Source organism: Aquirufa nivalisilvae (assembly GCF_004307455.1).
In the GTDB taxonomy this organism is placed as follows: domain Bacteria; phylum Bacteroidota; class Bacteroidia; order Cytophagales; family Spirosomataceae; genus Aquirufa; species Aquirufa nivalisilvae.
Genome location: NZ_SEWX01000006.1, coordinates 1 through 57,671, shown reverse-complemented (window position 1 = coordinate 57,671; position 57,671 = coordinate 1). Strand labels below are relative to the sequence as shown.

The 57,671-nt window shown below is 35.8% G+C and carries 59 protein-coding genes and 1 tRNA gene (1 of these 60 running past the window's edge); 23 read left to right on the top strand and 37 right to left on the bottom strand.

The genetic code is table 11. From position 1 onward, the window contains the following. The 5 genes in view from EWU22_RS10885 to asnS are tightly spaced (at most 15 nt apart) and all read right to left on the bottom strand, a layout consistent with a single transcriptional unit that may run on beyond the window. A protein-coding gene (locus EWU22_RS10885) for an MATE family efflux transporter (RefSeq protein ID WP_130925576.1) crosses the window boundary here: on the bottom strand, positions 1 to 53 show its 5' end (the start). 1,318 nt of this gene lie to the left of the window's left edge; only the first 53 of its 1,371 coding nucleotides appear in the window; its start codon is at positions 51 to 53; its stop codon lies off the left edge, out of view. A gap of 3 nt (positions 54 to 56) precedes the next feature. Next, positions 57 to 1,364: a UDP-N-acetylglucosamine 1-carboxyvinyltransferase gene (murA, locus tag EWU22_RS10880; RefSeq protein ID WP_130925575.1), complete on the bottom strand. Its 1,308-nt coding sequence runs from the start codon at positions 1,362 to 1,364 to the stop codon at positions 57 to 59. Between the two features lie 9 nt (positions 1,365 to 1,373). Beyond that, entirely contained in the window at positions 1,374 to 2,030 is a 657-nt protein-coding gene (locus EWU22_RS10875; protein ID WP_109323347.1) for a DUF4290 domain-containing protein, read from the bottom strand. Between the two features lie 15 nt (positions 2,031 to 2,045). Beyond that, on the bottom strand, positions 2,046 to 2,414 hold the full coding sequence (locus tag EWU22_RS10870) for a diacylglycerol kinase family protein (protein WP_231962884.1): 369 nt from the start codon (positions 2,412 to 2,414) through the stop codon (positions 2,046 to 2,048). A 10-nt stretch (positions 2,415 to 2,424) separates the two neighbouring features. Beyond that, positions 2,425 to 3,855 carry an asparagine--tRNA ligase gene (gene asnS, locus EWU22_RS10865; protein ID WP_130925574.1) on the bottom strand — a complete coding sequence of 477 codons (1,431 nt, stop codon included), beginning with the start codon at positions 3,853 to 3,855 and terminating at the stop codon, positions 2,425 to 2,427. Between the two features lie 150 nt (positions 3,856 to 4,005). Here asnS and rpoN point away from each other — a divergent pair, with 150 nt between their 5' ends. The 4 genes from rpoN (at position 4,006) to EWU22_RS10845 (ending at position 6,984) form a co-directional block, all read left to right on the top strand. Then, positions 4,006 to 5,445 carry an RNA polymerase factor sigma-54 gene (gene rpoN / locus EWU22_RS10860; RefSeq protein ID WP_130925573.1) on the top strand — a complete coding sequence of 480 codons (1,440 nt, stop codon included), beginning with the start codon at positions 4,006 to 4,008 and terminating at the stop codon, positions 5,443 to 5,445. A gap of 148 nt (positions 5,446 to 5,593) precedes the next feature. Beyond that, positions 5,594 to 5,842, top strand: coding sequence for a four helix bundle protein (locus EWU22_RS10855; protein ID WP_130925572.1), 249 nt, complete (start codon positions 5,594 to 5,596; stop codon positions 5,840 to 5,842). A gap of 203 nt (positions 5,843 to 6,045) precedes the next feature. Next, on the top strand, positions 6,046 to 6,825 hold the full coding sequence (locus EWU22_RS10850; RefSeq protein WP_130925571.1) for an enoyl-CoA hydratase/isomerase family protein: 780 nt from the start codon (positions 6,046 to 6,048) through the stop codon (positions 6,823 to 6,825). An 85-nt stretch (positions 6,826 to 6,910) separates the two neighbouring features. Further along, a tRNA-Arg gene (locus EWU22_RS10845) sits at positions 6,911 to 6,984 on the top strand. 347 nt (positions 6,985 to 7,331) lie between these two features. Here the strand turns inward: EWU22_RS10845 and EWU22_RS10840 are convergent. After that, complete coding sequence (locus EWU22_RS10840) at positions 7,332 to 10,229, bottom strand: PAS domain-containing protein (protein WP_130925570.1); 2,898 nt, start codon at positions 10,227 to 10,229, stop codon at positions 7,332 to 7,334. A gap of 859 nt (positions 10,230 to 11,088) precedes the next feature. On the opposite strand from EWU22_RS10840, the gene EWU22_RS10835 reads away from it, so the two are divergent. Continuing rightward, the gene (locus tag EWU22_RS10835; protein WP_130925569.1) at positions 11,089 to 13,548 is read left to right on the top strand and encodes a TonB-dependent receptor domain-containing protein; all 2,460 of its coding nucleotides are present in this window, start codon (positions 11,089 to 11,091) and stop codon (positions 13,546 to 13,548) included. Positions 13,549 to 13,595: 47 nt separating this feature from the next. On the opposite strand, the gene EWU22_RS10830 is transcribed toward EWU22_RS10835, so the two are convergent. After that, complete coding sequence (locus EWU22_RS10830; protein WP_130925568.1) at positions 13,596 to 15,359, bottom strand: ABC transporter ATP-binding protein; 1,764 nt, start codon at positions 15,357 to 15,359, stop codon at positions 13,596 to 13,598. Between the two features lie 125 nt (positions 15,360 to 15,484). On the opposite strand from EWU22_RS10830, the gene EWU22_RS10825 reads away from it, so the two are divergent. From EWU22_RS10825 to EWU22_RS10810, 4 genes are read left to right on the top strand one after another with little or no spacing between them, the layout of a single operon-like run. Next, positions 15,485 to 16,402 carry a hypothetical protein gene (locus EWU22_RS10825; protein WP_130925567.1) on the top strand — a complete coding sequence of 306 codons (918 nt, stop codon included), beginning with the start codon at positions 15,485 to 15,487 and terminating at the stop codon, positions 16,400 to 16,402. After that, the gene (locus EWU22_RS10820) at positions 16,392 to 17,243 is read left to right on the top strand and encodes a sulfotransferase domain-containing protein (protein WP_161566846.1); all 852 of its coding nucleotides are present in this window, start codon (positions 16,392 to 16,394) and stop codon (positions 17,241 to 17,243) included. The genes EWU22_RS10825 and EWU22_RS10820 overlap by 11 nt, the downstream gene beginning before the upstream one ends. A gap of 12 nt (positions 17,244 to 17,255) precedes the next feature. Then, positions 17,256 to 17,528, top strand: a complete 273-nt coding sequence (locus EWU22_RS10815) for a PqqD family protein (protein ID WP_130925565.1) — start codon at positions 17,256 to 17,258, stop codon at positions 17,526 to 17,528. Then, on the top strand, positions 17,521 to 17,946 hold the full coding sequence (locus EWU22_RS10810; RefSeq protein WP_130925564.1) for a lasso peptide biosynthesis B2 protein: 426 nt from the start codon (positions 17,521 to 17,523) through the stop codon (positions 17,944 to 17,946). Before EWU22_RS10815 ends, EWU22_RS10810 begins: the two co-directional genes overlap by 8 nt. Before the next feature lie 21 nt (positions 17,947 to 17,967). Here the strand turns inward: EWU22_RS10810 and EWU22_RS10805 are convergent, their stop codons facing one another. The 16 genes from EWU22_RS10805 to cysC form a co-directional block, all read right to left on the bottom strand. Further along, positions 17,968 to 18,429: an SET domain-containing protein-lysine N-methyltransferase gene (locus tag EWU22_RS10805; protein ID WP_130925563.1), complete on the bottom strand. Its 462-nt coding sequence runs from the start codon at positions 18,427 to 18,429 to the stop codon at positions 17,968 to 17,970. An 83-nt stretch (positions 18,430 to 18,512) separates the two neighbouring features. Next, positions 18,513 to 20,402, bottom strand: a complete 1,890-nt coding sequence (locus EWU22_RS10800; RefSeq protein WP_130925562.1) for an asparagine synthase-related protein — start codon at positions 20,400 to 20,402, stop codon at positions 18,513 to 18,515. 118 nt (positions 20,403 to 20,520) lie between these two features. After that, on the bottom strand, positions 20,521 to 20,724 hold the full coding sequence (locus EWU22_RS13170; protein ID WP_145962627.1) for a hypothetical protein: 204 nt from the start codon (positions 20,722 to 20,724) through the stop codon (positions 20,521 to 20,523). 185 nt (positions 20,725 to 20,909) lie between these two features. Beyond that, entirely contained in the window at positions 20,910 to 21,080 is a 171-nt protein-coding gene (locus EWU22_RS13310) for a hypothetical protein (RefSeq protein WP_161566844.1), read from the bottom strand. Between the two features lie 127 nt (positions 21,081 to 21,207). Then, complete coding sequence (locus EWU22_RS13305) at positions 21,208 to 21,378, bottom strand: hypothetical protein (protein ID WP_161566843.1); 171 nt, start codon at positions 21,376 to 21,378, stop codon at positions 21,208 to 21,210. 406 nt (positions 21,379 to 21,784) lie between these two features. Further along, on the bottom strand, positions 21,785 to 21,949 hold the full coding sequence (locus EWU22_RS13300; RefSeq protein WP_161566842.1) for a hypothetical protein: 165 nt from the start codon (positions 21,947 to 21,949) through the stop codon (positions 21,785 to 21,787). Positions 21,950 to 22,161: 212 nt separating this feature from the next. After that, positions 22,162 to 22,329, bottom strand: a complete 168-nt coding sequence (locus EWU22_RS13295; RefSeq protein WP_161566841.1) for a hypothetical protein — start codon at positions 22,327 to 22,329, stop codon at positions 22,162 to 22,164. Between the two features lie 142 nt (positions 22,330 to 22,471). Next, complete coding sequence (locus tag EWU22_RS13290; RefSeq protein WP_161566840.1) at positions 22,472 to 22,630, bottom strand: hypothetical protein; 159 nt, start codon at positions 22,628 to 22,630, stop codon at positions 22,472 to 22,474. A gap of 172 nt (positions 22,631 to 22,802) precedes the next feature. Next, positions 22,803 to 22,970: a hypothetical protein gene (locus EWU22_RS13285; protein ID WP_161566839.1), complete on the bottom strand. Its 168-nt coding sequence runs from the start codon at positions 22,968 to 22,970 to the stop codon at positions 22,803 to 22,805. Between the two features lie 51 nt (positions 22,971 to 23,021). Further along, positions 23,022 to 23,195 carry a hypothetical protein gene (locus tag EWU22_RS13280; protein ID WP_161566838.1) on the bottom strand — a complete coding sequence of 58 codons (174 nt, stop codon included), beginning with the start codon at positions 23,193 to 23,195 and terminating at the stop codon, positions 23,022 to 23,024. Positions 23,196 to 23,347: 152 nt separating this feature from the next. Then, positions 23,348 to 23,518 (bottom strand): hypothetical protein, encoded by a 171-nt coding sequence (locus EWU22_RS13275; RefSeq protein WP_161566837.1) that lies wholly within the window; start codon positions 23,516 to 23,518, stop codon positions 23,348 to 23,350. Between the two features lie 330 nt (positions 23,519 to 23,848). Then, a complete protein-coding gene (locus EWU22_RS13270) occupies positions 23,849 to 24,004 on the bottom strand; it encodes a hypothetical protein (protein ID WP_161566836.1) in 156 nt (51 codons plus the stop codon). Between the two features lie 64 nt (positions 24,005 to 24,068). Next, on the bottom strand, positions 24,069 to 24,230 hold the full coding sequence (locus EWU22_RS13265) for a hypothetical protein (protein ID WP_161566835.1): 162 nt from the start codon (positions 24,228 to 24,230) through the stop codon (positions 24,069 to 24,071). 11 nt (positions 24,231 to 24,241) lie between these two features. Continuing rightward, positions 24,242 to 24,394, bottom strand: a complete 153-nt coding sequence (locus EWU22_RS13260; protein WP_161566834.1) for a hypothetical protein — start codon at positions 24,392 to 24,394, stop codon at positions 24,242 to 24,244. An 85-nt stretch (positions 24,395 to 24,479) separates the two neighbouring features. Beyond that, complete coding sequence (locus EWU22_RS13255; protein WP_161566833.1) at positions 24,480 to 24,635, bottom strand: hypothetical protein; 156 nt, start codon at positions 24,633 to 24,635, stop codon at positions 24,480 to 24,482. A 62-nt stretch (positions 24,636 to 24,697) separates the two neighbouring features. After that, positions 24,698 to 25,210, bottom strand: a complete 513-nt coding sequence (gene cysC, locus EWU22_RS10795) for an adenylyl-sulfate kinase (RefSeq protein WP_130925561.1) — start codon at positions 25,208 to 25,210, stop codon at positions 24,698 to 24,700. Between the two features lie 232 nt (positions 25,211 to 25,442). On the opposite strand from cysC, the gene EWU22_RS10790 reads away from it, so the two are divergent. The 5 genes from EWU22_RS10790 (at position 25,443) to EWU22_RS10770 (ending at position 33,037) form a co-directional block, all read left to right on the top strand. After that, on the top strand, positions 25,443 to 26,306 hold the full coding sequence (locus tag EWU22_RS10790; protein ID WP_130925560.1) for a bestrophin family protein: 864 nt from the start codon (positions 25,443 to 25,445) through the stop codon (positions 26,304 to 26,306). Between the two features lie 404 nt (positions 26,307 to 26,710). Then, on the top strand, positions 26,711 to 27,886 hold the full coding sequence (locus tag EWU22_RS10785; RefSeq protein WP_161566832.1) for an AraC family transcriptional regulator: 1,176 nt from the start codon (positions 26,711 to 26,713) through the stop codon (positions 27,884 to 27,886). A gap of 135 nt (positions 27,887 to 28,021) precedes the next feature. Then, complete coding sequence (locus tag EWU22_RS10780) at positions 28,022 to 28,591, top strand: outer membrane protein (RefSeq protein WP_130925558.1); 570 nt, start codon at positions 28,022 to 28,024, stop codon at positions 28,589 to 28,591. 544 nt (positions 28,592 to 29,135) lie between these two features. Next, positions 29,136 to 29,684: a hypothetical protein gene (locus EWU22_RS10775; protein WP_130925557.1), complete on the top strand. Its 549-nt coding sequence runs from the start codon at positions 29,136 to 29,138 to the stop codon at positions 29,682 to 29,684. Between the two features lie 137 nt (positions 29,685 to 29,821). Beyond that, positions 29,822 to 33,037, top strand: a complete 3,216-nt coding sequence (locus EWU22_RS10770; RefSeq protein WP_130925556.1) for a PAS domain S-box protein — start codon at positions 29,822 to 29,824, stop codon at positions 33,035 to 33,037. 26 nt (positions 33,038 to 33,063) lie between these two features. Here EWU22_RS10770 and EWU22_RS13525 read toward each other — a convergent pair whose 3' ends face one another. Genes EWU22_RS13525 through EWU22_RS10725 form a run of 9 tightly spaced genes read right to left on the bottom strand, consistent with a single transcriptional unit; the run spans position 33,064 to position 40,683 of the window. After that, the gene (locus EWU22_RS13525) at positions 33,064 to 33,405 is read right to left on the bottom strand and encodes a DUF6370 family protein (protein ID WP_231962883.1); all 342 of its coding nucleotides are present in this window, start codon (positions 33,403 to 33,405) and stop codon (positions 33,064 to 33,066) included. A gap of 10 nt (positions 33,406 to 33,415) precedes the next feature. Next, a complete protein-coding gene (locus tag EWU22_RS10760) occupies positions 33,416 to 33,850 on the bottom strand; it encodes a CopD family protein (protein WP_130925555.1) in 435 nt (144 codons plus the stop codon). Between the two features lie 2 nt (positions 33,851 to 33,852). Further along, positions 33,853 to 34,620: an ABC transporter permease subunit gene (locus tag EWU22_RS10755; protein ID WP_130925554.1), complete on the bottom strand. Its 768-nt coding sequence runs from the start codon at positions 34,618 to 34,620 to the stop codon at positions 33,853 to 33,855. A 6-nt stretch (positions 34,621 to 34,626) separates the two neighbouring features. Further along, positions 34,627 to 35,325, bottom strand: coding sequence for an ABC transporter ATP-binding protein (locus EWU22_RS10750; RefSeq protein WP_130925553.1), 699 nt, complete (start codon positions 35,323 to 35,325; stop codon positions 34,627 to 34,629). Further along, positions 35,322 to 36,569: a nitrous oxide reductase family maturation protein NosD gene (locus EWU22_RS10745; protein ID WP_130925552.1), complete on the bottom strand. Its 1,248-nt coding sequence runs from the start codon at positions 36,567 to 36,569 to the stop codon at positions 35,322 to 35,324. Before EWU22_RS10745 ends, EWU22_RS10750 begins: the two co-directional genes overlap by 4 nt. After that, positions 36,566 to 37,564, bottom strand: coding sequence for a nitrous oxide reductase accessory protein NosL (locus EWU22_RS10740; protein WP_130925551.1), 999 nt, complete (start codon positions 37,562 to 37,564; stop codon positions 36,566 to 36,568). Before EWU22_RS10740 ends, EWU22_RS10745 begins: the two co-directional genes overlap by 4 nt. A gap of 15 nt (positions 37,565 to 37,579) precedes the next feature. Next, on the bottom strand, positions 37,580 to 38,140 hold the full coding sequence (locus EWU22_RS10735; RefSeq protein ID WP_130925550.1) for a fasciclin domain-containing protein: 561 nt from the start codon (positions 38,138 to 38,140) through the stop codon (positions 37,580 to 37,582). Between the two features lie 60 nt (positions 38,141 to 38,200). After that, positions 38,201 to 40,180, bottom strand: coding sequence for a Sec-dependent nitrous-oxide reductase (nosZ, locus tag EWU22_RS10730; RefSeq protein ID WP_130925549.1), 1,980 nt, complete (start codon positions 40,178 to 40,180; stop codon positions 38,201 to 38,203). Positions 40,181 to 40,203: 23 nt separating this feature from the next. After that, entirely contained in the window at positions 40,204 to 40,683 is a 480-nt protein-coding gene (locus EWU22_RS10725) for a c-type cytochrome (RefSeq protein WP_130925548.1), read from the bottom strand. Between the two features lie 241 nt (positions 40,684 to 40,924). On the opposite strand from EWU22_RS10725, the gene EWU22_RS10720 reads away from it, so the two are divergent. From EWU22_RS10720 to EWU22_RS10700, 5 genes are all read left to right on the top strand, one after another. Next, positions 40,925 to 41,524: a Crp/Fnr family transcriptional regulator gene (locus EWU22_RS10720; protein WP_130925547.1), complete on the top strand. Its 600-nt coding sequence runs from the start codon at positions 40,925 to 40,927 to the stop codon at positions 41,522 to 41,524. A 9-nt stretch (positions 41,525 to 41,533) separates the two neighbouring features. Beyond that, positions 41,534 to 42,757, top strand: a complete 1,224-nt coding sequence (locus EWU22_RS10715; protein WP_130925546.1) for a hypothetical protein — start codon at positions 41,534 to 41,536, stop codon at positions 42,755 to 42,757. 48 nt (positions 42,758 to 42,805) lie between these two features. Continuing rightward, positions 42,806 to 43,183, top strand: coding sequence for a hypothetical protein (locus EWU22_RS10710; protein WP_130925545.1), 378 nt, complete (start codon positions 42,806 to 42,808; stop codon positions 43,181 to 43,183). A 63-nt stretch (positions 43,184 to 43,246) separates the two neighbouring features. Then, positions 43,247 to 45,619 (top strand): TonB-dependent receptor family protein, encoded by a 2,373-nt coding sequence (locus EWU22_RS10705; RefSeq protein WP_130925544.1) that lies wholly within the window; start codon positions 43,247 to 43,249, stop codon positions 45,617 to 45,619. Between the two features lie 2 nt (positions 45,620 to 45,621). Further along, the gene (locus EWU22_RS10700; protein ID WP_130925543.1) at positions 45,622 to 46,776 is read left to right on the top strand and encodes a hypothetical protein; all 1,155 of its coding nucleotides are present in this window, start codon (positions 45,622 to 45,624) and stop codon (positions 46,774 to 46,776) included. 72 nt (positions 46,777 to 46,848) lie between these two features. Here EWU22_RS10700 and EWU22_RS10695 read toward each other — a convergent pair whose 3' ends face one another. Further along, complete coding sequence (locus EWU22_RS10695) at positions 46,849 to 49,416, bottom strand: TonB-dependent receptor (RefSeq protein ID WP_130925542.1); 2,568 nt, start codon at positions 49,414 to 49,416, stop codon at positions 46,849 to 46,851. A 451-nt stretch (positions 49,417 to 49,867) separates the two neighbouring features. On the opposite strand from EWU22_RS10695, the gene EWU22_RS10690 reads away from it, so the two are divergent. The 3 genes from EWU22_RS10690 to EWU22_RS10680 are packed head-to-tail and all read left to right on the top strand — an operon-like array spanning position 49,868 to position 52,950. Further along, positions 49,868 to 51,172, top strand: a complete 1,305-nt coding sequence (locus tag EWU22_RS10690) for a sugar MFS transporter (RefSeq protein WP_130925541.1) — start codon at positions 49,868 to 49,870, stop codon at positions 51,170 to 51,172. Positions 51,173 to 51,192: 20 nt separating this feature from the next. Beyond that, the gene (locus tag EWU22_RS10685) at positions 51,193 to 52,218 is read left to right on the top strand and encodes a Gfo/Idh/MocA family protein (protein ID WP_130925540.1); all 1,026 of its coding nucleotides are present in this window, start codon (positions 51,193 to 51,195) and stop codon (positions 52,216 to 52,218) included. Between the two features lie 15 nt (positions 52,219 to 52,233). Further along, positions 52,234 to 52,950, top strand: a complete 717-nt coding sequence (locus tag EWU22_RS10680; RefSeq protein WP_130925539.1) for a 3-keto-disaccharide hydrolase — start codon at positions 52,234 to 52,236, stop codon at positions 52,948 to 52,950. Here EWU22_RS10680 and nagA read toward each other — a convergent pair. Genes nagA through EWU22_RS10660 form a run of 4 tightly spaced genes read right to left on the bottom strand, consistent with a single transcriptional unit; the run spans position 52,945 to position 57,383 of the window. Then, on the bottom strand, positions 52,945 to 54,138 hold the full coding sequence (nagA, locus tag EWU22_RS10675; RefSeq protein WP_130925538.1) for an N-acetylglucosamine-6-phosphate deacetylase: 1,194 nt from the start codon (positions 54,136 to 54,138) through the stop codon (positions 52,945 to 52,947). The genes EWU22_RS10680 and nagA overlap by 6 nt on opposite strands. Beyond that, positions 54,138 to 54,902 (bottom strand): glucosamine-6-phosphate deaminase, encoded by a 765-nt coding sequence (locus EWU22_RS10670; RefSeq protein ID WP_130925537.1) that lies wholly within the window; start codon positions 54,900 to 54,902, stop codon positions 54,138 to 54,140. The genes nagA and EWU22_RS10670 overlap by 1 nt, the downstream gene beginning before the upstream one ends. A gap of 11 nt (positions 54,903 to 54,913) precedes the next feature. After that, on the bottom strand, positions 54,914 to 56,035 hold the full coding sequence (locus tag EWU22_RS10665; RefSeq protein WP_109323318.1) for an acyltransferase family protein: 1,122 nt from the start codon (positions 56,033 to 56,035) through the stop codon (positions 54,914 to 54,916). Between the two features lie 4 nt (positions 56,036 to 56,039). Beyond that, a complete protein-coding gene (locus EWU22_RS10660) occupies positions 56,040 to 57,383 on the bottom strand; it encodes a Gfo/Idh/MocA family protein (protein WP_130925536.1) in 1,344 nt (447 codons plus the stop codon). Positions 57,384 to 57,421: 38 nt separating this feature from the next. Here EWU22_RS10660 and EWU22_RS13520 point away from each other — a divergent pair, with 38 nt between their 5' ends. Next, complete coding sequence (locus EWU22_RS13520; RefSeq protein ID WP_231962882.1) at positions 57,422 to 57,568, top strand: hypothetical protein; 147 nt, start codon at positions 57,422 to 57,424, stop codon at positions 57,566 to 57,568. The last annotated feature ends 103 nt before the right edge of the window (positions 57,569 to 57,671 follow it).

Sequence of the window (57,671 nt, the reverse complement as noted above, 5' to 3'; positions counted from 1 at the left end):
AAGGCTAATTTAAACGTGCTACTAATTTTTCCTCCAAGGCTGACTTCCCGCATGATTTAGATTCGAACGATTTCTGCTCCTAATGCATTTAATCGAGTATCTATATTTTGATATCCTCGGTCAATTTGTTCAATGTTATCAATGATAGAAGTACCAGTTGCAGACATCGCTGCAATCAATAAAGAAACACCAGCACGAATATCCGGAGAGGACATGCGTATTCCTTTCAAGTTTTGCTTTCTATCGAAACCAACAACGGTAGCTCTATGTGGATCACAAAGAATGATTTGAGCTCCCATTTCAATTAATCGGTCAACAAAGAATAGTCGACTTTCAAACATTTTTTGGTGAATCAATACTGTTCCTTTAGCCTGGATAGCTGTTACTAAAATAATCGATAACAAGTCTGGTGTAAAACCTGGCCATGGATGATCAGAAATGGTCAACATCGATCCATCTATGAAGTTTTCCAATTCATAATGCTCTTGTGCTGGAACAAAAATATCATCACCTCTGAATTCTAATTTAATACCTAGTTTGCGGAAAACATCAGGTATAATGCCTAGTTCTGCTATTTTACAATTCTTAATGGTAATTTCTGATTGAGTCATCGCTGCCATTCCAATGAATGAGCCAATTTCAATCATATCTGGTAACATGGTATGCTCTGTTCCGCCTAATATATCAACTCCTTCTATCGTCAATAAATTAGATCCAATACCTGAAATTTTGGCCCCCATTCGGTTCAGCATTTTGCATAATTGCTGAATGTAAGGCTCGCAGGCTGCATGATAAATGATGGTAGTGCCTTTGGCTAATACCGCCGCCATTAGAATGTTAGCCGTTCCGGTAACCGAAGCCTCATCTAATAACATATAGGCACCTATTAAATGTGAAGCATCTACTTCGTAAAACCCTCCATCTTCGGCACTATAATTGAATTTGGCGCCTAATTTCATGAATCCCGTAAAGTGAGTATCTAATCTTCTACGGCCAATTTTATCACCTCCTGGTGAAGGTATACGTCCTTTTTTGAAACGAGCCAAAGTCGGCCCTAATAACATCACCGATCCACGAAGGGCGGCTGCCTTTGCTTTATATGTTTCAGACTCTAAGTATTCAATATTGACTTGAGATGCATCAAATTCAATGCTAGATTCACTTAAGCGGCGAATTTTCACCCCCATGTCGCCTAATAAATCAATTAATTGATTGACATCACGGATGTTAGGAATATTATGGATGGTGACAGGTTCTGCGGTTAGTACAACAGCACAAAGAATTTGTAATGCTTCGTTTTTTGCACCTTGAGGAGTGATTTCTCCTGATAATTTTCTACCACCTGTTACTTTAAATGAGGCCATAAGGGTCAATTATTTTTTATGATTTCTTGGATTGAAATTCCGATTGTTTCTGAAGTTTTTTCTATAATTATTTCCACCACGGTTATTATTAGGGCCGTTAGGATATTCTGGTGCATTATAAGCGTTTCTAGCATTATTGGCCACTTTGGCGTGTCCTAGACCTTCTTGGGATAATTCATCCACGATGGATCCAAGGAGATTTTCAGACATTTCTTTGATGTTTTGCCAAATGACCTGATCATCTACTGAATCTTTATTCCAAGTAACATAAAAGCCCTTCATTAATCGAGCGATGTAGGCCACTAAAATCTTTTTATCCTCTATTTTTTCTTCTGCTATGGCACGTAGAATAAGTAATTCAACATTACGACCATAGTGTTTGAATTTCAAATGGTGTTGGTTGTAATTGACTTTTTTAGGTGCTTTACCAACAGATTCTGGTGAGGGAGGAGGGTAAGGACCTTGTACATCCAATTGGAAGTTGGACATGATGTACAAGTCATCCCAAAGTTTTTTGGAATAATCTTGGCTATTGTCCTTCATACCAGGATGTATCTGCTTCATGAGTTCTATCATGAGGAAAGCATATTTGGTTCTTTTCTCTCGATCTTGAATCGTTAGAATGTAGTTGACCAATTTTTGTACACTAGACCCGTATTCTTTCATAATGTTGTGTCAAACTTAATTACTAAATACCAATCGCATCCAAAGATGAGGAAAGGAAATAAGGCAAAAAACAAAGGCTGCCCAAATAGCCATCACTAAAACAGCTCCTGCCGCAAAGTCTTTTGCTTTTTTGGCCAATGGATGATGTTCAGGGGCTACAATATCTGTGATATTTTCTAATGCGGAATTAATTAACTCGGCCATCCATACTCCTGCAATAGCTAAACTAATCCAAAGCCATTCAATCGCCATGAAACCAATATTGATTCCAACGACTATCACTAAGATAGTGGAAGCCAAGTGAATTTTAGCATTGTTTTCTTCCTTGATCAAAGTAATGATACCCGACCAAGCAATGGAAATGCTGCGAAAAGCTTTGGACAAATTAAACATATTAAAATTCTGCCGATTTAGGTGTTCTTGGAAATGGAATGACATCGCGAATGTTACTCATACCCGTCACAAATAAAACAAGACGTTCGAAACCTAATCCAAAGCCAGCATGTGGAGCAGAGCCAAACTGTCTAGTTTGTAAATACCACCAAATGGAATCTTCCTCAATGCCCACATCTTTCGTGCGTTGAAGTAGTTTTTCGTAATCATCTTCTCTTTGAGAGCCACCAATGATTTCTCCAATACCTGGAAACAAAACGTCCATGGCACGAACCGTTTTTCCATCATCTTCTAATTTCATGTAGAAGGCCTTGATGTCTTTCGGATAATGCGTCAGGATAACAGGTTTTTTGAAGTGTTTTTCAACCAAATAACGCTCATGCTCACTTTGTAAGTCGATTCCCCATGCTACAGGGTAGTTGAATTTACCTTGCTTATGTGGCTTTGATTGCAATAAAATATCAATAGCCTCGGTATAAGTTAATCTTTCAAAAGTATTTTCAGAAACAAATCTCAATTTCTCAGAAAGCGTCATCTCTGATTGTTCTTCCTTTTTCTTCATTTTTTCCTCTTCCAACAAGCGTTTTTCAAGGAAAGCAATATCGTCAGCACAATTTTCTAAAGCATAGCTAATCAAGCTTTTGGTAAAATCTTCAGCTAGATTCATGTTGTCTGTAAGCTCAAAAAAGGCCATTTCAGGCTCTACCATCCAGAATTCAGCTAAGTGACGAGTGGTATTGGAGTTTTCAGCACGGAAAGTAGGTCCAAACGTGTAAATTTTGGAAAGAGCCATGGCTCCTAATTCTCCTTCTAATTGGCCAGAAACCGTCAGATTGGTCTCTTTGCCAAAAAAGTCTTCTTTATAATCTATTTTTCCTTCATCTGTTAATGGAGGATTGATCGCAGGTAAGGTGGTTACACGAAACATTTCTCCTGCTCCTTCGGCATCTGAACCCGTGATAATTGGGGTATGCAAATAAAAGAAGCCGTGATCGTTGAAATATTGATGTATTGCAAAGGCTAAGGCATGACGAATACGTAGAATGGCTGAAAAAGTATTAGTTCTTGGACGAAGATGTGCAATCTCTCGTAAGAACTCCAAAGAGTGTTTTTTGGGCTGTAAAGGGTATTTTTCTGGATCAGCAGTCCCGTAAACTTGGATAGCCGTTACTTGAACTTCAACGGATTGACCTTGTCCTTGAGATGGAATTAGAATACCTGTTACAGCAATACAAGATCCCGTAGTTACTAATTTTAACGTTTCTTCAGAAACGACGCCATCAGAAACAACGGCCTGAATATTATGAATCGTAGATCCATCGTTCATGGCGATGAAAGCTACAGATGAAGATACACGTTTGGTACGCACCCAACCTTTTACCGTAACCGTTTGTTGGCTCGGGGATTGGAGAAGTAATTCTTTAATTTGCATATAAATAAATGGTCAAATGGCCCCCAATTGGGGCAAACTAGCCTCAAAATTACGTACAAAAAACGGAATAATTTTATTTATTTATGAATTACAAGTATTTTTAAAAACTGGCCGTCAAATCAGCGTATATTTGTTTATTAGATTAAAGATATGCAGGGATTATCACTCAAAATTTCTCAGCAACAGCGGCTTTCTCCACAACAAATTCAGTTTGTTAAATTGCTTCAAATTCCTTCAGCTGAACTGGCTGCAAGAATAGAGGAGGAATTGGAGGAAAATCCCGCTTTGGAAGAGGGTTTAGAAATAAAGGATTCAGATGAATTCGATGAAAAAGAACGAGAGACTGTAGAGGACTTAGAGCGAGAGGAATTAGAAATAGGAGATTATTTGCAAGATGATTATGCTGGCTATAAAATGGCTGGTGATTCCTATGATTCCAATGAAGAGTCCAAGGAACGACCTATGGCCACCGTGGCTAGTGCAGAAGATTACTTGTTGATGCAAATCGGTTTTAGTTTAAAAGATGAGCGAGAAGAGATGATTGCGCATCAGTTAATAGGCTCGCTTGAAGAAGATGGTTATTTGAGAAGGAACATTGAAAGTATTGTCAATGACTTAGCATTTACACAAGGTTTTACAACCAATTTTGAAGAGGTAGAAGGTGTTTTAAAGAAAATTCAGGCCTTAGATCCTGCAGGGATTGGAGCTAGGGATTTACAAGAATGTTTGTCGATACAATTGCACCGTAGAGAATCAGACCATCCTACTTGTTTATTGGCTATTCGCTTGATTGATGAGTTCTTTGATGAATTTTCTAAAAAGCATTTTGTGCAATTACAGCAAAAATTAGGTGTTGATGAAAGTGAATTGAAAAAGGCGATTAACCTAATCAAACGCTTAAATCCTAAACCTGGTGGAGCAGAAGGAGGGAATTTAGCGCCTTATTTGCAACCTGATTTTGTGGTGACAAATCAACATGGCAAATTGGATATTAAGTTGAATGGAAAAAATGCCCCCGAATTAAGGGTCAGTAAGTCATTTCAAGAGATGTTGCAAACCTATGATCAAGGGAATAAACAGCAAAAAGAGATTAAGGAAGCTGTTACTTTTATCAAGCATAAATTAGATGCTGCATCTTGGTTTATTCAGGCAATACAACAAAGACAGGGCACTTTATTGAAAACGATGCACAGTATTGTGGCTCAGCAATACGATTTCTTTTTGACAGGCGATGATTCTACCTTGAAACCCATGAAGATGAAGGAAATTGCCAGCTTGATTGAAATGGACGTTTCTACTGTGTCAAGAGTAGTCTCCGCTAAATCAGTGCAAACAGATTTTGGTATATATCCTTTAAAATATTTCTTCTCAGAAGGAATTACTCATGAGTCAGGGGAGGATGTGTCAACCAGAGAAGTGAAAAATATACTGAGGGAAATCATTGAGCAAGAACCAGCTCAAGAGCCTTATCCTGATGAAACCTTAGAGCAGCTTTTATCTGAAAAAGGCTTTGTGGTGAAACGCCGTACCGTAGCTAAATATAGAGAACAACTGGGTATACCAGTTGCGAGGCTAAGAAGGAAACTTTAAATTAAATGTAAATGGTGAATGGTAAATGGTAAATGGTGAGTCGTGTCTTGAGTGAAACAATTTAAAATAAATCAACTAATTAATAATTCTATAGATTGCATTTAATTGAAATGATTGAAATGTAGATTTGGTAATAAAATTTTATCAAGTGAAACATAAGAATGTCATAAAATCAAAATCTTTTTTTTTCGCAATTCAAATCTGGCATTTATATCATTATCTTGTTAATGAGAGAAAAGAATTTATTCTTTCAAAGCAAATTTTGCGAAGTGGAACAGCAGTTGGGGCAATAATTAGAGAAGCAGAACATGCAGAATCTAAATTGGATTTTAAGCACAAAATGTCAATTGCTCAAAAGGAAATAAATGAAACTATATATATTGGTTGGAATTATTAAACGAAATTGATTACTTAGAAGAAGTTCGCTTCGTTAAATTAATGTCAGAAAGCGATGAAATTTTAAGAATTATTACTAAAATTTTACTAACGGTAAAACATAATTTGTCCATTAAATAATAAAGCATTTATCATTTACCACTTACCATTCATAATTGAATTCTCCATTTATAATTCATAATTCATCATTTATAATTTATTATTATGTCTTCTTACCAATTTCTTCATCTTAGTCAAGTTAATGGAGTTTGGACCATTCATCTGAAGCGTCCAGAAGTGTTTAATGCCTTAAATGCAGGTTTGATACATGAGATAAGGGATGTAGCAGAAAAAGCAAAGGCTTCCGAATCAGCTAGGGTTTTGGTAATAACAGGAGAGGGGAAGGCATTTTGTTCGGGAGCTGATTTGAAATCGGGCGTAAGCGATTCTGATTTAGGTGCAGTACTTAGATCTACCTATAATCCAATGATTTTGGCATTAAGAGGCTTGGATAAGCCTGTAATTGGAGCAATCAACGGTCCAGCAGCAGGAGCAGGATGCTCCTTGGCATTAGCATGTGACTATTTAGTTGCTAAGGAAGGAGCATATTTTGCTGAACTTTTTGTTCAGATAGGTTTGACCTTGGATGCAGGAAGTACGGCCTTTTTAATGCAGTCTTTGGGGTATCATAAGGCATTTGAATTAGCGTCTACAGCTAAAAAAATTAGTGCAGAGGAAGCTCAAGCTTTGGGATTGGTAGCAGAAGTTATTTCCGAGGAATATTGGGAACAACGACTGAAGACACTAGGAGAAGAATTTGCTCGTCGACCTACATTAGCATTAGCATTAATCAAACGAGAATTGCAAAAGGCTCACCATCAGGACTTAGCAACTGTATTGGAAATGGAAGCAGAAGCTCAGCGACAAGCTGGTTACTCGAAGGATTTCCAAGAAGGAGTAAGTTCTTTCTTAGAAAAACGAGCTCCTCATTTTACAGGGAAGTAAAAATTGGAATAAAATTGATTTTTTTTCAGCAAGGTCTTTTCATATTCCCAAAGAAATTCTACCTTTGCAGTCCCGAATGGGAATTGGTTGCGTAGCTCAATTGGATAGAGCATCTCACTACGGATGAGAAGGTTTGGGGTTCGAATCCCTACGCGACCACACTAAATGTTAAAAACACCTATAAATTTTAAATTTGTAGGTGTTTTTTTTTGCGCTAATTTTTCCATTGAGACTTGTATCAAATTCATATGAATATCAAGTTTATTGAAATCAGAAACGTTGGAACATCGTTAGATTTTTGGCAATCAAATCAGAATTTCCTCCCCAAAGAAAAATCTAATCCTTGGTATCTTCAAGTACTATGATTAGTTAAATATCAATACAATCAGATGTTTGTTTTTATTTGATCTAATCTTTCTTAACTACCTGAATTTCAAGTAGAAATATCATGTTTGAATTCTAAGGTTTGATTATTCCGATTATGAAAAGTATAAATAGATTTGATACTAATTCTCCAAATTTGAATGGCTTGATGTACTCAAAACTCGATTAATTTCATTCAATAATTCGGATTGCTTAAATGGTTTAGATACATAGCCATTCATGCCCATGTCAACGCATTTTTGTTTTTCTCCCACTAATGAATGTGCTGTCATCGCAATAATTGGGATAGAATTATTCAATTTTTTTCGGATAATTGATGTAGCTTGATAACCATCCATGATGGGCATTTGCAAATCCATTAAGATTAAATCAAAATTTTCTTTCTTAACTAGTTCTACCCCCATTTGGCCATGGTTGGCTATTTTAATGTCAAAACCAAAATGTTTAATGACCATTTCAGCCAATTTTTGGTTCATGACATTGTCTTCACAAAGTAAAATACGTACCTGTCTTTTTTTAGATCCATGTCGATTCAAATCAGTATTTTGTTCAATTTCAACTTGATCTGATTTTTTATACGTTAGGATAAAATAGAATTCTGAACCTATTCCTAGCTTGCTTTTGACATGAATTTCGCCATGTTGGAGTTCCACTAACTGTTTCGATATGCTAAGCCCTAAACCTGTGCCTCCAAATTTTCGAGTTGTGGAAGATTCTGCTTGCGTAAATCGTTCAAAAATTCGCTCAAGTACTTCTTCTGACATACCAATGCCCGTGTCCTTCACCGAAAAGCGTAAAGTTACGTTTGTAGCGGTCTCTTCTATTTTCTTGACTTGAATTGAAACATCCCCTTCATGCGTGAACTTGATGGCATTTCCAGCTAAATTCATTAAGATTTGATTTAGTCTACCTCGATCACCTTCAATCATTTCTGGCAAGTCTGCATCTAAATATAAACTGAAATCTAATTTTTTTTCTTCAGCCTTTACTTTCAATAAATGATATACATGTCTAAGTATTTCAGTCAGATTAAAGGGATAAGACTCTATTTCTAATTTACCTGATTCCATTTTAGATAAATCCAAAATATCGTTGATGATTAATAGCAGATTATCTCCAGCTATGTGAATATTGGATAAATATTCTGTTTGAATCGGATCTAAGTTCGACTGAGATAGTAATTCGGTGAAACCAATAATGGCATTTAAAGGGGTTCGGATCTCATGACTCATGTTGGCTAAAAAACTATCTTTAGTCAATACAGCTTCTTCTGCCATCAATTTAGCATGTAAAAGCTCTTTTTCCGCTTCTTTTTTAGTCGTATAGTTTTCGGCAACTCGAATGTAACCGGTGATTTCACCTTGTCCATTTTTAATACAAGTGACAGTTAACCAAACGGGTATTTTTTTTCCTGATTTTGTTACATAGGTCCATTCACTGGAATGAGGTTTACCACTTAATTTGGATTTTATAACCACTGTTTCCATCCCCAATTTAATCGGATAACCTAATTCTAAACTGAGTTCTTTAGTTCGTTCCTCCATTTCTCGATTATCGTAAAACGGGGAACAATCCATTTTACCAACTAATTCCTCTGCCGTATATTCAAGTAATTCTAAAGCTGCGGGATTTACACGTTGAATGATTCCATTAATGTCAGTATGAATGATCGAAAGCCCAACTCCATCAAATGTGGCCTTCTGGTCTTCTATTAAAGCTAGAATCTGAATTTCTTTTTGTTTTTTTTCGGTGATATCAGCAGCAAAGACTACAAAGTGAATTAGCTGATGATTTTCATTGTAAATCGGTTGAATATTTACGTTTAAATAATATTCTCTCCCTGATTTGGTTATATTTTTAATTTCACCTTGATAAGTGAATGTCTTAAAAAGCTGACTTCTTACTTGATTTATAAATTCTGGATTGGTTGTGGTCGTAGAAATGGTCTCACTCATTTTTTTGCCCATTACCTCTTGCAAACTATATTCTGAAATTAATTCATAGGGGTGATTTATCCATTGAATGACTCCTTCTGGATCAGTTATTAATACGCCATCTTGAATACCTCTAGCGACAAAGGATAAACGCTGATTCTCTTCAAAAATCAACTTTTTATCTGTTATATCTCTGCTTAGTGAAACATATTTTACCAATTCTCCTTTTTCATTCATAAAAGGGACCACAACCATATCTACCCAATAGAATGTTCCATCTTTCGCTTTATTCCTTAATTCTCCTTTCCAAACTTGCCCCTTATTTAAAATGCTCCATAAAGAATCAAAATACTCATCCGTGTGGTAGCCAGATCTTAGTATACTTATATTTTGATTGATTAATTCTTTTTGACTATACTTACTATAGCGACATGCCGTTTCGTTGGCATATTGAATGATTCCATCTCTATTTACTATCATTACGATAGATGATTCATCTAAAGCTTTTTGGTGACTGGTTAATTCCAATTGAAGCTCTTTTATTTCCTGGTCGGCTTGTTTTTTGACTTCTTGTTTGGATGCAATGTATTTCTTCCTAAGTTCAAGTTGTGTTATGATATATTGAGCAATCTTTTCTAACATGACTTTCGTTTCACTAGAAAGAGAGTTTGTTTTTGTGTCCATGACACTGATAGTTCCAATTCTAAAACCTTCATCTGTAATTAGTGGAACACCTGCATAATATTTTACTTGTAAATCACTTGTAACAAAACGGATGGATTTAACTCGTTCATCATTAGAAGCATCTAGAATTTCTAAAACATCATCTTGAAGAATGGTATGTTGGCTAAATGATTCATTTCTAGGTAATTCATCGTAGTCGAATCCCAATTTAGATTTGTACCAAATTCGATTTTTATCAATAAAAGAAATAAAGCCCATGGGCATATTTAAAACCATGCAGATAAGTTGTATGATTTTTTCGAATTCAGGTTCGGGAGGAGTATCTAGAATATCATAGCTATCCAAAGCGGCTAGTCGCTGTGGCTCATTTAATGGAATGAGTGGTTTCGATGGGGTTTCCATGACGGGTTTAGTTCTAATGTATTCTAATTGAGCCCATTGCAAACAACAGGCTTATTTGATTTGATTATATAACTAGTCACGGATTTACAAATAAAGTAATGATTATTTTCTAAACGTAATTATTGGGTAGAATTTGGATTAAATAATCAATTTTAGGCTTAATTTACCCAAGATAAAGAACCAATTTGTAAAAATAGGTTGTATTCTTGAATCAATCCTGGTTGTTAAAATAATTGAAGTTAGGAGTTTAATAGACTTTATAATGTGCTTTGGAATCATTGTGCGCCTTGTACATAATCAATAAATGAAATGAATCAATCGATTGCGCAAATGCCATTTGCGTTAGTCCAAAGAGGATATAAAAAATGTGTAATTCAAGTATTTCTATTAAGATGCCCCTAACTTATTAATTTCTTTAGAAGAGGATTTTTTGGAAAAAAGAATGCTTTAATTTCCAGTGACGGATTAAGAATATACGTTCCAAATTTGAAGGTATGTAATTCTTTGAAAAAAAGGCCTCCTCTCAATAAATGGATTCAGTAATAATATTCTATTTGTATAATAACTGGCTGATTGTCAGTTAGATGTAGGTCTAATTCTGAATGCTAATTAATCATGCTAAGTGGGGTTGCTACGAATGATTATAACTAAGAATAAGTTATTCACATTTATTTTCTTTCTTCTAAAAGAACAATAGAAATTCCAACCCATGGAAATCAAACTTTGAAGAAAACTCCAACCCATGAATTTTTCATGCAACGATTAATAGTAGGTAAACTTTACCGAATAATCAAAGAAAAAAAACGGTCTCTTTGCATGTAAGGACATGAGCAGCCGAAATAATTGATATATTTCGATAATGAAAAAGTATATCTTCACTTTCTGCTTTTGCTTATTGACGTTTTGGGGATTCTCTCAGAAGGAAAATGAAGTAAAGGGTAAATTGGTTGACTCCTTAACAGCTGAGCCATTATCTTTTGCGACACTCCGATTAGAATCAAAAAAGCAAAGTAATGTGGTGAAGGGGCAAATAGCTGATGAAAAAGGGAAATTTGAATTCGTTGGTTTAAAAGACGACAAATACGTCATCAGGATTGAATATGTTGGTTATAAAACCAAGTATGTAGAAATTAGTTATGAAAAAATCAATTCTCAACTCGATTTAGGTACCATATCCTTGGCGCCTATCAATCAATTGTTGGAATCCGTTATAGTTTCAGGATTTAAGCCTAATGTCATTGCTACCCTAGAAAAGCAAGTTTTTAAAGCCGAACAATTTGAAGTAGCAAAAGGCGGTACAGCCAGCGACATACTTCGAAATGTTCCTTCCATCATGGTTAATGCAGAAGGGGAGCTTTCCATGCGAGGGTCAAAAGGTTTTTTAATATTGATTAATGGAAAACCAACGCAGGTGGATGCAACAACCATTTTAACTCAAATCCCAGCTAATACAATTGATCGAATTGAACTTATTACAGCCCCATCTGCTAAATATGATGCCGATGGAAAGGCGGGAATTATCAATATTGTGACAAAAAAAGGAAGTAATGATGGCTGGTCATTGACATCTAATCTACAATATGGATTACCTCGAATTAAGCAATATGAAAACACTACTGAGCCATCAAGGTATGGGCTTGATTTATCGACATCCTATCGTAAAGGGAATTGGGATATTTCGACCTCATTCAATTACTTAAAAAACGATATCGCTGGTCGCAGAGAGGGAGATGTTAATACCACCATAAACCGGATTTACACGAGTTTTCCAAGTGAGGGAGAAAGGAGTTTTAAGCGAGATAATTATGGATTTAGGACTTCACTTATTTATACTCCCTCGAGCAACGATGATTTAACGATGGGTATTTATTTAGGAGAGCGGGATCAATATCGTACGGCTGATATACATTATAACAATACTAAATATGATCTCTCTACCAATTCCATTATTGGTAGAAGTAATTATTTTAATTCCAATTTGGTCTTAAAGTCAGGCTCTTTTCGGGTTTACAATCTGGATTATTTGCATCGATTTAACGATAAATCTAGTTTAAGTATATCTGGCTTATATGAATATGCCATGATTGATGGATATACTAAAAATAGAAATTTGAATGAGAAAAATTATGCAGATACCCTTCAATACACATTGAACACTGGTCAGAACCCACTTGATGCTTATCGATTTAAAATTGATTATGAGAAAACCCTAGGCATAGGAAAACTTTCCATGGGTTATCAATATCGTAACCAAATTCAAAAGGGGATCTTTAATTATTTTGAAAAGTCAGGAAACTATAGCCCCTTGGTTTATAACCCGTCATTTTCAGCTTTCATTGAAGTACTCAACCGAATTCATGGTTTATATGTACAGTATGCTGGGTCGTATAAAAAAATTGAATTTTCTAGTGGATTAAGGTATGAAAATGCATTTAGAAAATTTCAAGCTAATAAATCGATATCACCAGCCATCTTAGATCTGTCCAATTTATTTCCATCCGCTAATGTGATGTACAATTTTAAAGAGGATGTCAGGTTTAAATTGGCATATAGTAGGAGAGTACAACGTTCTACTAACAACGAATTAAACCCGTATCCAGAAAGGGAGCATAGTGAAACACTGGAGCAAGGTGATCCCAATATAAAACCTGAATTCGTGGGAATTATAGAAACTGGTGTCACAAAGGATTTTAAAAAAGGATCCTTGTACATTAATTTGTATAGTCAACAAATTGACAATATTGTGAATCGAGTTAATAGTGTCTATAATGATACTATTTTAAATAGAATATACACCAATGCAGGTCAAGCCAGCCTATTAGGTTCCGAAATTGGACTCACGCTTAATCCAGTTAAAAAATTAAAAATCTTTATTGGAGGAAATATATATAGCTTAAAGATAAATGGAGGAATATTTAATAACTCCGTAGTGGTGAATTCGACAGGTTCTGTTTATTCGATCAATTCCAATATTAGCTATCAGATAAATCCAACTTTGAGTACACAATTTAATTTATCTTATTTATCAGCTAAAAATACGGCACAGGGGGTAGATTCTAGATTTTATCAACCCAATTTCTCTATTAAAAAGACATTACTAGAAAACAAATTGTTTTTTACTTTACAATGGCAAAATGCGGCATTGGGAAATATGAAAGTGAATGAGCAAAGCATTACCACCTTTGGATCTAATTTTTACACAACAACTAATTACATTCAGGAAAGAAATATCATTTTATTGAATCTGTCATACAATTTTAGATCGAGTGAAAAGAAGGCTAAGTTGCCTAGTAGTGAATTTGGGGAGAAGGAATTTTAAATGCCCCAACTATGCAAATCATATATTCATGTAAGTGAGAGGCAAAATCACATTACCTGTTGATCAAATAATTGCTTGAATAGACCATTTTGGTTTTTCAATTCATCAAATTTCCCCTTTTCTACGATTTTTCCTTCATCCATAACATAGATGTAATCTGCCAACTTTAAATTATAAAGTCGGTGTGTAATAAGAATAGTTGCACGGTTGGCAGCCATTTTTTTGAAATTTTGAAATATGGTAGCCTCAGAAATGGCATCCAATGCACTGGTAGGTTCATCTAAGACTATAAGATGAGCTGGTCGATAAAATGCCCTAGCAATGGCTAATTTCTGCCATTGGCCACCACTTATCTGTTCGCCCCCTTCAAAAATTTTCCCTAATCTAGTTTCATAAGAATGTGGAAGTTGTTGGATGAATTCCTCTGCATCCGCCAATCGCGCAGCTTGTTGTATGGCTTCCATATCAATGGGCTGATCTAAATTGCCCATGGCAATAATTTCTTTGATTTGTAAGAAGTATTTCTCAAAATCTTGAAAGACAAATAAGCTGTTTTGCTTATAGTTATCTGCATCTAACTCCTGTAGAAGATGGCCATTCCACTTGATTTCTCCTTGACTTGGACTATATAAACCTGCTAATAATTTGATTAAAGAGGTTTTTCCTGCACCATTCATTCCAACAATAGCAATCGTTTGACCTATCTGACAGGTTAATTGAATCTGTTCTAATGTTTTTTGTGTCGATCCGGGATATTGAAAATCTACTTGATTTATTTCTAAGCCATTTCCATGTATATCCATTAAAATAGAACCATGAATAGGCTTTTCACGATCTAATGCGAGAAATAGATTGAAATCTTGAATGAATCTGCGTTGTTGAAATAACTGAAGTAAGGAGTTTAGTAGGCTTTTTAAAGTGCTTTGGATTCGTTGAATACCTTGTATATAAACAATAAATAAACTAATGCCAATGGATTGAGTAAAAGCCATTTGAGCAAGTCCATATAGAATGTAAAACAAGATGGACAATTCAAGTATTTCTGTCAGGAAGCCCAAACTTATTAATTTCTTTTGAAGAAGATTTTTTTTCTGGAATATGAATGCTTTAACTTCCTTCAACCGATTAAGTATATACGTTCCAAAGTTGAGAGTTCGTAATTCTTTGGCATACGCGCTACCAGTCAATAAATGGATTAAATAATAGGATTCTCTTTCTTTGCTAACTAATTGTTTATCAAGTCGATGTAAGGCAAATCCAGAATACCATTTGATAATGCTTAGTGGAGCTGCGACAAGTAATATTAACCAGGCATAAGCTTTTATCAAGGTAAAGAAATAGACAATAAGTATGGTGAATGTCAACAGTTGAGTCAGGAATGATTTGAAATTTTGGTAAATAAGCGGCAAATTTTGTTGCGATTGCTGCTGAGCCATGTGTAAAGTATCTTGATACTGAGCTTCTTCATAATACGTATATGGTATAGCGATTGCTTTATTTAGAATTTTATAGACAATTTCATTGGTGATTTTTTGTTCTTGAATAAATGAAATGTAATTATCAATGTTCGTGAGAAATGACTGGAAAATTTGTAAGGAAATAAGCAGAGCAATCCATATTAAAATGGAATTAAAATTAGTTTGAGCAATATGCCCGAATTGATCAAATAAATTTTTCGTTACATATAAAATTGCCGTAGGAATCAATCCCAAAACCACTGCAATTAGAAACTGAAAAAGTGTATTCTTTTTGTTCAGGCTAAATAACAGTTTATAAACCAATAAGAAATCTCGGAAGATGTTGAAATTCAAAGGGAATCAGATTTGTTTGTATTGCAAATCTATCTTATGTCATGGATTAAACCATTATCAGGGCAGATAATTCAGATTATTTTGTTGTTTTTTATATCTTTGCGACTGTTAATTTGACCTGTTCCATGTTTAAATACTTTGCGTTGGGAATGCAAATTCAATCTGAATTTGAGATTCCTGGATTGTTTCCATTTGACTTCCCAGAAAATGATGATATCGTCATGGTTGAGTTTGGTACTGTACCAGACACGCTTCAAAATGAAATCTTAGAAGTTAAGCCTTTTTCTACCTTCAATGAGCGTGAGTTTATATTTCATATTCCTGAGGCAGCAAAATATTATATTACGGATGGGAATAGAGTGCTGATTGAACCATTGTCGGATAATTTGGATGAAGTACTATTTTACCTTTATACGGGAGTATTGGCAACGGTACTATATCAGAAAAATATACTTCCTTTTCATGTTTCAGGTGTAGTTCTTAAAAACAACACGGTTTTGCTTTTTGCAGGACATCAGAGAGCGGGGAAATCGTCTACCTCAATCATGCTACAAAATAGAGGTTATTTGCCATTTACAGATGATACGGCTGTTTTGCAAGTTAGCAATGGACATTGTTATGCCACTTCCTCTTACCCGATTATTCGGGCAATGGAAAGAACTTTAGAGAAGCAGATGGTCTATTCAGAAGAGGAAATAACACCAAAAATTAAAGAGGGTTTTAAGTTTGGAATTAATTTTCATAAAAAATTTATTCCAGAGCAGTTACCCGTTAGTGGTATTGTTTTTCTTAGTGAAGATGGGGATGAGGTAACTATTTCGCCAATGAAAGCAGCAGATGCTATTAAATTGTTAAAGTTTAATGTTTATCGAAAGCAATGGGTACATGGAATGAAAAAGGAGCTTCTTGAATTTCAGACGATCTCACAAATTGCTCAGAGTAAATTACAGTTTTTTACAGCCAAGCGCCCTTGGGAAACGGACAGTTTTGAGAGTTTAGCACAAGCCATAGAAGATCAAATCATTCATCAAATTGGAAAATAAAAAGAATATAGTTTGGTTAGCTTCTTATCCTAAATCTGGAAATACCTGGTTTAGGAGCTTTATTTCTGCTCTTAGAAATAAAGGAGAAGTGGATATTAATGCTATTTCTACCGAAGGGATATTTTCTCAAAAAAGAGGATTAGAAGAATATTTGGATTTGGATGCTGATGAGATACCTGTGTCTAAAATGGATCATTTTAAACGCATATCATTTAACCACCAATCGAATACAGCAGTCGAGAAATGCTTTGTGAAAATCCATGATTTGTATTCAATATCAAAAATTGACCATCAACCCATTGTACCAGAAGAATCTACATTTGCCGCCATCTACTTTGTTAGAAATCCGCTAGATGTAAGCATATCCATGGCAAATCACGATGGAAAGACTTTAGATGAGTCCATTAGCAAGGTGATATGTAATGAACAAGTGCATTTGGTTCGATTTGGAAAACATGCGCATGACCAATTTCAGCAGTATTTAGGCTCATGGAATATGCATGTAGAAAGTTGGAAAAAAGTTACAGCATTTCCTGTTTTTTTTGTTCGTTATGAAGATTTGAAAAATAATCCGCAAGATACATTTACACGTGTTTTGAAGCAGATTGAATATGAGGCAACAGAAGAAGAAATACGATCAGCTATAGAGGCCACCGAATTTGAAAAATTAAAAAGTCAAGAAGCGGAGTTTGGATTTAGAGAAAAACCAAAAGCCTGTAAATCTTTTTTTAATAAAGGGGAAGTAGGTCAATGGAAAGTGCAATTGAATCAAGAACAAACCAGTTTAATAAAACAATTTAATGAGCCCATGATGCGAGAATTCGGATATTGGGAGGACTAAAAAAAGAAAAATATGAATTACATTTTTAATGAAGAAAGAGTTTTATTAACTCAATTAGGAGAAGAAGGAGTTTTATATGATATTCAAACCAATGAATATTTTACCTTAAATGAAACCCTATTTATCATTGTTGATGGGATTAAAAATGGACTTACTTTGACAGAAATTGGTGAAGTATTAATGAACCAATACGATATCGATAAGGAGTTGTGTCATCAAGAAATGACTAAAGGCATCCAACAATTGTTGGAAAAAGATATTATATCAGAACAAAAAAATGCTTAGAATAGTTAGTCTATTTTTTAGATTAAGTTTTCGTAACCAAGGTATTGTTTTGGGTACAGTTTTCCTTTCTTTTTATTGTTATTTTCTATTTAAAATAAGGCCAACTTGGATTCGATTTGGCCGAATTCAACATGATAAGTTAGAATCTAAGAATATAGATTGGGAATTAGTGAATGATATTCGAGAGTCTATTCGATTAGTAAGTAAGAGATTTCCCTTTCATTTAGTTTGCCGCCATGAAGCCTATGTAGCTAAAATATGGCTGAATTATTATAACATCCCATACACGATTTATATTGGATTTAAGTATGGGGATGATAACAGTATCAAGGGACATGCTTGGACGGAAGTTCAGGAAAGGCAAATTACGGGCTTTTGTGACCCTAAGGAATATGTAATTCAGACCACTTATTCGTAAAGGAATAAGTTGAATTGAAAACTAATATTTAAGAGGATGAATTTTTTTCATCAAATTTCGATACAGCCAATATTTTTCTCCGTAAGAAACAAATATTTCTTCATTGGCGGGAATATCCTCTCTAGCTGTAATAGTTAAAGTTTCTAGTCTAAAATCAAGCTTTTGAATGGTGTTGGGTTTATTAGCATGGTTATACAATGAACCATTACCCAAAGCTAGATATACTTTGTTACCATGCGTTTTACAGATATCGCACTTACAACCTTGATTAGCCCAAATGTAATCTAGGATGGTAGGTTCTGATAAATAGAATGAGCGCCATTTCATAGCCAAAAGTCTAGCTTCTTCAATTAATTCTCCTTGTTTGATTAATTCATTGGAAAAAACACCAAATCCATGAATAGAAGATTGACCTAATCGGATTTTTGACGATATACCTGCTATATCATACTTGGGTTCAGAAATTTCACAAGGATTTAACACGATAGAGACTATTTAAAATGAAATAATAAATATACTGAAAAATAAGATTGAATAAGCTACTCCATAACTCAATTTGACATTACTTATACAATCCCTCCATGGTATTTATTAATAAAAAGTGCACAACTAATCCCTCTAGTTAAAAATATAGCATCATTGTAAGCATCCTTTTTTCTTGGGTTCTCAATAATTCTATCTAGATAGGTTTCCATTTTTTGACAATCAATGTAATATTGAATGGCCGAGTTGGAACGAAATGATTTCAGTAACTCTTTGAATTCAGTTGCTTCGGATTGTATTCTAATGGCTAAATCCGTCGCTTGTCGTCCCTTTCTCGTTTGATGAATTAAGTCGTCCAAAAGTCGACCTTTCATGGCGGTTTTTAATAGCCATTTGTTGGTATTTTCTCGCTGATAATATTCATTCGGTACAGAAAGAATATATTCGACCAATCTTTTATCATTACTAGGATCGTAAGTGCTAATTTGGTAACAATAAGCTAAGTCTTGCCATAAAGCACCTATTTTGCTATACTTTGGATTAATGAAATTGATATGGCCTTTCTTATTTTGAATTGAATTCGAAAAGCTTGGGTCATGACCCATTTCTTTCATTTTAGAAAATAGATTCAAATCTTGAGCAAATTGGGTGTTGATGAAGGAATAGGTGTTCCAATCAGGTGTAGGATTACTGCTCCATTTATTTTTAATTTCAACGATAAGATACTTTACGTATGATATTGGAGTAAATTTCTCTTGGCTTTTATATCCTAAAATTCGCTTAATTAGACTTTTGATTTGTAGACCTTCTGGGTATCCAGCCCAAGAAATAGTAGCATTTCCAGATTGGCCAATGATCATCGTATCAATTTCTTTGGCTTGTGCCTCTAAATAAATTTGATGTATCCAAAACATATTACCTGCAGCATGTAGGGGGGAATGGTGCAATTCAATGGAGTCATGTATATTTTTTAAAATTGACTGATTTTCACTTCTCACTAAAACATGGTCCACATTACCTAAAAATTGAGCTGTTGGAATGCTTAGATATGATTCGTCAGTAGCTATGTGTGTTGGGAAATAGTCGGAAGTGTTTTCTTTAGGGATTGAAGTAAAAGCTGTTAATCTTTTTTTATCCTTTTTAAAAAATTCAGCAGCAACCGTTGTAATTGTACTTGAGTCAAACCCCGAACTAAGTTGTGAACCCAAATTTTGGGAATACCTAATCCGATTTTTTACTGATTGTTCTAATTTATCCGAAAACCTTTCAACATATTCCCTTGCTGAATCAAGATGTATTTCTTGTGTATCTTCTGCTATCCAATACCGATGAAGGCTTAATTTCCCATTTTTTATCAAAGCATAATGAGCAGGGGGGAGGAATTTGATGTTTTCAAATGCTGTCCTATTAGATTGAGTATCCCAAGTTGTCAAAATTCCAGCCAAATAAATCTCATCAATTTTTATGGTTTGGGAATCGATTTCTAACAATCCTCCTATGTAGGTCGAAAAAGCAATATATGCATCTGTCAATCGATAATATAATGCTGAAGTACCCAACTGATCACGAGCAATCAATATTTCTTGCTGCGATTGGTTCCAAATAGCCAATGTCCAATCCCCTTCAATTTTTTTAACAAATTCATTCCCAAACTCCACATACATTTTCAGAAGTATGGCATTATCTGAAAGCTCGTCATTAAGTGGAATGTTTAGAAGCTCAATAAGTTCTTCTTTATTATCTATTCTACTATTGGATACAATCCAACAATCATTTTCCGAATAAATTAAATGTTGAGACTTATCTTCTTTATTGAATTGATTAGTAAGAGATAGATTTTCCAAAAATAGGTTAGCTTCTCTGAGTTCAAGCTTATTCTTAGGTTTGAACTTTTGAGTGGCCATTTTCATCTGTTCAATTGATTTATTAAGATCTTTGGATTGAAAAGAGAGAATTCCTGAAAATAAATTCATAATTTTTGGGGCAATGAAATGATTTGTTGCTCGATAAATTAACAACTAAATTTAACTCAGCCCAAATGTTAGGCATCAGTTGTTTAAAGGTAAAAAGGATAGATAAATGATGTGTTTCTCAACCATTAAAATAAGTTCTACCACCTCCATCAGAAAATGGTCCTGCTCCAAACTCTAGATGATCTGTAGCCCAATTATTCAATTCAGGTGAAACCCAATTTCTTTTTTCATTGGTTTTAATTGTTTTTTCAACAGGATTATTTTGTTCATTATTGTCCATATGAGTAAATTTTATTGGGCCATTATTTATTGGATATACCATTGTTAACTAAGTGAATTTTAGGTTTTCAATGGAGTCTTTATTATCCATAGTGACTTTAATCGTTGTTAATATGTCAATTTATATGTTAGTCTACTCTATTTAATTTTAAACAATAAAAATCAAGATTATGCCAACAATTTAGTTTGAAAATTTTTATAAAATGGAGAAATAAGGAGCGGTATTTTTCAACCTGGACCATAAGTTTTAAAGCCGCCATCTACACCTGGACCTACTCCTATTTCTATTTGATCAGTAAGCCATGGATCCATTTGTGGGCTTATCCAAATTTTTCGATTATCAGTTGAATTTAGCTTGTCAACATTGTTTGATTGGAGTTCTATTTGCTTATTTTTCATGATAAAATTAGACTAAGAAATCAGGTTTTTTTTTATGAAATCGTGTTTAATGCTATTTACAAAGGTTATATGTATTCATCTAGTAATTCACTTGAATTACATTCCTTATTTTTTTTAAAACCTGCATTTAAAAAGCTGAAGTTTTCGTACCGGCGTCTACACCACCAGCTTTACCATATTTTAATCCCAAATTGACATATTCCCATGCGTTTATTTGAGGTTCTATCCATTTCTTTTTTTCATTTAAAAATGGAGTATTTAAATTGTCTACTTCTAAAGAGGTACGATCTTTTTTCATAAGATTGAGATTAAATGGATATAGTTATTTTAATCAATCAATTTATAAAAGCTAAGTAAATCAAAATTGTTACAAAAATGCTAAAAAAGGAATGATGATCTAAGGAACAATTCTGAATGGATAAACTCTAAGTTTAAGGGGAATAATTGGTGATATAAAAAATCTACTGCTTTTTAAGATATTAGGATTTGCTAGCGGCGTCTATACCTTTACTATTACTAAGTTCAATTTTATTTATTTCCCAAATACTCATATCAGGTGAAATCCAAGTTCTTTTATTGGTGTTTGTATTGACTTTTTCCAAGTCTTCCGAGTCCTTTGATAAGTCTTTATTTTTCAAGATGATTTATGTTAAAGATTGAATTTTAGTTTAACTATGGAATTGTGTTAATCAATCATCTGCTATTTATGCAGCAGATGTTTTTGAACCACCGTCTACTATACCACCAGCACCTATACCTAAATTGTCCTTTTCCCAAGCGTTGATTTGAGGTTCAATCCATTTCTTTTTTTCATTTAACCTTTGAGTGTTTACACTGTCAGACTGCAAAGAGGTGTGATTATTTTTCATGTTATATTAGATTATGAAGGAATATATGATCAATTTCTTGAAACAATAATACGAAATATTGGATATTTAAGTGCAAGTCTTAAGAAGTTCACTTTACAAACCATCACTACTAACCTCTAATTGACCATATTCTCAAGCGATGATTTGAGGTTCTATCCAATTTTATTGATCATATGTGGCTTTTTTCGAATTTCATTCCTTTCGATATAAAATTAAGTAGCTGACGTTTTCGTACCGGCGTCTGCACCAGCAAAACCATATTTAAATCCCAAATTAACATATTCCCAAGCGTTGATTTGAGGTTCAACCCATTTCTTTTTTTCATTTGATATTTGAGTGGTTACATTTTCAGACTGCAAAGAGGTGTGATCATTTTTCATGTTATATTAGATTATGATGGAATTTATAATCAATTTCTTGAAACAATAATACGAAATATTGAATATTAAAGCGTAAGTCTCATTATGTTCATTTACCAAACTTTTTTAAATCTCATTCCTTGCAGTATAAAAAACGCTGCTTTTAAGTAGCTGACGTTTTCGAACCTCCGTCAGCACCACCAATATTAATATTCAATCCTAAATTGACATATTCCCAAGCGCTGATTTGAGGTTCTATCCATTTCTTTTTATCATCCGTATTTAGACTATCTGCTTGTAAAGGAGTGTGATCTTTTTTCATAAGATTGAGATTACATGGATTTAGTTATTTTATTTTAACAGTTTGTAAAAGGTAAGTGAATTAAATTTATATAAAAAAAACGCTAAAAATGGTAATGTTGAACTTGTGAACAATACCAAATAGATAAACTATTAGTTTAATGGAAATATTTGGTGATATCAAATTCTACCGCTTATGATATTGCAGATCTACTAGCGGCATCAATTCCTTTACTATTACTAAGTTTAATTTTATTTATTTCCCAAATAAATATATCAGGCGAAACCCAAGTCCTTTTATTGGAGTTTGTATTGACTTTTTCTAAGTCTTTTGAGTTCTCAATAGAGTCTTTATTTTTCATGAAAATATGTAGTAAAGATTAAATATTAGTTTACCTATGGAATTGTGTTAATCAATCAGCTGATGTTTTCGACCCACCGTCAGCACCACCTATATTAATATTTAATCCTAAATTGACATATTCCCAAGCGCTGATTTGAGGCTCAATCCATTTCTTTTTTTCGATAGTTTTACTCCAAGTAATTATATCTTCAGAAGGAGTTAATTTATGTTTGCTTTCAGTCATATGAGAACTAGGTGGAGGATGAAACTTGGTGTTAAATCAGTTGAATTTTAATGAAGTCCAAACTAATCAAATGCCAGATTTTTCCATAAGTCAGACTTACTTTTTGTTAAGCCTTTTTAATTGATGTTCTTGGCTATGAAAAGTGGATTATATTATACAGCAGATGTTTTCGAACCGGCGTCTGCACCACCAACAACATTAGATGCTAATCCCAAATTGACAGATTCCCAAGCGCTGATTTGAGGTTCAACCCATTTCTTTTTTTCATTTGATAATGGAGTGTTTAAACTGTCTGCTTGTAAAGTGGGGTGATTGTTTTTCATATGAGTGAGATTAAATCGATGTGTATTAATTAATTCTAAAATTGGATTGCAATTTTTTAGTATTTTAAACGGAATTTTTTTTGACACATCTATTAATGCGCCATCTGTACATACTATCTAAGTTTTTTGATTCACATTGTTAAATATTTGGAAATATCTACATCTTCTTTTCAGTTGTTGTTTTCGTTTCTTCTATTCTTACTTTAGTTGCGAGTAAATCGAATTTGTTACAAAAAAATTAAAGGGACAAATTTGAACTTGTCAAAAAATCCTATAGTATAAACTATGCGTCAAATAGATAAGCTAATTTATTTAAAGAATCTTCTGCTTTTATATAGCTGATGATTTCGAACCGCCGTCTCCACCTACACCAAAAGCTACTCCCAAATTGTCATTTTCCCAGGCATTGATTTGAGGTTCAATCCATTTCTTTTTGTCATCAGTATTTAGACTATCTGCTTGTAAAGTGGGGTGATTGTTTTTCATATGAGTAAGGTTAAATGGATAATATACAGCTACTTATAAAATGTAATGCAAAATTTTAAATTATTTAATTGTAAGTTTTTGTTCCAGCATCTGCTAAACCACCGCCCCCCAATTCTATTTGCTCAGATTCCCAAGTGCTAATTTGAGGTTCAATCCAATTCTTTTTTTCATGGTCCAATTGGGATTCTATGTTGCTTGGATGTAAGGTTGAAAGATCATTTTTCATTTTGTATCAATTTAATTGATATATGCCTTAGTTCCACCATCTGCTCCAACTCCTCCAGTATTTTCTATATTTTCATTTTCCCAATTTGTTATTTCGGGAGAAACCCAATTTCTTTTTTCTGGAGTTTCATTCAATTTATCTATTATCAATTCCTGTGGATTCATGAACCTAAATTTATCTAAAATGTGAACTAGTAACAAAACCGTTTGAAACCAATATTGCTTAATATTTATGATGGATATTTAGAATTTAACCAGCATATGCCTTGGATCCACCATCAGCTACTGATCCTGCACCATTTTCTAAATTGTTAGCGCTCCAAACATTTAGATTAGGTGAAACCCAATTCTTTTTTTCTTGAGGAATATTTGAACTACCAAAGTTGTCAATTTGAGAATCTATCATGGTACAAAAAGGGGTAATAAGAAACAATAAATGTGATTAATATCAACAAGTTACTAAAATTATTAATTTTCAATAACCTGATTAAAAATTAATTTGGCTGATTCTTCAATGGATAAATAGGCAGTATCAACAGTTAAATGGGCATGTTTAGGTATTTCAAATGGGGAATCGATACCTGTAAAATATTGAATTTCAAGCTGTTTTACCTTTTGGTATAAACCCTTAGGATCTCTTTCTATGCAAATTTCCAAAGGTGTATTCACAAATACTTCTACATATTGATTTTGTAAAATTTGCCGATTATTTTCCCTCATCGCTTCCATGGGTGTAATCATGGCTACAATGACCCAATAGCCCTCTTCTAGAAACAATTTAGCCAATTCAGCAGCTCTTCGTATATTTTCAAAACGATCAGCTTCTGAAAATCCTAGATTGGAATTGATTCCTTTTCTTAGTAGATCACCGTCTAATATCAGACATTTTAATCCACTGGATATCAATATCTGTTTTAATTCAAGCGAAATGCTGCTTTTTCCAGCACCCGAAAGCCCCAACAGCCAAATGCATTTATTCATACGTTTCTTTTACTCCATTGTTATTAATCAAGTGAAATAAAGCAAATAAAATTATTCATGTATCATCCAATAGGTGTTTTTAAATTTTATTTTTTTGTATTTTTCATTTAGCCATTCCATTCTGATGTAGAATAGATGTGCATCATTGGCTAACGGTACAGGATATACTTAAACGTTTGCTAAACATTTACACCTTAATTTTGACATTTTTTAAAAATTCACCAACAAATCCATGGTACAATACAATACGAAAGATTGGATCATTTTTATTTTTCGATTTCATAAGTCTGATACCTTTCGACAACTCTTGCCACTGATGATTTTCATTGGAATCTATTGTGCCATTATTCGATTTTTGGAAATCGAGTATTGGGATTTGGGATCAGATAGTTTGGTGAAGAATATTTCACTCATGCATGGAATGTTAGGTTTCGTGATATCCTTGTTATTAGCATATCGAACTAATACCGCCTACGATCGTTGGTGGGAAGGAAGAAAAATGTGGGGTGCTTTGGTCAATAGCTCAAGAAACTTAGCCTTGAAATTGTCAGTGATACTCGAACACGAACCTGATAAGCAGTTCTTTAGAAAGGTAATTCCAGCTTATGCCTCTATTTTGTCTAAGCATTTGAGCAATGAAGAGTCGGCATTGGTCTTGTTTGAAGGGTTAGATTTACACATCGATCACCAAAAACATAAACCCAATCAGGTGGCCAAAATGTTATTTACCAAGGTGGATGATTTATATGTTAGTAAAAAACTGACGGGTGATCAATTAATCGTAATCAATAGTGAACTACAATCTTTCACCGATATATGTGGAGCTTGTGAGAGAATCAAAAATACCCCGATTCCTTATTCTTACAGTGCATTTATCAAGAAGTTTATCTTTTTTTATATCATGACGCTACCTTTTGGTTATGTATTTAGTTTGGGATATTTGGCTATTCCTGTGGTGGTTTTTACTTTTTATGTTTTGGCTAGCTTGGAACTTATTGCAGAAGAAATAGAAGATCCTTTTGGATTAGATGCCAATGATTTACCAACGGCTAAAATGGCAGCGAATATCAAAAAACAAGTAGAGGATTTGATTTGAATGGTCATTCGTAAGTCCAACATAGTATTACACCTGGGATAATGAATAAACGTTCAAATGAAAATTTGTAAAAAATAATGCATTTTGAATAAATGGTGACATAAATCATTATTTAAAATTAGTCTAAGCAAGGAATGTCGAGTAATTTTGAATATAATTGCATTGGTAATTAGAAATGGGGTTTATACTCCGTGTTCTTTATAAAGTTGAATGATCAAATTCCTGAGTTTTTAGGATGACATTTTATCAGCATGATTACCAGTTCTCCTGTTGTTCTAGCAAATTTTTTTGAAATAAATTGGATGAGTTTTCATCATGAAATGATTATACTTATCATTATTTGTGAAACAGGATTGAATTAGAATATATAAACCCTAAATAGTAGATTTTTTTAAATGGATGGCATGCTGATCTTCTTGGTCCTTTTCAAACTAGTGGTTTCATTGGTTTTAGCAGTCTTCAATTTTAGGGTAAATCGTAATACGATTTATTTGTCTGGAGTTCTCGTTGTCATAGCTCTTTTTGGCTTATTGCATTACAGTATTTTTGCTAGTGACTCACCCATCATGTTGATTTTTATGGGGGTATATAGTATACCTACTTATTATTTAGTTGGGCCATTTTTATATTTCTATTTCAGAAGCACCTTACTAGATAATTCCAAAATTTACCCAGTCGATTATCTCCATTATTTACCTTTTTTTATTGCCCTAATTAATGTATTTCCCAGTTTTATTCGTCCTTGGAATGAAACATTAGATTTAGCTAATCAAATATTGGCAGATCCTAATTACTTAAAGACATTGAATTTAGGATGGATATATCCAAGCTATTTTAATATGATTGGTCGACCCATTTGTATGTTAATTTACGTTGGATTAATCATTAAAATGTACCGCGAGCATAGTAATGAACTATACCGAAATGCACTTCCAGATAGTCATCGCATTTTGATGAAAAAGTGGTTGATGTTATTATTGACGGTGGTCACTTTTGCTGCGTTAAGTTATTTGGCAGGAGCATTTGTCTTTATGTACACACCCCATGTACCTAAGCAAACGGTGATGCATTCTCCGCTCACCTTGATCGTGATGATTGCTTTTTTAATGATTCCTTTATTGATCGTTATATTTCCTCAAGTACTATATGGTATTCCGATTGTTAAAAAGAAACGAAAATCTTTTGACCACTTTTTGAATGCTTCGGAAGTTTATAAATACGTCAACAAGTCGGACGATCCGCTTAGGGATGATGCTCTACGTATTTTGGATAGTATCCGTGAAGAAAAATGGTATCTAGATCCAGAATTTAATGTGGATATTTTGGCTTCGAAGTTAGATCTTCCGAAACACCATATTTATTATTGTTTTAACTACATTATCAAATCTAAGTTTACTTCACTTAGAAGTCAACTTAGAATAGAATACGCCAAAAACTTACTGAGTTTAGATATGGAAATGGATGTCGAATTGGTTGCACAGCAATCAGGTTATAGTTCTGTTCAGAGTTTTAACCGGGCATTTGTTGAGGAAGAAGGGATCAATGTATATGAGTATATCAATAAAATAAAAAGGAAGTAGTAATAGGCTTTTAATAAGTCCAAATTCGATTTTAGAGTGCCAAACTGTTGTTTCTATTATTAATAATTTAAATCTGATAAAAATGAAAGAAAACGTTCACTGAGGACTTAAGCGGTCCTGATTTATGACCACACCATGATTAAATTAAGTTTACCTACCACGAAAAAAAGAAAGAGACAAACCACTAGTAAATTCATCATTTGGCTTTTCGCCTTCTGCATTTCTTATGTAGGTCTTGCCCAAGAAACGAATCAATTGTACAAACATGCCATTGGTTATAAGTATACAACCCTGTGTCAAGGGGTAACTTTTCGAATAAAAATTGATCAGTCAGCGCAAGTTGAAGCTTTTGCAGGGCCATTTGAAAATGATCCCAATAAGCGAACTACCGTATTAGGAGTTCGATATCTGCATATATTTCTTCAGGAGAAAGATTTTCCAATTAACCCATACATCTTTGCTGGATTTGGCTATGCATACAGTGAGATAAAGCATATAGGTTGCAAAATGAAAGATCCAAGTGATTTGTTTAATCTCATGGGTTATAGTGCAGGGATAGGAATGGAATTAAAAATGACTGACAGAGTTTCTCTCAATGCAGAAGCTGCTCGAATGACTTTGTTTAATACTCAAGTCAATGGCCCCAATTTGGATGGAATTTCACTCAATTTTGGCATCAATTATGCCTTTGGTGGAATTTATTAATTATCATCAAAATGGCTGTATTTTGATGATAATGCCTTGAAAATCAAAAACCTGACGAAAATCATAAAATTATTTCATAGTCCATTAAATTGAACTATTCAAGCAAATTACATGGTTTTATTTTGAGTGGATATAACGTCCAATTTTTACTTTAAATGCAGATTGCTTTGAATTGAAAGAGATGGACTGATTCAATATTATCCTGTTTTGGGTCTATTTTACCTATATTTTGAAGTGTTTTAAGTAAGCATGTTAGTAATGTTTACATTTATGCTTTTTTAGTTGTGTGTTGCCTTTAAAGACAAATTGAAAAAATGAGAAATGAGTTAGTTTTAATTGCCTGATTTTTTTGAATTATTTTAATAATACATAACTACACCATAGTATTAACAAGATTTAGAACTTGAAGAGCGTGATGTCAAGCTGAAAAATTCTCTTTTATATTTGCCCCAAGCTTTGGCACATGTTGTCTGAGTTCCAATCTTATCGGTTTGGTATTGATCTACTCTCCGATAGGTATGTTAACCTATAAAAATTTTAACCTATGAAAAATCTAGGAATGACCGCCATGGCAAAGGCGGCGCTGTTGGCTTGTGCCCTAGTACCGAGTACTTTTTTTTCAGCTTATTGTTTTTCTGATCAAGAAGGGCAAGAAGGTGATCAAGAAAAAAATAGTTTTGGAATTCGCTATTCTTATTCTTGTATGGGAATAACCTGGCGACATGCTTTCAACGCTTTAAATCAGTTCGAAGCGTTTATCCAACCCATGGCAACTAATCCAGTCAAGGAGTTTAATTTTTATGGAGGACGATATATTCATAATTTTCCTCAGACTGAATTTTCGTTTACTCCCTATGTATTCTTGGGTGTAGGAATGTCTACATACCAAAATAATATGCCTAATCCCACTTTGAACGAAAATAATAAGTTGAACAAGTGTTTAGGCTATGCCGTTGGTCAGGGTGTAGAAATTCCATTATCGGATAAGCTAAGTTTTTCAGGAGATGTGGCCATCACTCGGTTGAATAATGAACCAGACCAAATGTTAGGAATCATTCGGATGGGTGTGGGGATGCATTATACCTTGAAATAGTAAAAAAAGGGGTGTTGAAGCTTCTGATGGTAATTAATTTTACATGAGAAGCTGTAAAACCCCTCTCTTTTTTTGAAATGAACATTGTAGTATTTAACTTCAAGTGAAGATTCCTTGTGTTTTATAATTCCCTTTAAATGAATAAAATTAATCCTATTCCAGCCAACGAAGAAAAGCGCTTGCAGGCTTTATATGAGTATCATATACTCGATAGCGTTTCGGAGCAGGAATACGACAAAATAACGGCATTGGCGTCTCAAATTTGTCAAGTTCCCATAGCTATAATATCATTAGTTGACAAAAATAGACAATGGTTTAAATCCGAAGTTGGTTTAGGGGCAAAAGAGACCCCCAGGGATATTTCCTTTTGTCAATATACAATTATGGGGGAGGAGGTTTTTGAAGTACCCAATGCCCTTGAGGATGAGCGATTTGTAGAAAATCCATTGGTGACTGGAGATCCGCATATTCGATTTTATGCAGGTGCTCCTTTGATTACACCAGATGGGTATAACATAGGTTCTTTGTGTGTGATAGATCGAGTGCCCAAGGAATTGACAAAAGAACAGCGAGATGCATTGAATACGCTGGCGGAGCATGTTATTATGACTTTGGAGTTAAGGATCAAGAATAATGTTTTGACAGAACAAGTTAATCGTTTGACGGAGGAAAAAATTGCTCGTGTGACCATGGAACTGGGGCGATATAAAGAGGCTTTAGATGAAGTTTTGGCCGTATTTATCATGGATTCCCAAGGTATTATTACTTATGCGAATGAGGCGATTTGTGCATTGAGCCAGTATTCAAGAGAAGAGTTACTAGGTCATCACAAGAGTATACTGCATCCCGAGTTTAATTCTTCATTGGAATCAGATACCTTTTGGGAGACAATTCAATCCGGAGAAGTATGGAAAGGTGAGATTCAGAATATAGCCAAAGATGGGTCAATTTATTGGTTGAATATCACTTTTGTCCCGTTTAAAGGGAAGGATGGAAAAGTTACCCAATATTTGGCCATTAGTAGTGATATTACGGAGCAAAAAATTAAATCGATTGACTTAGAATTATTTTTTGAACTTTCGCAGGATTATTTAACAGTAGCCAATAAGAATGGTTTTTTTGAGAAGGTGAGCCCATCTTTTTATCGAAGTCTTGGGTATACAGAGGATGAAATAATGAGTAATTCCGGAGCTGCACTTGTGATTGATGAAGACTTGCCATTAAGAGACAAACTTCGAGAAAAAATGTTTCGTGGAGAAGGTGTGAAGGATTTTGAATTACGCTATAAATGCAAAGATGGAACTGTCAAAGTATTGAGTTGGAATTCATCGCCCAATGAACAAACAGGTAAATTATATGGAATAGCACGTGACATCACAGCGAGTAAGAAAATCATTGAAGAAAACAATCGCTTGTCATGGGTAGCCAAAGGAACAGATAACATTGTAGTGATTGCTGATCCACAAGGTCTAATAGAATGGGTAAATGATCCATTTGAAAAGTTGACAGGATATACATTAGATGAAGTAATTGGTAAAAAACCTGGCAGTTTTTTGCAGTATGAGGGAACCGATCAGGGCACTTCTCAAGCGATGCAAGAGGCCATCGCAAACCGTCAAGTTTTTAAAGGTGAGATTCGAAATCGTTCTAAATCGGGGAGAGAATATTGGCTAGAATTATCCATTAATCCAATTTTCAATAATCAACACGAGCTTATTAATTTCATTGCCATTGAATCTGATATCACAGAGAAAAAAGAAAAAGATTTAGAGATTTCTAATCTATTGGCCACTCAGATTGCTATTTTTAATGGAGCAGGTTTGGCTATTATTTTCACGGATGTGAATGGGGTTGTTCAAAAAGTGAATCAAGCTACCTTGGAATTATTTGAATATGAGGAAGATGAGATAGTAAACATGCTTTTAAGTCAAATTCCTTGTTTTGACATGGATGAATTAATCCAATATAATGTTGAGCTAAGTGAAGAGTATGGTACTGAATTTGTGCCAAGCTTTGAAACGTTTGTGATGAGAACCAGATCAACGGGGAAACCTGAGCGTAGAGAGTGGACTCTTATTTCAAAGTCAGGTAAGCGAATTCCCATATGGTTAGGAGTAACCTGTGTAAAAAATGAGACAGGAGAGATTATTGGTTATTTGGGTGTGGCTGAAGATTATACGGAACATAAGCAAGCTCAAAATGAATTAATTAGAGCCAAAGAAATAGCCGAATCAGCAGCAAATGCCAAAGATAGTTTCTTAGCCAATATGAGTCATGAGATTCGTACTCCTTTGAATGCTATTATCGGTTTTACGGAACTCTTACAACAAAGAAATTTGCCTAGTCCGGATTGTGAATATATAGAAAATATACAAACTGCAGGTGATCATCTATTGTTATTGATTAATGATATTTTAGATTTATCCAAAATAGATTCTGGGAAAATTGAAATGGAGATACAACCATTCAGTTTAAAGGAATCACTGAAGCATGTGTATAGTATCCTTAAAGTAAAATCACAGAAAAAAGCCATTGAATTCAGCCTATTTTTGGATGCTGATTTACCTGATGCCGTCATAGGAGATAAGGGACGTTTAAATCAAGTATTAATTAATTTGGCAGGAAATGCGATTAAATTTACCGAGGAAGGGGAAGTGATCATTTCTGTTAAAAAAGTACAGGAAACAGATTCTCGGGTTAGTTTACGCTTTTCTGTAAAAGATACAGGCATTGGTATTTCGGAAGAAAAGATAAAAACGATATTTGACCGTTTTACTCAAGCAGAAGCAAGTACAACACGCAAATTTGGGGGTTCAGGTTTAGGCTTGAATATTGCTAAACAATTGGTTGAACTACAAGGAGGAAAGATTGAATTGAAAAGTCAACTAGGGAGAGGTTCTGAATTCTCTTTTGTACTGGAATTAGAAAAGACAAAACAAGTGCTTGAAAGCCTGCAAAATAAGAAAAGTTCAAATCTCAGCTTAGAGCAATCAGTGAGCATTTTGATGTGCGAGGATAATGAGATGAACCAGCGATTGGCCAAAACGGTTATTACGAATTTTGGATTCCAATTAGACATAGCCAATAATGGCAAAGAAGGAATCGAACTATTGAAGCAAAAATCATATGATCTAATCTTGATGGATTTGCAAATGCCCGAAATGGATGGTTATCAAGCCACCAAGTATATTCGGAATGAAATGAAATCGGATATCCCCATCATTGCCATGACTGCCCATTCGTTAGTAGGGGAGCAGCAGAAATGCTTTGATATCGGGATGAATGGCTATGTCTCCAAGCCCTATAAGCAGCAAGAATTACTTCAAAAAATTCAAGAATTTATTCGTGAATAGGCATTACTATTCACGAATAAATAGCCTTATGGAAGTAATTTGAAATAACTGGCAACGAATTTATCCTGAACGATTTTGCCTTGTACTTGTGCTTTTCTAACCACTTTGCAAAATCCGTTTTTGGAATGACTTCCACCATAATCGTTGATATTGGGTCCCTCTACGTAGTATTTCTTATTGTCTAATTTGATGGCCAATTGACAGTCGTCTCCAGGCATATCAAATTGGCAAGAACCACAGCTTGCTTCTACGGTGTAAACTGCTTGTTTTTTATCTAAATGGAGGTATTTCGGTTTGGTATTGGGTACAAAAGCCAAACCAAGACCAATAAAGGTCCACGACATCAGGAAATACATAATCTTTTTCATAAGCTTATATTTAAAGTCCTCCAAATCTAAATTGTAAACCGAAAAACACCATAAGGAGGGCAACTAGGGTGATGAATCGGATGTGTAAAACCATCAAAGGGAGATTATCTATACTCAGCTTAGGAATGATGAAAATACGAGCATGAAGAGCTAATAGTAAGCTCAGTACCAATAGACTTAATTTGATGATAATATTTCGCTGTATAGCATTATCCCAACTAAATAAAATGCCATACTGTAAAATGGCCATCCATACACCTGTGATAATTTGCACGAGTAAACTAGGAATGCCAATAGGTTCAAATGTTTTTTCAAACTGTTGAATAAGCTGAACGTCTTTTTTTAATAAGGCCTTGGGGACAATTTGCAAACTTAAAATGAGATGTCCTCCTACCCAAATACAGGCTCCTATTACATGCAACAAAAGTAAAGTATGGTACAACATCCTTATAAATCTTTCTTTTTAAAATAGCGCAAAGAACAGGCAAAGGGAATTATTACCCAGAGCATTAAGGTGCCGAATGAAATGAGAATTCCACCTGTTGTGCCAAAAAAATCTTTAAAAATGGCACCTGTATACCCCATTAATGCGGATACATCCATTTGCATTAATATTAAAATGCGTGCTAAATCGATTGGGTTCAGCATGCTAATAACAATCATGAATTTTTCTATAGGATAGTCGGCCCATTGAAATAACATGAACAAGACGATGCCGTCAAAAATGATAGCATAAAACAGCCACAGAATAATAGAAAGACCAATTCCTTTGGCTTTGTCCTTTGTTAAAACAGCTGCCAACAAGGCAATTGCCGTAAATATGAAAGTCAAAAGCAATCCGCAAATATCGAGCATTAACCCGAGGAAACTAGGTTCGAAAATGAGGATAACTAAACCCGCCCCAACAAAAAATGCTAATCCTAGTGAGGTAATTAGTCCTATAAAAAGGCTCCACCAAATGGTATTTCTCTTTAAAGGTTGACTCAGAAGAAGTTCAATGAACTCACTGCTATTGTACATGTAAATAGTGGAGAATATCAGACATACCAATGGCACGATCATGAGAATGATATTTAACATACTTAACAAGCCTTTAGAGGAAGTGTCTTCCAAACTAAATACACTTAAGGAAGCCAATAGTAAAATAAGGGTATAGAATATGACAATCCGATTTCGGATGATGTCAGCAATTACATGTTTATATATCTTGTTCATGGTCTTCTAGGCAATGATTTTGGCAATCATTTTGGATAATTTCACCTCTTGGGTCTCTTGCTCTAAATCCCTTAAGGATTTTTGGAATAGAACTTGACCATCTTGCATGTAAATAACATCCGTTATCATTTCATCTAATTCACTCAGTACGTGGGATGATATGATGGTCGTTTTACCTCGAGCTTTTTCTTTTAGAATTTTTTGTTTCAATATTTCTGAAGAAAGGGGATCTAAGCCTGCTGTGGGTTCATCCAAAATCAGGATATCAGGTTGAAATAAAAAAGCAAGACAGGCTCCTACCTTTTGTCGCATTCCTCCCGAAAGTGTTCCCATTCTTTTATGGTAAATTTCTTTTAACTGGTATTGGTCAATTAATTCTTCGTCTAAGTTTTTTTGATCTTTTCGAATATCAATCATCATGGACATAACTTCACCAATGGTCATATTCTCTGGATAGCGTGTCATTTGAGGCATAAAACCAATTTTAGCACGATATGCCCATTCACCCCGTATATCTTCACCTTGAAAAATGACTTTCCCTGAGTCTGGAATGACCATTTGTAAGATACTTTTAATTAAAGTTGTTTTCCCACTTCCATTAGGTCCAATCAAGGCAATACAGGCCCCTGGTCGACAAGTAATGTGCACATCTTTAAGGACCTGCTGATTTCCAAAACGCTTGCTGATATGTTCGGTGATGATCATAATTTGACCGGTTTAATGAGTGGAAATTGATCTTTTAATTGTTCTGGAGTTAAGCTGGGTATTAATTTCTCCGTTTTGTCCATTAAGGCAGAAATGAAACTGCGAAACATAATGAGTGTGGTTGGGTTTTTTTCTAAAATGATGGAAAAAAGGCTGACAGGCCGAAATGGAATATCTCCAATGTGATCTCGGTTTAAATCATAGCCATCGTATTTATCCCAATAATTGCCATCGAAATTGTTCAGAACAAGTGTACCATTGGTACTCACATCAAAAGTGTTGTTCATGAAATTATTATGATGGATGGTCATGTCTTGACAGCTAGCTTGAATTTTAAGCCCCCAGCCATTATTGGAAAAGGTATTTCGATTCATTTTAACTCGACTTACGCCCTCAAGGTAAATTCCCGTCGTATTTTTTTCGAAACGGTTTCCTTGAATAATTCCATCCGAAATCTCTTTGAGTAAAATTCCATAAGAAGCATCCCCCCAATTTTGATGGAAGGTATTGTAAAACATATTGACATGATTCGAAAACATGACGGCTACCCCAGCACCATTATTAGTGAAAACATTGGAGATATAAGTGTCATTGTTGGAAAACATAAAGTGTAGACCATAGCGAAGATTGCGAAATGATCGGTTGTTTTTGATAATTGAATGAGTGACAAATTCAAAATAAATACCGTCACGATGTCCTGTGATGACATTGTTTTGGATTTGCAAATTGCTGCTATTCCAGCAGTGAATACCATTGCCACTTTGCTGCTCTTCTTTGCCATAAGCAATGATTCGATTGTTTTTAATGGTACAGTGCTTGCCATATTGAATATAAACACCAAAGAATGAATGGGTAATTAAGTTATTTATGATTTGTACATATTGGGAATCATATACTTTAATTCCTGCCAAATCTTTTAAACTAGAAATGCCCGAATTCCGAATATGAAAACCTTGGATGGTAACTTGAGATGCTTTTATAGAAAGTACTTCATATTTTCCCTCTCCATCCAATATTGGTAATCCTATGCCCTGAATAGTTAAGGCCTTGTCGATGATTAGATTATGCTCATGATAGATACCGGGTTTAACTAAAATGCGGTCTCCTGCTTGAGCCTGCTGAATAGCAGAAGCTAGGCTTTTAAATCGCTCATTTTTCCCTACATACCAAGTGTTTGCCTGGGTATATGGTACAGACAAGGCGAAGAGAATGAATAAGATAAGGTAAGTTTTAAGGGCAATCATTGACGAATACTTTCCCAAGTTTTTTCTTCCCCAGCTAAAGCTTGGTTGTTTTTGACTAATTCATTTTTATCATTAAAGGCAGCCATATTGCCGGTCATAGGGCTTCCTAATGATGGACTAGAAATATAATAGGCTTGTGTTGCCAGTACTAATTCATGTTTACCTGAAAAGTTGCTAACATAAATATCTTGGACAGCAGTTTCCTTATTGATTTGCAAATAATTCAACAGGCATTTTAGGTCATCAAAAGGGAGAGTCTTTCCTTGTTTGGTTAGTATGGCAGCGGCAAATCGGATGTCGCTTATTCCCATTTTGCAAAAATGACAACTATCTCGACCTACTTGAATGGGTTTGACTTCTATTGTACAAGCTTGAAAAAGGAATAATAGAGGTAAGAAGAATAATACTGATCTGGGGCTTTTGGAAAAACGCCATTCCAAAATGACCCCAGTCAGTAACATCAAACCAATGACTATAAATATCCAACCACCTAAGTCAGGCATAGAATATGCACCAAAATTCAATAATTGTTTGAAGCCAATTAGAGGAGGCTGGTACGCCATGCCAGGCACTTGAATGGCGGCATTGGGATCTAAATCATGTCCATAATCGTATTCCCATTTCCAGAAATCGACCATGGCAATGATACCAAATAAGACGAAGGCTGAAAACAAGGTGTACAATAATTTCTTGCGATTGATCCAAGCACCAATGAAAAACAAAATGGAAAAACCAATGATGATATAAGGCAATATGGAGAATTCAATAAAATCCTCTTTGTGCATGGTCTTCATGCCGATGTAGTGATTTAGGCCATTGATGATATCAACGTTTCCACGGATATCATTGGCATGAATTTGAAGACTCAATCCTTCTGGGTATTGAGGAGCATCTAATTCAATTTTCCAAATCGGTAAGTAAACCACAAAAGGTAATAAAATAGAGGAGATGAATAGCAGCATACGTGCTGGTTTTCCCATTTGTTGAGTATTCATGTGGAGGCATTTAAACTATTTACTAGGAGGCAATAAAACACCATCAATAACATGGATGATGCCATTAGATGCTGGTACAGATGCAATGATCGTAGCAGAATTATTTAACATGATTTTACCATTTTTGATGCTCACAGTGACATTGTCACCATTGACCATTCCCAATACTTGTCCATCTTGTAGGTAATCTGCTTTTAGTGCTGATACGGTTACATGGTATTGAAGTATATTCTGTAAATCAGCTTTTTTCTCATCTGTCATCAAGGCAGCTAAGGTAGCTTTATCTACTTTATCAAAAGCGGCGTTTGTTGGAGCAAAGACAGTAAATGGCCCTGCATTGGATAGTGACGTTACCAAATCAGCTTGTTTCAGGGCAGCCACTAAAGTAGTATGATCTTTTGACCCTACTGCTACTTTGACTACATCTTGTTGGGAATCATCATCTTTGACGTTTTCTTGACCGCCAGCATTGGCAGTTGTTTCCGTTGTACTGGCAGAAGTATCTGCTTCCGAGCTAGAACAAGCTGCCGTGAACATGAACATAGCAGCCAATATAGTTATGGATAAAACTTTCATAATGTTCAAATTAACATGGATGAAAAGGAGAGTATAGAGCACCATACTCTCCTGTATTATTTAGTTTTTGGCTATCGGTTTGGTTTTCCCTAGGCTAAAGCTGATAGGAACACTACTGCCTTTGGGTGATACTCGGATGTAGCCCGACATTTCTTGGTGTAATGCACTACAAAAGTCTGTGCAGTACATTGGGAAGATCCCCACTTTATCAGGTTCCCACTTCATGGTTTGGGTTTCACCTGGCATAATCAATAATTCTGCATTGGTGGCACCTTTGATAGCAAATCCATGAGGAACATCCCAATCTTGCTCTAGGTTGGTTACGTGGAAATACACCACATCCCCCATTTTGATACCTTCTATGTTGTCCGGAGCAAAGTGAGAACGAATGGATGTCATGTACACATGGACCACATTTCCTTCTCTAACTACCTTGGCTTGGCCTTCTCCCTTAGTTACGTACTTGTTCTGATTCTCATTAATCTTGTAAAACTTAATGGAACGGTCTTTGATTAAGTCTGCCGAAATAGCTTGCGCATAGTGCGGTTCACCGATGGTCGGGAAGTCGAGAATCATCTCCATCTTATCTCCACTGATGTCATACAGTTGCGCACTTTGAGTTAACTCTGGGCCAGTAGGCAAGTAGCGATCTTTGGTGATTTTATTATAAGCGATTAGGTATTTAGCATTCGGTTTTTTACTGTCTCCACCAGGGATACATAAGTGACCTACAGAATAGTAAGTTGGCGCACGATCAAGTACTTTCAAATCTTTGATGTTCCATTTAACCACTTCACTAGATACAAAGAAGGTAGTATAAGCATTTCCTTTTCCGTCAAATTCAGTGTGCAATGGTCCAAGACCTGGTTTTTTCACTTCACCGTATAATGCTGCTTCGTATTTGATCACCGGAATGCCTTCAAAGCTACCGTCAAACTGTTTTCCTTCGATAGCCTTAATCATTTTGTCAAAGCTAAATACAGGTATTAATGCAGCTAATTTGCCTGAACCTACAATGTATTCGCCTGTTGGGTCCACGTCGCATCCGTGAGGAGATTTAGGGCAAGGAATGAAATAGCAGATATCTTTTAATGCTTTAGCGTCTAAAACCAAGACCTCTTTTTTCATTTCAGAAGTAGCAGTGTGGGTCTTCTCACTGTATTTATTATGCGCATATTTGGCAGCTATACGTTTTGCTTTTCCAGCTTTGATATATTCTTCAGCTTTTTTCCAATTGACGGCCATAATGAAGTCTTTGTCGCGCTGAGAAGCGTTCACTTCTAATAAGGTATTCGCTTGTTCTGTATTATAGCAGCTAAAGAAGAACCATCCATTGGACTTACCTTTTCCTGCATGACTAAGGTCAAAATTTACCCCAGGACATTCAATTTGGAAGGCCAAATCCATTTCCCCGCTTTCCTTTTTCACTGATATAAAGCTGATATATCCTTTGAAGTTTTCTTTGTAGGTATCAATCGGAATATCACCATTGGCATTATCTGGCGGAACAGAGAAACGTGTACCAGCTACCACATATTCGGTATTTTCTGTGATGAAAGGAGAGGAGTGATTACCAGCACTATTCGGTAGCTCAATGATTTCAGCTGTTTTAAAGCTAGCTAAATCTATACGTGCCACACGAGGAGTGTTATTGGCATTTCCGAAAATCCATCTTCCATCTACTTCTCCATTTGTTTGAGAGAGCTCAGTATGGTGAAGGTCATCCCAAGGGACAAATCCATGTGAAGTATTTAACATCGGTTTTGTTTCTTCACTATAGCCATAACCTTTTTCAGGATCAACTGAAAAAACAGGAATTACACGGAATAAACGACCACTAGGTAATCCATAGACACTCATTTGTCCAGAGAAACCTCCGGATACCAGATTGTAAAATTCATCATATTTACCTGGGGCTACATAGGCTTTTTCCGCAGAACCTGAGGAAGAAGCGTTTCCTGCGTTTTTAGGTTTACAAGATTGAAATGTCAATCCTGTAATCATAAAGAGCGCTAGGATTTTGGTTAAATTAGTCTTCATGTGCTTAATTATTTGGTTGAAATTTATTTTACGCCGTCGTTTTGACGCATGAACTCATATAATGATTTAGCTTCATCATCACTTAGGTTTTGATTCGGCATTCTTACAAGGCATATTTCAAGCTGAGCTTGAGCAGCAGGATCTTTGTTAATCATTTCATCCGTGTTGGTCATGAAATTCAAAATCCAAGCAGGTGTATGACGACTAGTTACTCCTTTCCAACCTGGACCAACTAATTTTTCATCTGTTAATTTGTGACAGCTACCGCATTTTACATCGGATGTTGCTTTTCCTTTTTCAGCTAAAGCTTTATCAAGGGTAGGGCTGACGACAACATCACTAAATTTTCCTGTTCCACGTTTTGGATCATAATCTGGGTTTCCACCTGTACTTTCAGAGGAGGCTGCTTGGGAACTTGATTCCGAGGAAGAACTGGATTCATCATTACTTCCACAGGACGTTAGCCAAAGGCTCAGGGCAAGCATCATTGTTACTGTTTTCATTGGATTAATTTTTTGTTGAGACAATGTTAGAGCCCAGATTTTTTGAACTTTATGCGTGCAATCATAAAGCATACGTTTGAGTCTATACGTATATAATATAGGTATGTTAATTTCCTGAAAATCAACGTATTGGATTGATTTTCAGCACATTTGGCTAAATGTGATTTTAATCATAAATTGACATGATTTAGCTCATATTTGAACTCATCAGAAAGCACTTGTTTCGCTAAAATTTTCCATCATGATAGACGAAAAATTATTAGTTTCTTGGGGAGGGACTTACCGTACTTTAGAAAAAAATGAAGTCCTATTTTCGGAAGGAACAGAATGTCTATTTTATTACCAAGTAGCGGATGGCCAATTGAAATGGGTTAATATTTCGGATGATGGAAAGGAATACCTGCAAAGGTTGATCAATCCAGGCGAAAGTCTAGGAGAGATGCCTTTGTTTGATGATGGACCTTTTGCGGCATCTTCTTTTGCCATGGTAAAATCAACTGTGATTCGACTGCCCAAAGCGTCATTTCTTGCCATGTTAAGGGAGCATCCAGATATACATTTTGAAATTTCCAGGCGCTTATCCCAGCACCTTCGATTCAAGTTTTTCATGTTGAAGGAAGTAACTAGTAATGAACCGGAAAAATTGGTAGTAGCTGTTTTAAACTATTTGAAGGAAACCCAACAATACGTTTCATTAGAAGATCATTTAGTGCATTTGACTCGTCAGCAAATTGCAGATTTAACGGGTTTGAGGGTTGAAACAGTGATTCGTGTTATCCGAAATTTACATTTGGAAGGGAAGTTGAAAATCGAAAACCGAAAAGTTTTTTTGTTTGAATAAGAATAAGGCATGAAAGGTAAGGGAGCAAGTTTTTGGTTGCAAGTAGCATTATTTAATCTGGCAGTAGTCGCTATTTTAGGAGTTTTGCTTCGCTATAAAATTGCCTTTTCTTTTCCCCTAATTCATCAAAAGCACCTTTTGCATGGACATTCTCATTTTGCATTTTCGGCATGGGTGGGTCAAATGATTATGACTTTGCTGGGATATACACTACAAGAAAGAAACCCAAGTCTTGGACGATTTGAATTTACTTCGTTATTAGCTTGGAATACCATCGTGGCATTTTTGATGCTTTTCGCCTTTGTTTATCAAGGCTATGGTCATATTTCCATCTTTTTTTCTACATTGAGCACAGCCATTAATTTTCTTTATTGTTTTCGAGTTTGGGTATTTTTGAACCAATCGTCTAGCCGTTCAACAGGGGATTATTACATCAAAGCCAGCATCATTTTTAATGTTTTATCTTCTTTGGGAACCATCTTTTTGGCCTATTTGATGTCCAACAAAATCAATCATCCTGAGAAGTATTTAGCATCTGTTTACTACTATTTACACTTTCAATACAATGGTTATTTTATCTTTTCTTGCTTAGGGCTTTTTGCTTATTTTTTAGATCAAATAGGTGTCAATGTTGCTCATTCAAGACGTGTATTTTGGCTATTTGCGGGTAGTTTGGCGCCCGCCTATTTACTATCCATCATGTGGGCCAAATTGCCCTTGTTGGTGTATGTATTACTAGTCGGTGCAGCGTCCATTCAGTTTTTGGCTTGGTTTTATTGGCTATATCAAGTGACAAAGGTGCGATCTCAAATAAAACAAGGTATCCCAGCTATGGTAAGCTTTTTATGGATCTTAGTGGCCTTAGCAGCAAGCTTAAAGTTTATTCTTCAATTACTCTCCATTATCCCTAGTTTGAGTGAATATGCTTTTGGCTTTAGGCCAGTAGTTATTGCCTATTTACATTTAGTTTTATTGGGTGTAGTAAGTTTGTTTTTACTAGGTTTTGCTCTTTGGAAAGAATACATCCATTTTAATGGGATGTTAAAACTCGCTTTAGGAATATTTATTGGAGGTGTATTTTTCAATGAATTTATCCTGATGCTGCAAGGAATGAGCTTTTTGAATTTAGTTCAAATTCCATTTAGTAATGAAACCTTGTTTGGGATAGCTATTATGATGTTTCTAGGCGCATTAGGAATATTTTTGAGTCAAAGAGTGAAAAAATATAATTGATTATTAATCTGCTTATATAAGCTTAATCGCATAATTTTGCGAACCACCATGAAACGAATCATTGCCATCCTTTTACTGATTGCTATTCAATTGCCTCTTATGAGTCAATGGGCATCTGTGGCATACTATCAAGTGAATCGAAATTATATTGCTAAAAATCTTTGCGAAAATCGGGATAAGCCTAAGTTGAATTGTAATGGTCAATGTTATTTGGCCAAAAAATTAAAGGCTGCAGAAGATAAAGAGCAAAAAACGAATTCAGAGCGTTTAGAAAAAATGCCGGAAATTCAATTGGCTTGTGAGCAAATGGCAAGTCTAGCTTTTCAAATATCATTTTCTGATTTTTCCGAAGATCATTTTTTACATGCTGAGATGACAGCTCAGTCCTCCATTCTTTTGCCTTTTCATCCTCCTCAGTGTAGCTAATTTCTTGGTCTTTTGGCTCGATAGCTTCTATCAAGCCTATTTTCTCATGTAAATTAGTTAAAAATGAAAGCTATTATTATAGCGTTGTTTTGCTTGCTATCAATCGCAAGTAATGCGCAACAACGCACCTATAAATTACTAAATTCCATTACCCAAGAGCCCATCATTGGCGCATCCTTAATTCATTCCAATAAAATCATCGCTTTAAGTAATGAACGAGGCGAGTTCTTAGTAAACTCTCTACAACCTTCGGATGAATATGTAATCACTTCCTTAGGTTTTCAAGCCTTAACATTGAAAGGGGCAGATTTCAATTCCATCATTCAGCTGGAAGAGGCTTCCTTGGATTTGGCTACAGTGGTGGTAACTGCTTCCCGACAAGCTGCTGTTAGAACGGAAACTCCTGTGGCCATTCATAAAATTAGTGCTACTTTGTTGCAGGATACCAAAGCCATTCAGCTAACGGAAATCATCAATAAAGTGCCAGGAGTGGTCATGTTGAATTATAACAATGAGCAACATGCCATGGGGATTCGTCAGCCATTCGGGACATCTCCCTATTTTTTGTACATGGAAGATGGTTTACCATTGCGTCCATTAGGCGTTTTTAATCATAATGCACTTATTGAAACCAATATTCAAGGTTTAAATTCAGTGGAAGTCATTAAAGGACCAGCCTCCTCCTTATATGGACCTGAGGCAGTAGGTGGTGCAATTAATCTAATTAGTAAAATGGCACCGGGGACTCCTACAGCATCCATTGGCTTTCAAGCTGATGAGTGGGGATATGCTAGGAGCCAATTTACGGCAGGTGGCCAATTGAGTAAAAAATGGTCATTGATGACGGGTGGCTATATAGCCCGACAAAAAAATGCTTGGGCTTCCAATTCTGATTTTGATAAATCATCCATCAATGTTCGTTTGGATTATCAAATATCCCCGAATACAAAATTATGGTCTTCATTTGCCTATAATGATTACTTTTCGCAAACAGGAGGTAATATAGATAGTATCGGATTTTATTCAAGAACCTATAAAAGCCCAGCTGATTTTACCTATAGAAGTTCTTTTTCTTCTCGTTCTAGAATCACATTAGAGCATAAAGGATCAAATCATTCATTTTCAAGTTTGACGGCCTTTTATCGGGAAAATTCTTTGGGACAAAATCCGGCATATAGTATTGCTTGGACAGCCCCATCAACCACGGCTTCTGGACAAATCAATTCAAATGATTTTACCAGTTTGGGTATCATGGGGCAACATAGTCGGCAATTCACTTGGCTTAATGCTAAATTGATTACTGGCTTTTTGTTGGATCGTTCTCCTAACACATATTGGGCTTATCGAATTAATTTGAATGCGACACTTCGTCCAGATAAAAAATCGGTTGAGAAATATGAAATAGCCTCCATACTACCAAATTCCTATTTAGCCAATTACCAAGCTGTAATTTGGAATAAGGCTGTTTATGCTCAATGGGATTTGCATCCTATTGAACAATTACGCATTTCTTTAGGGGGACGATTTGACGATATGTCATTTGATTATTCTAATTATATCGATCAAAGTACGGGAACTAAGTCTTATGCTCAATTTTCACCTAAGATAGGTATGACTTATGAAGCTAGTCAAGCAGTTGGATTTTATGCCAATTATTCCAAAGGATTTTCCCCTCCAGCATTATCTGCCGTATTTAGAGCGCGTCCTGCTGCTCAAGCAATTGCTACCGGAGAAAAGTTTTATTTAAGTATTGATCCAGCCGTTTTTGATAATTACGAAGTTGGTGGATGGGCTTCCTTATTTCAATCCAAAGTATTTCTAGACTATTCTATTTATCGAATGAATGGCCAAAATGAATTATTAGGTATTCGTCAGCCAGATAATTCGACGGACTACCAAAGTGCAGGTAAAACCTTGCATGAAGGCATCGAGTATGCCATTTCTTATCGCCCAGATAATCAATGGAGTTTTCGATTCGGTGGTACAAATGCCCGACATATGTTCGTGGATTTTGTTCTAAGTCAAAAAGCGAGCGATGCTTTAAAAAATGTCAATAATAAAGAAATGCCTCAGGCACCTCATTTTGTGGCTAATGTGGAGATTACTTACAAACCCAATTGGGTTAAAGGAGCTCGAGTAGCTTTAGAATGGCAAAGAATTAGCTCATGGTATCAAAATCAAGTGAATACAGTTTCCTATGCCGAACTGGGATTTGGAGGACTTCCTGGAGTCTCGGTATTGAATTTACGACTAGGATATCAGTGGAAAGCTTACCAAGTTTTCATGAATGTGATGAATCTGAGTAATGAATTATACGCTAATTCCGCCAGTAGAGGAAATAATGCTACTGACAAAAGTACCTTCACGCCTGCTGCACCTAGAACCATCAATGTAGGATTGCAAGTGGATGTTTTTCAATTGTTTAAATCGAAATAATCATGAAATATTCTTTCCTTTTACCTTTTGTTTTGTTGACCTATTTGAGTGTAGGTCAACAAATCTCCAATCCGAAGCATGTTGCTCAAGATCCGTCATTTACACGTAAGCAAGACGGAAGCTTAGTACTTTCTTGGGTAGAGAAGCAAGGAGATACGGTTTTGCTTTTTCGAAAAATTTGGGATAAAACACGTCAGTCTTGGTCTAGCAATGAACTTATTCCTATACATCCAGAGGCTTCAACTCATGCTGAAGGAATGCCCAAGCTATCTTATAAAGCGGATGGTACTTGCATTTTAATGTTTGAACTAAATAAACCTAGTGAGAAATCTCGGTTTAGCGGTGACTTGTATTATGCCATGGAGAAGCAAGGTCAATGGAGCAAAGCCCAAACAATACACCGAGATACTACGGCAGGTTTGAGTCATTCTTTTGGTAAAATATTTCCTTTAGCTAATGGAGAAGTGGGGGCACTTTGGCTGGACGTGAAATTGGGGCCCAAAGGAAGAACATTGGTATATGCAGCGACTTCAGCAGGTCAGGGATTTGGTGAAATGAGGGTTTTGGATAAACAAACCTGTGAATGTTGTCGGATTGATGCATTGGCAGATAATCAGGGAAACATTGATCTGATTTATCGAGATTTGAATGATCTAGGAGAAAGGGATATGGCTTATATCCATTCCAATGATTTTGGAAAGACATTTACTCCACCCGTAACATGGATGGCGGATCATTGGCAAGTCAATGCTTGTCCACATGCTGGCCCAAGCTTAGTAAGAGGGCCACATGGTTTAGAAGCTACTTGGTATACGGGAGCTAGTAGTGGTTCAGGAATAAAGTGGGCATATCAAGATAAAAAAGAATTGATTTTGCATTTGAAAGGAGATAAATATCGACAAGCTCAACTAGCCTCCAATGCTCATGGTGAAGTCGCCTTGGTATATGCTCAAATCAAACAAGAAGGTGAGCGATATTTCAAGCAAATAGGCATGTATGTAAAAGATCAGCAAGGGAAACTGCGCCACCAATGGATATCTGATTCAATAGCAGATTGTTCTTATCCAGTCATTCAATGGAATGGAAAAAAATGGTTAGTTGCTTATGAATCTTGGAAAGGAGAGGAGCGGGTGATTGAAGTGAAAGAAGTCAAGTAATCAGTATGAATGTAAATAAAAAGCCCCAGCATTGGCCGGGGCTTTCTTTTGTTTAGTTTGTTGAATTGATTGTTAATAAGTAAAGCGGAGCGTTACGCCATAAGTAGCAGGATCTCCCAATACAGCGGCATAGTGACCTGCACTTCCCGCAGCTGGTAATAATTGCTCAAAGTAATTACGATCTAGGATGTTTCTTCCCCAGAGTAAAACCGAGAATCCATTTGATGCACGGAATCCAATTCTTCCATTGACAAGGTTATATCCTGCAATATTCAAGTATTGAGAAGGAGAGGCACTAGAGGAGAAAGTAGAACGAGCATAGGTATCTAGGCCGATGAAATAATTACCTTTTAACGATAAGAATTTACCTGAATTGATATATTCACCACTCAATGAACCAGCCCATTTGGAGATACCTGGTAATTCTCCACCCGATACATCTTTGAATGCTGATGTTCCACCAGTTTCCTCTAAAGGTACCGGAGCATTTTTGAATGATACATAAATACCATCTGTATAAGAAAGTGCACCAGTAAATGAGAAGTGGCTATTTAAGCGAATACTACCATCTAATTCAATTCCTTGTACTCGAACTTTTTCTGCATTAGCCAAATAACCTCTGTTAACACCTACCTCAGCAGTTTGAACTTGAGTTTGGTAATCTTTGATATCAGTGTTGTATAAGGTAACATTTAAAGTCGATTGAGCACTTGGTTTGGTTTTTAATCCTACTTCATAATGAGTAACATATTCTGGGTTAACTCTAGCTAAATCTAAAAGAACGGCTCCATTGGCGGTAGGTAATCCTCCCAAGTTAACTCCAACAGGTTTATAGCTATTAGCAAATGTTCCAAATAAGTTGAATGTTTTGCTAGGTTTGTAGGCCAAAGTAATTTGACCTGAAACGTTGTTTTCATTCACACTGAAATTGAATGCTTGATTGGTATATAAGCCATTTTTCAAGGCAATTAAGGCAGGATCGGTAGTCTGTAAGCCACCATAGGTCTCACGTTTATAATCCACATCTTTTTTATCGTAGTTGAAACGAATACCTGGCAATACATGTAATTTATCCGATATCTTCCAATCAACTTGACTAAATACGGCAGCACCAAAAGTATGTAGTCTCGATGTAGTTTTAGTTCCGAAACCATCAAATAAGCCTGGTGTTTTCCAAAGAGCTGAAGTTGAACTTTGCGCAAATCTCCATTGTGCAGAACCAGATTCTTCGGTTTGTACAGGATCCGAAGTTAGGATTTGATCAATTAAGAATACACCAAAAACACCGCTTAATCTTTCTGAGAACTGTCCAGCATACCGAATTTCTTGTGTCCATTGATCATGTCTTGAGTTTCCTTGCGACTTAGTCAATACGGGCAATCCGATGAAATCACGGTCATTGGAAGGATCCCATATCCAATAGCGCCATGCCGAAGTAGAAGTTAAAGTTCCTTTTCCAATTTTGGCATCTACATTAATAGAAGCACCACCAAAATCATTGTTTACTCTCCAAGGAGAATCTGCATCAGTAATACGATCAAATGGATTTGTTGTAGGTAATTTATACCCTAAATCAGCAATAATTGCATTGAATTGACGGTAGGCAGCACGTTTAGTGGGAACCACTCCAGCTACTACAGTTGCATTTCCATCTGGTCTTTGTCTGGCATTATCTCCTGCGAAAGTGATATTGACATTTTCAGAAGGAGTATATAGTAATTGTGCTCTAAATCCTAGGTTGTTTAGTGTATTGGTCGGTTTTAACGTTGTCGTATTGAAAATAGTACCATCTCTTTGAGTTCCAGAAAAGGAAACTCTAGCCGCTAATTTTTTACTAATTGGACCCGTTACGGATGTTTTAACTTGGATGTAGTTTAAGTTACCATAACTAGCTTCAAATGTAGCACCAGGGGTAAAGCTTGGTGTTCTAGTAGTGATGTTAAAAGCCCCGGCTGTTGTGTTTTTTCCAAAAAGCGTTCCTTGGGGTCCACGCAATACTTCAATGCGGTCTACATCCACAAAGTCAATGGCTGTAGCTGCTGGTCGAGCATAATATACGCCATCAACATAAAAGCCTACTCCAGGATCAATTCCGTCATTGGTTAGTCCAAAAGATGATCCCAAACCACGGATGTTCAAGGTTGTATTTCGACCATTGGATGAGTACAATTGTACAGATGGAATTAATTCCTTTAAACGATTTGGGTTAAAAGCTCCAGCATCTTCAGCCACAGCTCCACGTATTACGGAAATGGGAATTGGAATATCCTGAATGGATTCTTGACGTCTTCTAGAAGTTACAACCACATCAGTCAACTCATTTGTACTTTCTTCAATGGCTATTTCTACTTTATTGCTATTGATGATGACTTCTTTCTTTTGGTATCCAACGTATGATACTACCAGGGTAAAGGGTAATTTTTGGGCAGTAATCAAAGAAAACTCTCCATTGGCATCTGTTGATGCTCCGTTGGTAATTCCTTTAATGTACACGGAGGCACCAATAATGAACTCATTTGTTTTGGCATCAATTACTTTGCCTGTTATTTTGGCATTGATGGTAGGTTTATCTTGGGCGGAGGCTAGGAGTGGTAATACCAATGCCGTTAGTAAAATGAATAATTTAGAAATTTGTTTCATGGGATGTTAGAGATGGGTTACGGTTATTTTATTTGTAATTAAATCTATGTATTTAGTAGACTATTTGAATTAAAAAAATCTCAGAGGTGAGTCTGAGCCTTACTTGTTTAAAATCTGAATGCAAAGTAAACAGATAATCCTATTTAGTATATCATTTTAGTATAGTATTTGATAAAGTTCTTTGTATTTTTTAGTAAAAAATTAAAATAGTTCAATATTTACTCATGGAAAAGTGTTAAAATCAAGGAATTTGACACTTTTTTTAAGGGAAAAAAATGAATTGAAATTTATTTAATTCACAATAAATTTTCGGGAACTATTAAAATGTCAGGTTTACTCAGGTTTGTTTTTCATTGGAATTCATTTAAATTAGGACTAATAAAAACCTATTTAAATCAACGATTGTATTCTTTTCAAAATAGAAAATGGTGCAATCTTCATCCTTCATTATATGAATAAAGCGGTTTCCGTTTCTGCTTTGAGTAGGAGAGATACCCAAGTGTCCATCCTGATCATTGGATTTATGTTTTTTATCTTTGGTTTTGTATCCTGGGTAAATGCCATCTTGATTCCATATTTTAAGATTGGTTGTGAATTGAGCAATTTTCAAGCCTATTTTGTCACTTTTGCCTTCTACATTTCTTATTTTGTCATGTCGGTTCCTGCCTCTTTTCTTTTGAAAAAGGTTGGTTTTAAACGGGGTATGATGTTGGGGTTTTGGCTTATGTCCTTGGGTGCTTTCATCTTTTTACCTGCTTCCATGACCCGTACATATCCTATATTTTTAATAGGTCTATTTACCCTAGGCGCAGGATTAGCCATATTGCAAACTGCCGCTAATCCTTATATCACGGTATTGGGGCCGCAAGAAAGTGCAGCACAGCGTATATCCATCATGGGGATATTCAATAAAGGTGCTGGAGTATTAGCACCATTAGTCTTTGCTGCTGTAGTATTAAAAGCGACGGACAGTGATTTATTTAAAAACTTAGCTTCCATGACAGGCGAAGCCCGAAATGCGGCCTTGGATGAGTTGGTTGGACGAGTGACCATACCCTATGCTATTGTTGGTTCTGTCTTATTTTTATTGGGTTTATTGGTGCGTTATTCCCCTTTACCTGAAATTGATACAGATTCGGAGTCAGAGGAGCAAGCTTTATCTAATTCTGGAAAGACCAGTATTTTTCAATTTCCACATTTAATTTTAGGGGCTGTTGCTATCTTTTTACATGTTGGGACACAAGTAATTGCCATTGATACGATCATTGGATATGCTGGCTCTATGAACATAGCTTTGTTAGAAGCTAAGGTATTTCCTTCTTATACTTTATTAGCCACCATTGCGGGTTATATCTTGGGAATCATATTCATTCCTAAATTTATTTCTCAGGTAAATGCCTTCCGAATCTGCACACTTTTGGGTAGCTTATTTACTTTAGGGATTATTTTTGGACATGGAGATGTTCTATTTCTAGGCCATCAAGTAGATATTTCCATTTGTTTTGTAGTCTTATTGGGACTTTCCAATTCGTTGATTTGGGCGGGTATTTGGCCTTTGGCTTTGGATGGCTTGGGTAAATTTACCAAACTGGGTGCATCTATTCTGATTATGGGCTTATGCGGGAATGCCATCATGCCTTTGTTTTATGGATATTTAGCCGATATCTATGATTTGAGATCAGCTTATTGGGTGTTATTCCCTTGTTATTTATACCTCGTTTTTTACTCAGTTTACGGCCATAAAATCAGAAGATAAAATTTCTGAATCACCTATTTATGAAAAATTATACAAACTCTCGAAGACAATTTTTACAACATAGTACTTTGGCGGGATTGGCTTTAGCCAGTTCAAATCCATGGAACAGTTTGCCTTTTAACTCAATGTTAAATAAAGCTGAAGCTGGGAAACGCATTGGAATCATTGGATTAGATACTTCTCATGTTACTGCTTTTACTAAAGCTTTAAATGCTCCAGATGCTAGTCAATATGCTGGATATAAAGTTGTTGCGGCTTATCCTCAAGGAAGTAAAGATATAATTTCTAGTACTGAAAGAATTCCTGCATATACCACTGAAGTACAAAAATATGGGGTGGAAATTGTGAATTCCATTCAAGAATTATTGAAAAAAGTGGATGTGGTCATGTTGGAAACCAATGATGGGCGATTGCATTTGGAGCAAGCTTTAGAAGTTTTTAAAACTGGGAAAAGGATGTTCATTGATAAGCCCATTGCAGCTTCTTTGAAAGATGCTGAAGCTATATTTGCTGCATCAGAAAAATATAAAGTACCTATATTTTCAGCGTCTTCCTTGCGTTTTTCCCCAAGTGCTCAAGAGATTAGAGCAGGAAAAGTAGGAAGAGTGATTGGGGCTGATGCCTATAGTCCCATGAAAATTGAAAAGACCCATCCCGATTTGTTCTGGTATGGAATTCATGGAGTTGAGACCTTATTTACCATGATGGGCACAGGTTGTCAATCTGTTAATCGATATATCAACGATGAACAGGAAGTGGTAGTAGGAGTTTGGAAAGATGGCCGTATCGGTACTTTTAGAGGATTGAAAAATGGAAAACAAGAATATGGGGGCACTGCTTTTGGTGCCAATTCTGTTGCACATTTAGGCCCATATGGCGGCTACGATCCTTTATTGATTAAGATTATCGAATTTTTTGAAACAGGAAACCCTCCCGTTTCAAAAGAAGAAACCTTAGAAATATTTGCTTTTATGGAAGCAGCCGATGCTAGTAAAAACCAACAGGGTGCTAAGGTCAATTTAGCCGATATGTATTCAAAAAAATAAACCTCTTATTAAACGATGAAAATAGTATATAGTTTATTGATTATTAGTGCTTTATGTTCGTGCTCGCGAGATAATGTGTTGACTAAGAGTGAAAAATCAGCTGGGTTTATGTTGATGTTTGATGGTAAAAGTACCCAAGGTTGGCGCGGGGCATTCATGAATGAATTTCCTAAGAAAGGTTGGGTGATTCGAGATGGAGCCTTGCTGGGGGAATTGAGCAATGGTGGTGAAGCAGCCGATGGTGGTGATATTGTTAGTTTGAAAAAATACAAAAACTTTGATCTTCGATTTGATTGGAAGTTAGGTAAGTTGGGTAATTCAGGAGTTAAGTATTTGGTGGAAGAAAAAATGCCCAAAGCAACGGGAGGTTCGCAACCAGGTTATGAGTATCAGTTGATTGATGATGCGGATTTCATTTATAACGACAAGCACTTACCAGCAGATATTAAAACAGGATCATTGTATCAAATAGCGGCTGCCCAAAAACCAGACGTGAACATTGCTGTTTGGCATACTTCTAGAATCGTTTTTAATAATGATCAGATAGAACACTATTTAGATGGGAAATTGATTGTATCGATCAACCGAAAATCCAAAGCATTTTTGGATGGTTTCCAACAAAGCAAGTTCAAGTCATTTCCCAATTACCCAACTATACAAGAAGGGCATATCTTATTGCAAGATCACGGACATAACGTGGCCTTCAAAAATATTAAGATTAAGGAATTATAAGTTATATACGATTCGGCCATTGACCATGGTCATTTGGATGTTGATATCCTGATCAAATATGAGGATATCAGCATCTTTACCTGTAGTCAAACTCCCTTTTTGATGGTCAATCTTCATGATTCTGGCAGGTACAGCTGAAATCATCTGAATAATTTCTAATAAAGGAGCATCCGTCTTTTGGAGCATCGTTCTCACCAATCGATCGGCCGTAGCAATGCTTCCTGCAAATGCACTTCTGTCTGGTAATTTAGCTACCCCATCTTCGACTATCACGGCTAGCCCTTTATCCTTATGCCCTAAAATAGAATTTCCTGGAGGAAGTCCTGCTGCCCTCATGGCATCCGTAATCAATGCAGTTTTTTTAGCTCCTTTGATTTTATATACAAGCTTCAAAAGAGGGGATGGTAGATGTACTCCATCAGCAATGATTTCCACATCCATATCATCAATCAAATAACCAGCTTCTACTGCTCCCGCAAAACGAAAAGCATTTTTTCTGGTGACACCTGACATGGCAGAATAAAAATGAGTTGCTAAACGATAGCCATGAGCGAAAGCTTTTTCAACCTCCTCATAAATGGCATCAGTATGCGCTAGGGCAACTAAAATACCTTTGGAATTGACATAATCACCGAACTCTATGGCACCGGGTAATTCAGGAGCAGCCGACCAGCGTTTAATACAATCGTAATTTTCTAGTATGAATTGGTATTCTTCAGGATCAGGATTTCGGATGTATTTTGGATCTTGAGCTCCTCGCTGACTTAGGGCAAAATATGGGCCTTCCAAATGCATTCCAATAAAACTGGCACCTTCGGTATTGATTTCATTGGCTTTTTGATAAGCATCTAAGGTTAAAATCAAGTCTTCCTTCTCACTAGTTAAGGTCGTAGGAAGCATGGCTGTAGTTCCATATCGAGCATGTGTTTTGGCAATTTCCAAAAAAGCCTCCACGGTACCATCCATGAAATCATGGCCACCACCTCCATGGATGTGGATGTCGATAAAGCCTGGTGATATGTAATGTCCTTTTGCATCTATGGCGATCGCATCTGGATAATCAATATCTCCAGCTTTTACTTCCACAATTTTCCCGTTTTCAATCAATACTGTTCCATTGGGTATAATTTCATTCGGTAAAATGACGGCACCATGATGGATTTTATATCGGGATTGATTGGAGTTCATTAGGCGTTAAAGGCTTGTTTTCTGAACGAAGGTGAAAGTAATTCAGCCGAATGTTGATCTAAATACATCGAACAATCAGCATGTTTCTGGAGTATACTGGCAGGAAACCAAGGGCTTACTTCGTTTTCCAAGCAATTTTTAACGGCCTCCGCTTTTCTGAAATCAGGAACAGAACAAATGATTTTTTTTGAAGCCATGATGTGCTGAATCGACATACTAATGGCTTGTTGGGGTACATCTTCCAAGCTAGGAAACCAACCTTCACCCATTTGTTGCTTACGACAAGCTTCGTCCAATTGTACTACGATATAAGGATCTTTTGTTTCAAAATTGGCGGGTGGATCATTGAATGCCAAATGTCCATTTTCACCTATTCCAACTAAGGCTACGTCAATGGGGTGTTGGCGTATAATCTCATTTAATCGGTGGCATTCAGCCTGTGCATCTAGCTCACCATTAATTAGATTGACAGCTTGTAAAGAGGGAACTAATTGTATGAATCGTTCTGTTAAATATTTTCTAAAACTGGCTGGATGAGTGATCGTTAAGCCAATGTATTCATCTAAATGAAATAAGACTACTTTGCTCCAGTCAATATCTTTTTCTTGAATTAATTGATTTAAGGTTTCGAACTGACTCGTACCTGTAGCTAAAATGATATTCGCTTGACCTTTGGATTGTATGGCCTGTTTGATGTGTTCAGCAGCTAAACTGCCAGAAGCTTGTCCTAGATTTTTAGGATCAGAAAAAATATGTAGTTTCAATGTTATAGGCTTTAGACGCGTAAAAAGACCTTTTTGTCATAAAGGAATCTTAAAAATACCCATTTAATTAGGATCACACAAACCACGGAGAGGCAAACTGAATAGCTTTCTCCGAAAATTTGAAATAACCAAGTAAATAAGGCATTGTTGGTATAATCCCAATCGATAAAATGACCTGATAAATAGATAAGAATGGAGTTCATTCCAATAACTTGAAAGAAAAAGGCCCATTTTTGATAACCTTTCACATCCATGATATAATAGAAGAGAGCTAGTAAAAGTAAGCTTAAACCGGTGGTTTGCATCACGAAAGAACTGGACCACATGTTTTTATTAATGGGAAAATCAAGATTCCAGATTTGGGCAATGATGAGGGACGCAATTCCTGCATAGACCATCCATTTGACTTTTTCTAGGCCATTATATTGCTGTTTTTTGAGAAAAATACCAGTCAATATACCTGCTAATGCTGTGCTGATTGCAGGGATATTATTGAAAAAGCCTACTGTATCATGGATTCCTCTGGATAATCTCCCAGGCAAAATACTGCGATCAACATAAGATGCAAAATTCCCAGGTTCACTAAGGTCACCCATGGGAAAACCAGGCGCTGAAGTGAATTTGAGGATGAGCCAATAGCCAATAAGTAAACTAGCAAACCAGATGATTTGAGCTCTCTCTTTAGTGTATAAATATATGATATTGGCTAGCATATAGGCTATACCGATTCTACCTAACACACTTGAAAAGCGGATTTCAGCGATGGGTTTTAATTCTAAACCCTCATTATAGATAATGCCTAAAATGACCAAGGTTAATCCTCTTTGAACGACTTTCTTTACTAACTCAGCTTTACTTTTGCCTTGTTCTAAGGAGCGGCCAATAGAAAATGGAGTAGAAACACCAGCTAAAAATAAAAATAAGGGGAATATCAAATCATAGATACGGAATCCATCCCATTTCACATGTTTAAATTGATGAGCTAATCCTTGCCAAAATGGTGATTGACTTTGCTCTGCAATTTTGTGGAGGAGTTCATCCGCCCCCATAATCCAAAACATATCAAAGCCTCGCAAAGCATCCAATGAATGTAAGCGCTGGCTAATAAACTGATTATTATCTGGATTATTCATCCGTTTAGATTTTAGGTTCCCAACCTTTTTCGTAGGTTCTGCTCCAGAACTTCATGGCTTCTTTATCATTCAAAATGTGTCCATTTTGAGGATCAATTTGTAGGCTTCGGCCTATGCGCTGCGAAATATTACCCAATTGAACCAATAGCGTACTTTGGTGACCACTTAATATATCGGAATTGACAGCTACCCCTTTTTTGATTCCATCAAATAGATTCTGAATATGTAAGGCATCTAAATTTGATGCAGGATCCGCTAAATTTCGTGCATCAACGGCAAAGTCATTTTTCACTTCTTTGACTAGGTTATTCTTTAAGTCGAAGATTTTATACGAATTACCACTTTCAATGAGCATGGAACCTTGCTCGGCATAGAAAATGACCCCTACGCTTTGGCTTTCTACAGATTTACCATTGCAACTGCGCCCTTCCCAAGTGATGAGTGATTTATTTTCAAATTCAAGATTAATCATTTGGGTGTCAGGTGTTTCCCAGTCGTCTTGATAACGGTATCTCCCCCCATTAGAACTAACCTTAGTTGGATAATGTACGTCTAATCCCCAGCGAGCCAAATCAACCATGTGGGTACCGTTGTTTAATGCTTCACCAGTACCCCAATGCCAAAACCAATGCCAATTGTAGTGGATGAGGTTGTCTTTGAATGCTTTTCTGGGAGCTGGGCCTTGCCATAAATCATAATTTAGCCAAGATGGAACAGCGGTTTCTTTTCCTACTCCAATAGAAGCCCGGTTATTGGTATACCATGTTTTGGCATAATAGGGCTTGCCAATGACACCTGCATGTAATTCCGCTATGGCGGCAGCTACATTGGGCCAAGATCTACGTTGGTTACCCATCTGTAGAATTCTTTTGTATTTGGCTGCGGCTTTTACTACCAGTTCTCCTTCATTGGGATTATGTGAACATGGTTTTTCTAAATAGACATGTTTCCCAGCCGAACAAGCTAAAATAGCTGCAGGTGCATGCCAATGGTCAGGAGCTGTCACGATTAAAACATCGACATCCTTATCCTCCAAGGCATTTCGGAAGTCGGGCGTAGCTTTGGGACGTTTATTTTGAATTTTTTCAATGGCATTGATACATATATCTGCCGCACGGGTATCGACATCACTGACGTGTAAGACTTCACAATTTTTTTGTGCCGCAAAATTCTTGCCAACAGCTAATCCCCGACTGTTAACACCCATACAGGCCACGGTAATTTTTTCGTTGGCACCGAGAATATGGCTATAACTTTTAGCTGAAAAGCTGGGAAGAATTCCTCCGATAGATAATACGGCCGCTCCTGTAGAAGCCTTTTTAATGAAGTTTCTGCGCGAATTTTTCATTATTTTGAGTTAAAATAGGTTTATTTGTTGAGCCGAGTATGGCGTTGCTTTTTCAAAGTTATCAATTGCTTCCATTTTTGCAAGCCTGTTCTGAAATGGAGAATGGAGAATGGAGAATGGAGAATGGAGAATGGAGAATGGAGAATGAAAAAACAACCAATTTGTCAATGCCTGAAATAGGTTGACCGTTTAAAAGTAAAATTTTAAACTTAAAATCTATTAATTATGGCCAACAAAAAGTTGTATCTTCAAAGTGTGTCACAAAGACGTCTTCGTCATTTTAGTGAC

Bases quoted from the DNA above. Each gene is read 5' to 3' on its own strand.
- EWU22_RS10690 (WP_130925541.1), top strand. From the start codon at position 49,868: ATGAATAAAGCGGTTTCCGTTTCTGCTTTGAGTAGGAGAGATACCCAA.
- asnS (WP_130925574.1), bottom strand. From the start codon at position 3,855: ATGCAAATTAAAGAATTACTTCTCCAATCCCCGAGCCAACAAACGGTT.
- EWU22_RS13295 (WP_161566841.1), bottom strand. From the start codon at position 22,329: ATGAAAAATGATCACACCTCTTTGCAGTCTGAAAATGTAACCACTCAA.
- EWU22_RS10685 (WP_130925540.1), top strand. From the start codon at position 51,193: ATGAAAAATTATACAAACTCTCGAAGACAATTTTTACAACATAGTACT.
- EWU22_RS13265 (WP_161566835.1), bottom strand. From the start codon at position 24,230: ATGAAAAATGATCTTTCAACCTTACATCCAAGCAACATAGAATCCCAA.
- EWU22_RS13170 (WP_145962627.1), bottom strand. From the start codon at position 20,724: ATGGTATATCCAATAAATAATGGCCCAATAAAATTTACTCATATGGAC.
- EWU22_RS10875 (WP_109323347.1), bottom strand. From the start codon at position 2,030: ATGAAAGAATACGGGTCTAGTGTACAAAAATTGGTCAACTACATTCTA.
- EWU22_RS10755 (WP_130925554.1), bottom strand. From the start codon at position 34,620: ATGAACAAGATATATAAACATGTAATTGCTGACATCATCCGAAATCGG.
- EWU22_RS10720 (WP_130925547.1), top strand. From the start codon at position 40,925: ATGATAGACGAAAAATTATTAGTTTCTTGGGGAGGGACTTACCGTACT.
- EWU22_RS10665 (WP_109323318.1), bottom strand. From the start codon at position 56,035: ATGAATAATCCAGATAATAATCAGTTTATTAGCCAGCGCTTACATTCA.
- EWU22_RS10705 (WP_130925544.1), top strand. From the start codon at position 43,247: ATGAAAGCTATTATTATAGCGTTGTTTTGCTTGCTATCAATCGCAAGT.
- EWU22_RS13525 (WP_231962883.1), bottom strand. From the start codon at position 33,405: ATGAAAAAGATTATGTATTTCCTGATGTCGTGGACCTTTATTGGTCTT.
- EWU22_RS10750 (WP_130925553.1), bottom strand. From the start codon at position 35,325: ATGATCATCACCGAACATATCAGCAAGCGTTTTGGAAATCAGCAGGTC.
- cysC (WP_130925561.1), bottom strand. From the start codon at position 25,210: ATGAATAAATGCATTTGGCTGTTGGGGCTTTCGGGTGCTGGAAAAAGC.
- rpoN (WP_130925573.1), top strand. From the start codon at position 4,006: ATGCAGGGATTATCACTCAAAATTTCTCAGCAACAGCGGCTTTCTCCA.
- EWU22_RS10760 (WP_130925555.1), bottom strand. From the start codon at position 33,850: ATGTTGTACCATACTTTACTTTTGTTGCATGTAATAGGAGCCTGTATT.
- EWU22_RS13300 (WP_161566842.1), bottom strand. From the start codon at position 21,949: ATGAAAAATAATCACACCTCTTTGCAGTCTGACAGTGTAAACACTCAA.
- EWU22_RS10850 (WP_130925571.1), top strand. From the start codon at position 6,046: ATGTCTTCTTACCAATTTCTTCATCTTAGTCAAGTTAATGGAGTTTGG.
- EWU22_RS10700 (WP_130925543.1), top strand. From the start codon at position 45,622: ATGAAATATTCTTTCCTTTTACCTTTTGTTTTGTTGACCTATTTGAGT.
- EWU22_RS10840 (WP_130925570.1), bottom strand. From the start codon at position 10,229: ATGGAAACCCCATCGAAACCACTCATTCCATTAAATGAGCCACAGCGA.
- EWU22_RS13310 (WP_161566844.1), bottom strand. From the start codon at position 21,080: ATGAAAAATAAGCAAATAGAACTCCAATCAAACAATGTTGACAAGCTA.
- EWU22_RS10745 (WP_130925552.1), bottom strand. From the start codon at position 36,569: ATGATTGCCCTTAAAACTTACCTTATCTTATTCATTCTCTTCGCCTTG.
- EWU22_RS13520 (WP_231962882.1), top strand. From the start codon at position 57,422: ATGGCGTTGCTTTTTCAAAGTTATCAATTGCTTCCATTTTTGCAAGCC.
- EWU22_RS10770 (WP_130925556.1), top strand. From the start codon at position 29,822: ATGAATAAAATTAATCCTATTCCAGCCAACGAAGAAAAGCGCTTGCAG.
- murA (WP_130925575.1), bottom strand. From the start codon at position 1,364: ATGGCCTCATTTAAAGTAACAGGTGGTAGAAAATTATCAGGAGAAATC.
- EWU22_RS10725 (WP_130925548.1), bottom strand. From the start codon at position 40,683: ATGAAAACAGTAACAATGATGCTTGCCCTGAGCCTTTGGCTAACGTCC.
- EWU22_RS10800 (WP_130925562.1), bottom strand. From the start codon at position 20,402: ATGAATTTATTTTCAGGAATTCTCTCTTTTCAATCCAAAGATCTTAAT.
- EWU22_RS10810 (WP_130925564.1), top strand. From the start codon at position 17,521: ATGCTTAGAATAGTTAGTCTATTTTTTAGATTAAGTTTTCGTAACCAA.
- EWU22_RS10775 (WP_130925557.1), top strand. From the start codon at position 29,136: ATGAAAAATCTAGGAATGACCGCCATGGCAAAGGCGGCGCTGTTGGCT.
- nosZ (WP_130925549.1), bottom strand. From the start codon at position 40,180: ATGAAGACTAATTTAACCAAAATCCTAGCGCTCTTTATGATTACAGGA.
- EWU22_RS10790 (WP_130925560.1), top strand. From the start codon at position 25,443: ATGGTACAATACAATACGAAAGATTGGATCATTTTTATTTTTCGATTT.
- EWU22_RS13260 (WP_161566834.1), bottom strand. From the start codon at position 24,394: ATGAATCCACAGGAATTGATAATAGATAAATTGAATGAAACTCCAGAA.
- EWU22_RS10715 (WP_130925546.1), top strand. From the start codon at position 41,534: ATGAAAGGTAAGGGAGCAAGTTTTTGGTTGCAAGTAGCATTATTTAAT.
- EWU22_RS10835 (WP_130925569.1), top strand. From the start codon at position 11,089: ATGAAAAAGTATATCTTCACTTTCTGCTTTTGCTTATTGACGTTTTGG.
- EWU22_RS10740 (WP_130925551.1), bottom strand. From the start codon at position 37,564: ATGAATACTCAACAAATGGGAAAACCAGCACGTATGCTGCTATTCATC.
- EWU22_RS13285 (WP_161566839.1), bottom strand. From the start codon at position 22,970: ATGAAAAATAAAGACTCTATTGAGAACTCAAAAGACTTAGAAAAAGTC.
- EWU22_RS13305 (WP_161566843.1), bottom strand. From the start codon at position 21,378: ATGAAAAAAGATCGTACCTCTTTAGAAGTAGACAATTTAAATACTCCA.
- nagA (WP_130925538.1), bottom strand. From the start codon at position 54,138: ATGAACTCCAATCAATCCCGATATAAAATCCATCATGGTGCCGTCATT.
- EWU22_RS13270 (WP_161566836.1), bottom strand. From the start codon at position 24,004: ATGAAAAACAATCACCCCACTTTACAAGCAGATAGTCTAAATACTGAT.
- EWU22_RS13255 (WP_161566833.1), bottom strand. From the start codon at position 24,635: ATGATAGATTCTCAAATTGACAACTTTGGTAGTTCAAATATTCCTCAA.
- EWU22_RS13290 (WP_161566840.1), bottom strand. From the start codon at position 22,630: ATGAAAAAAGATCACACTCCTTTACAAGCAGATAGTCTAAATACGGAT.
- EWU22_RS10825 (WP_130925567.1), top strand. From the start codon at position 15,485: ATGTTTAAATACTTTGCGTTGGGAATGCAAATTCAATCTGAATTTGAG.
- EWU22_RS13280 (WP_161566838.1), bottom strand. From the start codon at position 23,195: ATGACTGAAAGCAAACATAAATTAACTCCTTCTGAAGATATAATTACT.
- EWU22_RS10710 (WP_130925545.1), top strand. From the start codon at position 42,806: ATGAAACGAATCATTGCCATCCTTTTACTGATTGCTATTCAATTGCCT.
- EWU22_RS10815 (WP_130925565.1), top strand. From the start codon at position 17,256: ATGAATTACATTTTTAATGAAGAAAGAGTTTTATTAACTCAATTAGGA.
- EWU22_RS10680 (WP_130925539.1), top strand. From the start codon at position 52,234: ATGAAAATAGTATATAGTTTATTGATTATTAGTGCTTTATGTTCGTGC.
- EWU22_RS13275 (WP_161566837.1), bottom strand. From the start codon at position 23,518: ATGAAAAACAATCACCCCACTTTACAAGCAGACAGTTTAAACACTCCA.
- EWU22_RS10695 (WP_130925542.1), bottom strand. From the start codon at position 49,416: ATGAAACAAATTTCTAAATTATTCATTTTACTAACGGCATTGGTATTA.
- EWU22_RS10780 (WP_130925558.1), top strand. From the start codon at position 28,022: ATGATTAAATTAAGTTTACCTACCACGAAAAAAAGAAAGAGACAAACC.
- EWU22_RS10735 (WP_130925550.1), bottom strand. From the start codon at position 38,140: ATGAAAGTTTTATCCATAACTATATTGGCTGCTATGTTCATGTTCACG.
- EWU22_RS10785 (WP_161566832.1), top strand. From the start codon at position 26,711: ATGCTGATCTTCTTGGTCCTTTTCAAACTAGTGGTTTCATTGGTTTTA.
- EWU22_RS10660 (WP_130925536.1), bottom strand. From the start codon at position 57,383: ATGAAAAATTCGCGCAGAAACTTCATTAAAAAGGCTTCTACAGGAGCG.